The 57,671-nt window shown below is 53.7% G+C and carries 53 protein-coding genes and 1 riboswitch (2 of these 54 cut by a window edge); of the genes, 32 read left to right on the forward strand and 21 right to left on the reverse strand.

What is annotated here, in order from left to right:
- The 5 genes from EL29_RS19275 to pgi all read right to left on the reverse strand — a co-directional run.
- Window positions 1-1,630: the 5' portion of a YjbH domain-containing protein gene (locus EL29_RS19275; protein ID WP_013024142.1), read on the reverse strand. The gene continues 461 nt to the left of window position 1, outside the view; the window shows 1,630 of its 2,091 coding nt (coding positions 1-1,630); it begins with the start codon at window positions 1,628-1,630; its stop codon lies off the left edge, out of view.
- On the reverse strand, window positions 1,630-2,373 hold the full coding sequence (locus EL29_RS19280) for a capsule biosynthesis GfcC family protein (protein ID WP_013024143.1): 744 nt from the start codon (window positions 2,371-2,373) through the stop codon (window positions 1,630-1,632). Before EL29_RS19280 ends, EL29_RS19275 begins: the two co-directional genes overlap by 1 nt.
- The gene (locus tag EL29_RS19285; protein ID WP_033766286.1) at window positions 2,370-3,017 is read right to left on the reverse strand and encodes a YjbF family lipoprotein; all 648 of its coding nucleotides are present in this window, start codon (window positions 3,015-3,017) and stop codon (window positions 2,370-2,372) included. The genes EL29_RS19280 and EL29_RS19285 overlap by 4 nt, the downstream gene beginning before the upstream one ends.
- Before the next feature lie 193 nt (window positions 3,018-3,210).
- Window positions 3,211-3,459 (reverse strand): exopolysaccharide production protein YjbE, encoded by a 249-nt coding sequence (yjbE, locus tag EL29_RS19290; protein WP_026020991.1) that lies wholly within the window; start codon window positions 3,457-3,459, stop codon window positions 3,211-3,213.
- A gap of 564 nt (window positions 3,460-4,023) precedes the next feature.
- Entirely contained in the window at window positions 4,024-5,670 is a 1,647-nt protein-coding gene (gene pgi, locus EL29_RS19295) for a glucose-6-phosphate isomerase (protein ID WP_014606951.1), read from the reverse strand.
- A 399-nt stretch (window positions 5,671-6,069) separates the two neighbouring features.
- Window positions 6,070-6,262, forward strand: a riboswitch (Lysine riboswitch).
- Between the two features lie 110 nt (window positions 6,263-6,372).
- Here pgi and lysC point away from each other — a divergent pair.
- Both lysC and panS read left to right on the forward strand, forming a co-directional pair.
- A complete protein-coding gene (gene lysC / locus EL29_RS19300; protein ID WP_014595054.1) occupies window positions 6,373-7,725 on the forward strand; it encodes a lysine-sensitive aspartokinase 3 in 1,353 nt (450 codons plus the stop codon).
- 117 nt (window positions 7,726-7,842) lie between these two features.
- A complete protein-coding gene (gene panS / locus EL29_RS19305) occupies window positions 7,843-8,763 on the forward strand; it encodes a ketopantoate/pantoate/pantothenate transporter PanS (protein ID WP_013024148.1) in 921 nt (306 codons plus the stop codon).
- 48 nt (window positions 8,764-8,811) lie between these two features.
- Here panS and EL29_RS19310 read toward each other — a convergent pair whose 3' ends face one another.
- Window positions 8,812-10,437, reverse strand: coding sequence for a Na/Pi cotransporter family protein (locus EL29_RS19310; RefSeq protein WP_014606950.1), 1,626 nt, complete (start codon window positions 10,435-10,437; stop codon window positions 8,812-8,814).
- Between the two features lie 397 nt (window positions 10,438-10,834).
- On the reverse strand, window positions 10,835-11,647 hold the full coding sequence (locus tag EL29_RS19315) for an alkaline phosphatase family protein (RefSeq protein WP_014606949.1): 813 nt from the start codon (window positions 11,645-11,647) through the stop codon (window positions 10,835-10,837).
- A gap of 627 nt (window positions 11,648-12,274) precedes the next feature.
- Here EL29_RS19315 and psiE point away from each other — a divergent pair.
- The 3 genes from psiE to ubiA all read left to right on the forward strand — a co-directional run bounded on the left by psiE (window position 12,275) and on the right by ubiA (window position 14,178).
- The gene (gene psiE / locus EL29_RS19320; RefSeq protein WP_013024151.1) at window positions 12,275-12,685 is read left to right on the forward strand and encodes a phosphate-starvation-inducible protein PsiE; all 411 of its coding nucleotides are present in this window, start codon (window positions 12,275-12,277) and stop codon (window positions 12,683-12,685) included.
- Between the two features lie 84 nt (window positions 12,686-12,769).
- The gene (ubiC, locus tag EL29_RS19325; RefSeq protein WP_013024152.1) at window positions 12,770-13,282 is read left to right on the forward strand and encodes a chorismate lyase; all 513 of its coding nucleotides are present in this window, start codon (window positions 12,770-12,772) and stop codon (window positions 13,280-13,282) included.
- Between the two features lie 11 nt (window positions 13,283-13,293).
- Complete coding sequence (ubiA, locus tag EL29_RS19330; RefSeq protein WP_013024153.1) at window positions 13,294-14,178, forward strand: 4-hydroxybenzoate octaprenyltransferase; 885 nt, start codon at window positions 13,294-13,296, stop codon at window positions 14,176-14,178.
- 129 nt (window positions 14,179-14,307) lie between these two features.
- On the opposite strand, the gene plsB is transcribed toward ubiA, so the two are convergent.
- On the reverse strand, window positions 14,308-16,734 hold the full coding sequence (gene plsB / locus EL29_RS19335; RefSeq protein ID WP_014595060.1) for a glycerol-3-phosphate 1-O-acyltransferase PlsB: 2,427 nt from the start codon (window positions 16,732-16,734) through the stop codon (window positions 14,308-14,310).
- 128 nt (window positions 16,735-16,862) lie between these two features.
- Between plsB and EL29_RS19340 the strand changes: the two genes are divergently transcribed.
- From EL29_RS19340 to EL29_RS19355, 4 genes are all read left to right on the forward strand, one after another.
- Window positions 16,863-17,231: a diacylglycerol kinase gene (locus EL29_RS19340; protein ID WP_013024155.1), complete on the forward strand. Its 369-nt coding sequence runs from the start codon at window positions 16,863-16,865 to the stop codon at window positions 17,229-17,231.
- A gap of 106 nt (window positions 17,232-17,337) precedes the next feature.
- Window positions 17,338-17,952 carry a transcriptional repressor LexA gene (gene lexA / locus EL29_RS19345; RefSeq protein ID WP_014595061.1) on the forward strand — a complete coding sequence of 205 codons (615 nt, stop codon included), beginning with the start codon at window positions 17,338-17,340 and terminating at the stop codon, window positions 17,950-17,952.
- A gap of 110 nt (window positions 17,953-18,062) precedes the next feature.
- Window positions 18,063-19,385, forward strand: coding sequence for an MATE family efflux transporter DinF (gene dinF, locus EL29_RS19350; RefSeq protein ID WP_028715927.1), 1,323 nt, complete (start codon window positions 18,063-18,065; stop codon window positions 19,383-19,385).
- Window positions 19,386-19,556: 171 nt separating this feature from the next.
- Window positions 19,557-19,769: a CsbD family protein gene (locus tag EL29_RS19355; protein ID WP_014606944.1), complete on the forward strand. Its 213-nt coding sequence runs from the start codon at window positions 19,557-19,559 to the stop codon at window positions 19,767-19,769.
- 70 nt (window positions 19,770-19,839) lie between these two features.
- Here EL29_RS19355 and zur read toward each other — a convergent pair whose 3' ends face one another.
- Window positions 19,840-20,361 (reverse strand): zinc uptake transcriptional repressor Zur, encoded by a 522-nt coding sequence (zur, locus tag EL29_RS19360; protein ID WP_028715928.1) that lies wholly within the window; start codon window positions 20,359-20,361, stop codon window positions 19,840-19,842.
- 427 nt (window positions 20,362-20,788) lie between these two features.
- On the opposite strand from zur, the gene traF reads away from it, so the two are divergent.
- From traF to pspG, 3 genes are all read left to right on the forward strand, one after another.
- Window positions 20,789-22,060, forward strand: coding sequence for a conjugal transfer protein TraF (traF, locus tag EL29_RS19365; protein WP_013024160.1), 1,272 nt, complete (start codon window positions 20,789-20,791; stop codon window positions 22,058-22,060).
- Between the two features lie 98 nt (window positions 22,061-22,158).
- A complete protein-coding gene (dusA, locus tag EL29_RS19370; RefSeq protein ID WP_013024161.1) occupies window positions 22,159-23,154 on the forward strand; it encodes a tRNA dihydrouridine(20/20a) synthase DusA in 996 nt (331 codons plus the stop codon).
- 162 nt (window positions 23,155-23,316) lie between these two features.
- Window positions 23,317-23,583: an envelope stress response protein PspG gene (gene pspG / locus EL29_RS19375; RefSeq protein ID WP_014606942.1), complete on the forward strand. Its 267-nt coding sequence runs from the start codon at window positions 23,317-23,319 to the stop codon at window positions 23,581-23,583.
- A 181-nt stretch (window positions 23,584-23,764) separates the two neighbouring features.
- On the opposite strand, the gene EL29_RS19380 is transcribed toward pspG, so the two are convergent.
- Complete coding sequence (locus EL29_RS19380) at window positions 23,765-24,748, reverse strand: quinone oxidoreductase (protein WP_014606941.1); 984 nt, start codon at window positions 24,746-24,748, stop codon at window positions 23,765-23,767.
- 96 nt (window positions 24,749-24,844) lie between these two features.
- Here EL29_RS19380 and dnaB point away from each other — a divergent pair, with 96 nt between their 5' ends.
- The 6 genes from dnaB (at window position 24,845) to EL29_RS19410 (ending at window position 29,781) form a co-directional block, all read left to right on the forward strand.
- Window positions 24,845-26,251 (forward strand): replicative DNA helicase, encoded by a 1,407-nt coding sequence (gene dnaB / locus EL29_RS19385; RefSeq protein WP_013024164.1) that lies wholly within the window; start codon window positions 24,845-24,847, stop codon window positions 26,249-26,251.
- A 125-nt stretch (window positions 26,252-26,376) separates the two neighbouring features.
- A complete protein-coding gene (locus EL29_RS19390; RefSeq protein WP_013024165.1) occupies window positions 26,377-26,868 on the forward strand; it encodes an Lrp/AsnC family transcriptional regulator in 492 nt (163 codons plus the stop codon).
- A gap of 195 nt (window positions 26,869-27,063) precedes the next feature.
- Window positions 27,064-27,678, forward strand: coding sequence for a YitT family protein (locus EL29_RS19395; protein WP_013024166.1), 615 nt, complete (start codon window positions 27,064-27,066; stop codon window positions 27,676-27,678).
- 41 nt (window positions 27,679-27,719) lie between these two features.
- Window positions 27,720-28,913, forward strand: a complete 1,194-nt coding sequence (locus EL29_RS19400; RefSeq protein WP_024471455.1) for an amino acid aminotransferase — start codon at window positions 27,720-27,722, stop codon at window positions 28,911-28,913.
- Window positions 28,914-29,038: 125 nt separating this feature from the next.
- Window positions 29,039-29,455, forward strand: coding sequence for a secondary thiamine-phosphate synthase enzyme YjbQ (locus tag EL29_RS19405; protein ID WP_014606939.1), 417 nt, complete (start codon window positions 29,039-29,041; stop codon window positions 29,453-29,455).
- Window positions 29,456-29,457: 2 nt separating this feature from the next.
- Window positions 29,458-29,781: an MmcQ/YjbR family DNA-binding protein gene (locus tag EL29_RS19410; RefSeq protein WP_014606938.1), complete on the forward strand. Its 324-nt coding sequence runs from the start codon at window positions 29,458-29,460 to the stop codon at window positions 29,779-29,781.
- Between the two features lie 38 nt (window positions 29,782-29,819).
- Here EL29_RS19410 and EL29_RS19415 read toward each other — a convergent pair whose 3' ends face one another.
- On the reverse strand, window positions 29,820-30,884 hold the full coding sequence (locus EL29_RS19415; RefSeq protein ID WP_014595065.1) for an NAD(P)-dependent alcohol dehydrogenase: 1,065 nt from the start codon (window positions 30,882-30,884) through the stop codon (window positions 29,820-29,822).
- Between the two features lie 811 nt (window positions 30,885-31,695).
- Here EL29_RS19415 and EL29_RS19420 point away from each other — a divergent pair.
- Entirely contained in the window at window positions 31,696-31,941 is a 246-nt protein-coding gene (locus EL29_RS19420; RefSeq protein ID WP_013024171.1) for a TIGR04076 family protein, read from the forward strand.
- Between the two features lie 222 nt (window positions 31,942-32,163).
- Here the strand turns inward: EL29_RS19420 and uvrA are convergent, their stop codons facing one another.
- Window positions 32,164-34,992, reverse strand: coding sequence for an excinuclease ABC subunit UvrA (uvrA, locus tag EL29_RS19425; protein WP_013024172.1), 2,829 nt, complete (start codon window positions 34,990-34,992; stop codon window positions 32,164-32,166).
- 222 nt (window positions 34,993-35,214) lie between these two features.
- On the opposite strand from uvrA, the gene ssb1 reads away from it, so the two are divergent.
- A complete protein-coding gene (ssb1, locus tag EL29_RS19430; RefSeq protein WP_013024173.1) occupies window positions 35,215-35,760 on the forward strand; it encodes a single-stranded DNA-binding protein SSB1 in 546 nt (181 codons plus the stop codon).
- 94 nt (window positions 35,761-35,854) lie between these two features.
- Here ssb1 and EL29_RS19435 read toward each other — a convergent pair whose 3' ends face one another.
- Together EL29_RS19435 and EL29_RS19440 are read right to left on the reverse strand one after the other, a co-directional pair.
- The gene (locus EL29_RS19435; RefSeq protein ID WP_227008672.1) at window positions 35,855-36,427 is read right to left on the reverse strand and encodes a DUF1349 domain-containing protein; all 573 of its coding nucleotides are present in this window, start codon (window positions 36,425-36,427) and stop codon (window positions 35,855-35,857) included.
- Window positions 36,428-36,523: 96 nt separating this feature from the next.
- The gene (locus EL29_RS19440) at window positions 36,524-37,042 is read right to left on the reverse strand and encodes an isochorismatase family protein (protein WP_019105655.1); all 519 of its coding nucleotides are present in this window, start codon (window positions 37,040-37,042) and stop codon (window positions 36,524-36,526) included.
- A 114-nt stretch (window positions 37,043-37,156) separates the two neighbouring features.
- On the opposite strand from EL29_RS19440, the gene EL29_RS19445 reads away from it, so the two are divergent.
- The gene (locus tag EL29_RS19445) at window positions 37,157-37,999 is read left to right on the forward strand and encodes an AraC family transcriptional regulator (RefSeq protein WP_014606934.1); all 843 of its coding nucleotides are present in this window, start codon (window positions 37,157-37,159) and stop codon (window positions 37,997-37,999) included.
- 1,211 nt (window positions 38,000-39,210) lie between these two features.
- Here EL29_RS19445 and EL29_RS19450 read toward each other — a convergent pair.
- Complete coding sequence (locus tag EL29_RS19450; RefSeq protein ID WP_014606933.1) at window positions 39,211-39,606, reverse strand: transposase; 396 nt, start codon at window positions 39,604-39,606, stop codon at window positions 39,211-39,213.
- A 521-nt stretch (window positions 39,607-40,127) separates the two neighbouring features.
- On the opposite strand from EL29_RS19450, the gene EL29_RS19455 reads away from it, so the two are divergent.
- Window positions 40,128-41,384, forward strand: coding sequence for an oligosaccharide flippase family protein (locus EL29_RS19455; RefSeq protein WP_013024178.1), 1,257 nt, complete (start codon window positions 40,128-40,130; stop codon window positions 41,382-41,384).
- A gap of 8 nt (window positions 41,385-41,392) precedes the next feature.
- Window positions 41,393-42,343 (forward strand): ATP-grasp fold amidoligase family protein, encoded by a 951-nt coding sequence (locus tag EL29_RS19460; protein ID WP_019105654.1) that lies wholly within the window; start codon window positions 41,393-41,395, stop codon window positions 42,341-42,343.
- Window positions 42,344-42,395: 52 nt separating this feature from the next.
- Here EL29_RS19460 and EL29_RS19465 read toward each other — a convergent pair whose 3' ends face one another.
- Both EL29_RS19465 and soxS read right to left on the reverse strand, forming a co-directional pair.
- Window positions 42,396-42,677: a YjcB family protein gene (locus EL29_RS19465; RefSeq protein WP_014606931.1), complete on the reverse strand. Its 282-nt coding sequence runs from the start codon at window positions 42,675-42,677 to the stop codon at window positions 42,396-42,398.
- Window positions 42,678-42,922: 245 nt separating this feature from the next.
- Window positions 42,923-43,348, reverse strand: a complete 426-nt coding sequence (gene soxS, locus EL29_RS19470; RefSeq protein ID WP_013024181.1) for a superoxide response transcriptional regulator SoxS — start codon at window positions 43,346-43,348, stop codon at window positions 42,923-42,925.
- A gap of 164 nt (window positions 43,349-43,512) precedes the next feature.
- Between soxS and soxR the strand changes: the two genes are divergently transcribed.
- The 4 genes from soxR (at window position 43,513) to EL29_RS19490 (ending at window position 48,187) form a co-directional block, all read left to right on the forward strand.
- The gene (gene soxR / locus EL29_RS19475) at window positions 43,513-43,998 is read left to right on the forward strand and encodes a redox-sensitive transcriptional activator SoxR (protein ID WP_013024182.1); all 486 of its coding nucleotides are present in this window, start codon (window positions 43,513-43,515) and stop codon (window positions 43,996-43,998) included.
- Between the two features lie 39 nt (window positions 43,999-44,037).
- Window positions 44,038-44,703: a glutathione S-transferase family protein gene (locus EL29_RS19480; protein WP_026020990.1), complete on the forward strand. Its 666-nt coding sequence runs from the start codon at window positions 44,038-44,040 to the stop codon at window positions 44,701-44,703.
- Between the two features lie 337 nt (window positions 44,704-45,040).
- The gene (locus tag EL29_RS19485; RefSeq protein ID WP_028715930.1) at window positions 45,041-46,390 is read left to right on the forward strand and encodes an NCS2 family permease; all 1,350 of its coding nucleotides are present in this window, start codon (window positions 45,041-45,043) and stop codon (window positions 46,388-46,390) included.
- A gap of 144 nt (window positions 46,391-46,534) precedes the next feature.
- Window positions 46,535-48,187 (forward strand): Na+/H+ antiporter, encoded by a 1,653-nt coding sequence (locus EL29_RS19490; protein WP_013024185.1) that lies wholly within the window; start codon window positions 46,535-46,537, stop codon window positions 48,185-48,187.
- Between the two features lie 64 nt (window positions 48,188-48,251).
- On the opposite strand, the gene EL29_RS19495 is transcribed toward EL29_RS19490, so the two are convergent.
- On the reverse strand, window positions 48,252-49,154 hold the full coding sequence (locus tag EL29_RS19495; RefSeq protein ID WP_013024186.1) for a LysR family transcriptional regulator: 903 nt from the start codon (window positions 49,152-49,154) through the stop codon (window positions 48,252-48,254).
- A gap of 97 nt (window positions 49,155-49,251) precedes the next feature.
- Between EL29_RS19495 and EL29_RS19500 the strand changes: the two genes are divergently transcribed.
- The 3 genes from EL29_RS19500 to EL29_RS19510 all read left to right on the forward strand — a co-directional run bounded on the left by EL29_RS19500 (window position 49,252) and on the right by EL29_RS19510 (window position 51,100).
- Window positions 49,252-49,683, forward strand: coding sequence for a CidA/LrgA family protein (locus EL29_RS19500; RefSeq protein ID WP_015701251.1), 432 nt, complete (start codon window positions 49,252-49,254; stop codon window positions 49,681-49,683).
- Window positions 49,676-50,371: an LrgB family protein gene (locus EL29_RS19505; RefSeq protein ID WP_013024188.1), complete on the forward strand. Its 696-nt coding sequence runs from the start codon at window positions 49,676-49,678 to the stop codon at window positions 50,369-50,371. The genes EL29_RS19500 and EL29_RS19505 overlap by 8 nt, the downstream gene beginning before the upstream one ends.
- Window positions 50,372-50,554: 183 nt before the next feature.
- Window positions 50,555-51,100: a YfaZ family outer membrane protein gene (locus EL29_RS19510; RefSeq protein WP_014606929.1), complete on the forward strand. Its 546-nt coding sequence runs from the start codon at window positions 50,555-50,557 to the stop codon at window positions 51,098-51,100.
- A 68-nt stretch (window positions 51,101-51,168) separates the two neighbouring features.
- Here the strand turns inward: EL29_RS19510 and actP are convergent, their stop codons facing one another.
- The 3 genes from actP to acs all read right to left on the reverse strand — a co-directional run bounded on the left by actP (window position 51,169) and on the right by acs (window position 55,235).
- Window positions 51,169-52,824, reverse strand: coding sequence for a cation/acetate symporter ActP (actP, locus tag EL29_RS19515; protein ID WP_013024190.1), 1,656 nt, complete (start codon window positions 52,822-52,824; stop codon window positions 51,169-51,171).
- On the reverse strand, window positions 52,821-53,150 hold the full coding sequence (locus tag EL29_RS19520; protein WP_014606928.1) for a DUF485 domain-containing protein: 330 nt from the start codon (window positions 53,148-53,150) through the stop codon (window positions 52,821-52,823). Before EL29_RS19520 ends, actP begins: the two co-directional genes overlap by 4 nt.
- 129 nt (window positions 53,151-53,279) lie before the next feature.
- Window positions 53,280-55,235 carry an acetate--CoA ligase gene (gene acs / locus EL29_RS19525; protein ID WP_014606927.1) on the reverse strand — a complete coding sequence of 652 codons (1,956 nt, stop codon included), beginning with the start codon at window positions 55,233-55,235 and terminating at the stop codon, window positions 53,280-53,282.
- Between the two features lie 585 nt (window positions 55,236-55,820).
- Here acs and gltP point away from each other — a divergent pair.
- The gene (gltP, locus tag EL29_RS19530) at window positions 55,821-57,122 is read left to right on the forward strand and encodes a glutamate/aspartate:proton symporter GltP (RefSeq protein WP_014595076.1); all 1,302 of its coding nucleotides are present in this window, start codon (window positions 55,821-55,823) and stop codon (window positions 57,120-57,122) included.
- A gap of 150 nt (window positions 57,123-57,272) precedes the next feature.
- Window positions 57,273-57,671, forward strand: partial view of an N-acetylmuramic acid 6-phosphate etherase gene (gene murQ, locus EL29_RS19535; protein ID WP_028715931.1) — the 5' portion only. Its footprint extends 513 nt past the window's final position; the window shows 399 of its 912 coding nt (coding positions 1-399); its start codon is at window positions 57,273-57,275; its stop codon lies off the right edge, out of view.

A 57,671-nucleotide genomic window follows, 5' to 3' on the forward strand; every position in this document is an offset into this window, starting at 1 on the left:
GATAAAGGACTTCGCCGCCTACGCCGCCATACATGGTTTCCAGATAGCCGCCGTAGACCTGGCCATAGAATCCATTACCCAGATAATCCATGTAGTTGGCTTGCAGATCGTTAACGTAAACGTTGTTCTCAACGTAGTCGCGAATGTGCGTACGCACGCGTGGCAGCGTGGAATCCGCAGGTGCGCCGTTGTAGTTAAATTTGTCGTAATTGTTCGCAACGTTAGCAAACAGGCTACCGCCTACCAGCAAGTGATCGGTGAGCCAGTAATCGACGTTGCCCATCACGCCAACCTGGTACAGATAGAAACTTTCCGGGCCGCCCACAGACTGGTTAAGTACCGGCGACAGGCTGTAACTCAGGCGCTCTTTGCGAATAAACATGCCCTGCTCGGTAGGCTCCGGATCAACCGGATCTGTGCGGACCTGTTGTAACGGCTTTTCATGCCCTAATGGATAACCCCCCAGCTCGTTGCGCAGGCTGGCAACGGAGGTTTCTGTCGTGACCTGAGGCATGTTGTAACGCGACTCCGTCACGTTTATGGTCTCAATACCGTCTGGGAGATGATTCATGATGATGCGGTTCGCGCGATCCACACCTTCACGCGTGTCACGGTATTTGGTTTGCTCGCCTGATACGTACAGCGTGCTGCCTTTGGTCTGGATTTTTGGACCAGCCAGGCCTGCGTTGTACTTCAGTTCAGACAGCTGATTACCTGTCACCGTGGTTTCCAGCAGCTTAGGTTGCGGGTTCGGGTTGTACGCAGGTTTCGGACTGTCGATATGATCCTGATGCATATCGTTGAAGTTGGTGCGAATGGTGAAGCCGAACATAAAAGTATTGCCGCGCTCATAGCTGGCATTGATATCGGCCCAGTCAGTGACGCGGTAGATTGCACCGACGTTGACCTTGCTGCGCTGCGGCAGGCGTCCGGCGAAATCATCCTTGTAATCGTTACCTTCGTATTCCACCTTCAGGCGCAGCGGCTGCCAGGGCGTCTGGTATTCTATCCCGCCAAATACCGCCGAAGGGCCGTGGAACATCTGCGAGCCATTGATCGATCCCGCCTGACCGACGCCGGGACGCTGACAGTAGCTGTCGCTGTAGGAACAGAAGGGATTTTTCACGGTTCCGCTGTTGCCCAGATAGCCCCAGCCCATACCCAACGTAAAGTCGAACGGCCCCCAGGCTTTGGTGGCGACCAGGTACTCGCTGTCGAACAGGCCGGTGCCGCCCAGATCGCGGGTACCAAACGAGACCTCCGGCAGCCAGTAACCTTCCTGCCACAGGCGCAGCTTCAGGTCGAAAGCTTTATCTTTATAGCTTTGGTTGCCGCTGAAACTTTCCACCGCGCTGTAACGCCGGGTGCGCACATCGGTATAACGCACGGTTGTTTCCAGCCAGGGAAAAAGCTGCAGTGAAGCAGAATAGTAGCGATACTGATCATTATCGCGGAAGTTCAGGCTAAATTCGCCCTCTTTCGCCATACGCGCGGTGGGCACCTGCATCAGGCCCACGCCGCCAAAATCAGACTGCGAAGGCGTTACCGGCGCGGCATACATTTCCGCATGGGCCTGACAGGCGCTTGCCACAGAAACAGCCAACAGGCTGAGAAGATAACGTTTTTTCATCAGTCTGGTATCCGGTGAGTCAGAACAGAAACAAGGCGATCATTCAGGTCTTTAAACGCGCCTGGCAGGCTCCACGACGAGAAGCCCGTCATAATGATGCTGCCGGGTTCGGGTTCAACGTGGCGGTGATTCCAGTAGGCCACAGGCGCTTCCCGCGTCGTGCCGTCCGGCGCAATCACAATCGCGATATTACGTTCTGCTCCAGCCAGGCGGGGGTGCTCGCTCAGGTAATCCCGTACGGATTTCCCTGGCTGCCAGTTCACGGCACCGGCACCCGCGATGGGGCCAAACAACAGGACGCTGGTGCTGGGCTGGGTAAGGTAGAGATCGTAGCTGCCTTCCAGGCGGCGGTTATCCATCGTGTGCAGACGGATCCAGTCGGGATCCAGGGAGGTGAACTGCCGCCCGGTCACCCGGATACCGCTTAACTGATGAATAACGGCATCAATTGCCGCAGCCTGCTCTCCGCTACTGTCGGCACGCCAGGCGCGCAACTGCGCCAGCGTTTGCTGATACTGCTGCTGCGCGACTGCCGTTGCCCCGCGCTCGGCAATAACGGCGCGTCGCCAGTCAGTCTTTGTCATCAGCGCGGGCTGAGTCACCAGCTGTGCCAGGTTTTCCACCTGGTTAACCTGAACACTCTGGGTATCGTGGGGGGCATGCACGGTAACCTGACCTGCGGCCTGAGCGGCCAGGGTGGTGAGCAGGCTCATTCCTGCCAACAAGCGTGTTATGTTTTTCATGATTTTGCCGGCTTCAGAATGGTGATATCAACAGGGAATGCATCGGCAGCCAGCATTTGTCGGGACTGCACGACCTGACCGCTACTGTTGTCGATCCAGAACGTGTTTTGCCACTCGCGATCCAGGCTGTCGATATGAAGCTGCTCATGCCAGACGCGGCAGGCAATGCGGTTCCCCGCAATATCCAGCACCTCGTCATCGCCCCGCGTGAAGGTTGAGCTCAGGGTTCCGCTATGGACGTTGCCCTGAACGGTCCACTGAACAATTCGCGTCCAGCTGTCTCCGTTGCTGAGGTGCAGTCCTTTAGCCAGCGGATCCTGCTGTAAATTGCTGACGTCTGTCAGATTGTCAGGCAGGCCCAGCGTTTTGATCAGCCTGCCATGTGCGGTGACCAGCATCGATTGATCGCGAGTGACCCACTTTTGCTGGCCATTTTCGTTATAACCCAGCACGACAAAAATGCGCTGGCCATCATTGATTCGGGCATACAGGCTGGCATAGGGCAGATTATCAATCTGCTGAGGCGTGACGGTGACATCTTCTGGCCCTTCAATGGCCATCATCACGGTCTGTTCGAGTCCTTTTTGCGTTTGTGTACAGGCCTGCAGCAGCAGGCAAACGAGCAGCAGCGGAAGTTGGCGCACAATGTGTCCCTGATAAATGATGCCAAAGTAAAAATAACCACACGAAAGTGTGGTTATGTTTAAAGCTCCCATACCCTTACTCGTTCAGGCCGCCGACGCTGTGGCATCCTGATAGCGACTCATTTACCTGCGCAAACGAATCGTGATATGCGCGTTCGCAGCCTTGCTACAGCCCGAATGAGCAGGGTACCCATCAACGCGTGGTGCCCGTTGTGGTTGTGGTTGTTGTACCAGTATTTGCCCCGTCACCACCGCCAGAAGCGGCAACACCGAGTCCTACTAACGCGCCGAGCACGCCGATACCTACAGCGGTCGTCGTACCTGCGGACATGGTGCCCGCCTGTGCGCCCGCTGCAGCACCAGCTTCTTCCGGCGCGGCAAACGCACTGGAAGAGACGGCTACGTAAAGTAATGCCAGACCGGCAATCATGCGTTTTTTCATAACAACACCTACATTGAGTGAATGAAGGATTGCTATCCGACATTTTTGCACAACAGCATAAACCGTTGACGCAAAGCCGAAGGACAGACCCATTACGGGCGCGTCCAGTATAGGGCAACAAAATACCAGAGTTCAGTAATGTAAAAACCTGTCAGTCTGTGAGGGCGTAAACGGGCTAAATTAAGTAAATTCAGCGTTAACTTATTTTAAAGGCATGAGTTTATGTTGAAAAGCCGGATATTTGTCTGCAAAGACGGAGAAAGCAAAGCGGTTTCTACTTATTTAGTATTCTTTGGTACGGAATAAGAATTATCGGAATTTCCTTAAGCGTGGTTAAATTAAATAACATTATAAAACAACAGGTAAGAATGAGCTGCATGCCGTTTTAGGGCCATTTTTAATAAGATTGTCATGATTTAACCCCGGCTAACTTCGGATTTGCCTCAGCCTATTTTAAGAATTATCCAATCCGTATATCGACTTTTCAGATAAAAAGCGGGTTGCACTCTCCATCATAGAATAAAAAAGGCGACTAAATAGCCGCCTTTTTGTGCCTGTGGAAATTTAACGCCAACGCTTGTAGCGATTAATTAAGGCATTAGTGGAGCTGTCATGACTGGTAATATCACTGTCATTTTCGAGCTCTGGCAGAATACGGTTTGCCAGTTGTTTGCCCAGCTCAACGCCCCACTGATCGAAGGTAAAGATGTTCAGAATGGCACCCTGGGTGAAGATTTTATGTTCATACAGGGCAATCAGGGCACCCAGGCTAAACGGCGTGATTTCGCGTAGCAAAATAGAGTTAGTAGGCCGGTTACCTTCAAACACTTTAAACGGCACAATATGCGCGACCGACTCGGCAGACTTTCCGGCGTCGGTGAACTCTTTCTGAACCACATCACGCGATTTCCCAAAGGCCAGGGCCTCGGTCTGGGCAAAGAAGTTAGACAGCAGTTTAGGATGGTGATCGGCAAGCGCATTGTGGCTCACAGCAGGGGCGATAAAGTCGCACGGGACCAGTTTGGTGCCCTGATGAATCAGCTGGTAGAACGCGTGCTGGCCGTTAGTACCTGGTTCGCCCCAGATAATCGGGCCTGTCTGATAGGTAACAGGCTGGCCTGCACGGTCAACGTATTTACCGTTCGATTCCATATTTCCCTGTTGGAAATAGGCCGCGAAGCGATGCATATATTGGTCGTACGGCAGGATGGCTTCTGTTTCGGCACCGAAGAAGTTGTTGTACCAGATCCCGATCAGCGCCAGCAGCACCGGAAGATTCTGCTCCGCTGGCGTGGTTGAGAAGTGCTTATCCATGGCGTGCGCGCCGCTCAGCAGCTGCTCAAAATTATCGAAGCCAATAGAAAGGATAATTGACAGACCAATTGCTGACCAGAGTGAATAGCGACCGCCTACCCAGTCCCAGAATTCGAACATGTTGTCCGTATCAATACCAAATTCGCCTACCGCTTTGGCATTGGTGGAGAGCGCAGCAAAGTGCTTCGCAACGTGCTGTTGATCGCCGGCCGTTTTCAGGAACCAGTCACGCGCACTGTGGGCGTTGGTCATGGTTTCCTGGGTGGTGAAGGTTTTAGAGGCGACCAGGAACAGCGTGGTTTCAGGACTCAGATCTTTTAGCGTTTCGGCAATGTGGGTGCCATCGACGTTAGACACGAAATGCATGTTCAGGTGATTTTTATACGGGCGCAGCGCTTCCGTCACCATGAAGGGACCGAGGTCAGAGCCACCGATACCGATGTTAACAACGTCCGTAATGGGTTTTCCGGTATAGCCTTTCCAGTCACCGCCGATAATGCGTTCGGAAAAGCCTTTCATTTTTTCCAGCACGGCGTTGACTTCAGGCATGACATCTTTGCCATCAACGATAATCGGCGTATTACTGCGGTTACGCAGCGCGACGTGCAGCACGGCGCGATCTTCAGTGCGGTTAATCTTCTCACCCGAGAACATAGACTTAATCGCACCGCTTAAATCGGTCTCTTTTGCCAGTGCCTGAAGCTTATCGAGGGTTTCCTGAGTAATGCGGTTTTTCGAAAAATCCACCAGCATCTGGTCGTCAAAGGTGGCTGAGAATTTAGCAAAACGATCGGCATCCTGGGCAAACAGGTCGGCAATTTTCGCCGTTTTCATCTGTTCATAGTGCTCTTGCAGCGCTTTCCAGGCTGCGGTTTGGGTCGGATTGATATTTTTCATGGCAACACTCTTGTTGATATTAAGAACCGTCATTCCATCGGGGTCGCATCGTACCCGGTTAGCATTTCAGTATGACCACAGTTGCAACTGAAAGGAAAATTTTGTCTGCGCCATAAAGGCACCATGATGAAAACACGCTGTTTTACGGTCAATAATGCGGCAAGATTTCAGCCTGATTCCATGGGGGAAAGGCTGAAAAGTATGGCCTGTTAGCAGACCGCATACCTTGTGCCACATCAGAAAGTGGTGGCGTTGCTGAAGCCATTAAGCACTGTAGTCGCTGCATTAGGGCAAAATTTGTTATCCGGTGCGCTCTGCATGAAAAATTGTCCCACAGCGGTCATTGACAGCAGGGCCAGAAATCGATAAATCTATGCGCGCTACTTGCGCACCCGTGCGCAAGCCAGAAGAGGCGCGTCGCCCAGGCAGTGTGTTGGAGGAACCGTATCCGGCGATAACACATCAGGGGGAGCGACGCCGAGGTGGTAAACACACGGTGTGTTGACTGTCGGCTACAGGGGCTGAATCCTCTGGGTTGTCACCAGAAACGTCCACAGTCGGACGTTTTGCAAGGTGGAGCGCTTCTGGGTGACTCGTCTATTCGATCTTACCCGTTTCTGCTCTTTCCTTGTGCTTAGGCTGAATTACTGTTTCTCACCCGTTAACGGATGAGGGCAACGTACCCTGACACGAGGTCATACAATGTCTCTGAATCTGAATGTAGCGAAATTTGGCGGTACCAGCGTTGCCGATTTCGATGCCATGAACCGTAGCGCCGATGTGGTATTGCAGGACAGCAATACCCGGCTGGTGGTGCTTTCTGCCTCTGCAGGCATCACAAACCTGCTGGTCTCTCTTGCCGAAGGCCAGGAGACATCGCAGCGTGCAGCGCAACTCGATGACATCCGCCGCATTCAATACGCCATCATCGATCGTCTGCAAAATCCGGACGTCATTCGCGACGAAATCGACCGCATCATTGATAACATCGGCATGCTGTCCGATGCGGCCGCGCTGGCCACGTCTAACGCCTTAACCGACGAACTGGTCAGCCACGGCGAACTGATGTCGACCTTGCTGTTCGTTGAGATCCTGCGTGAACGCAAGGTTAATGCAGAATGGTTCGATGTACGCAAAGTCATGCGCACCAATGACCGTTTTGGCCGTGCTGAGCCCGATGTGGCCGTACTGGCTGAACAGGTTAGCGCGCAACTGCAACCGCGTATTGCTGCGTCACTGGTGGTGACCCAGGGCTTTATCGGCAGCGAAGAAAAAGGGCGCACGACCACGTTAGGTCGCGGCGGCAGTGACTACACGGCTGCCTTGCTGGGTGAAGCGTTAAAAGCCTCGCGCGTGGATATCTGGACGGACGTGCCGGGGATCTACACCACCGATCCGCGCGTGGTGCCTGCGGCAAAACGTATTGATGAGATCACCTTTGAAGAAGCGGCTGAAATGGCCACCTTTGGGGCCAAAGTGCTGCACCCTGCAACGCTGCTGCCTGCGGTGCGTAGCGACATTCCGGTGTTTGTTGGTTCCAGTAAAGATCCTGCCGCGGGCGGTACGCGCGTGTGCAATGAGACGGCGAATCCACCGCTGTTCCGTGCGCTGGCGCTGCGCCGCAAGCAAACCCTGGTCACGCTGCACAGCCTGAATATGCTACACACGCCGGGCTTCCTGTCTGAAGTGTTCAATATTCTGGTGCGTCACAACGTGTCAGTGGATCTGATCACCACGTCGGAAGTCAGCGTGGCGTTAACGCTGGATACCACGGGATCAACCTCAACGGGCGACAATCTGCTGAGCCAGGCGCTGCTGACGGAGCTGTCGTCACTCTGTCGGGTGGAAGTGGAAGAAAACCTGGCGCTGGTGGCCATTATCGGCAACGAATTGTCGAAAGCCTGCGGCGTAGGGAAAGAGGTCTTCGGCGTGCTCGAACCTTTTAACCTGCGGATGATCTGCTACGGTGCCAGCAGCTACAATCTCTGTTTCCTTGTGCCGGGCAATGATGCTGAAAGCGTAGTGCGTACACTGCATCACAATTTGTTTGAATAAGCGCTCAGCCGCCACTGGGTTAAAGCCGGGCTCTGTCCGGCTTTTTCACGACAGGCCGCCAGGCGGCACAGCGTGCTTTCACAGTAGTCCCTCACTCGCTCATAAGGATATCTGTTTATGCTTGCCACCTTAACTCGTCTGTTTCCTTTGTGGGCAATTCTGTTGTCTGTCGCTGCCTACTATTCACCCACAACCTTTCTTGGCATCGGTCCATGGGTCGCTTATCTGCTGATGCTGATTATGTTTGGCATGGGCGTAACGCTGAACATTGATGATTTTAAACGCGTGCTGACGCGCCCGGCGCCGGTTATTGCCGGCACCTTCTTACACTATCTGGTCATGCCGCTGGCCGCCTGGGCGCTGGCTAAGCTGTTTCATATGCCGCCGGATCTCGCTGCGGGGATGATTCTGGTGGGCAGCGTTGCCAGTGGGACCGCTTCTAACGTAATGATCTATCTGGCTAAAGGCGATGTGGCCCTGTCGGTGACGATCTCGTCGGTGTCAGCATTGGTGGGCGTGTTTGCCACGCCGCTGCTGACGCGCTTTTACGTGGATACGCACATTCAGGTTGATGTCGCTGGGATGCTACTGAGCATCGTGAAGATCGTCGTGATCCCTATCGGGTTAGGCCTGATCATCCATCACACCATGAACAGCGTGGTGCGCCGGATCGAGCCCTATCTACCAGCCTTTTCCATGCTCTGTATTCTGCTGATCATCAGCGCCGTAGTGGCAGGTAGCCAGGGCTTTATTGCCTCAGTCGGTGTCATGGTGATTGCAGCGGTCATCCTGCACAATGCCATTGGTCTGCTGGGAGGCTACTGGGGCGGTAAACTGTTTGGCTTTGATGAGTCCACCTGCCGCACGCTGGCGCTTGAGGTCGGTATGCAAAACTCAGGACTGGCCGCAACGCTGGGCAAACTTTACTTTTCTCCTCTGGCAGCGCTGCCGGGCGCCCTGTTCTCTGTCTGGCATAACCTGTCCGGTTCACTGCTGGCGGGTTACTGGTCGGGTAAACCTGTTGAGAAAAAGAAGTAGTTTTTTGCCTGTACAACCGACATCACGGGGCCGGATGGCCCCTGTAGATTAATCCCCGTCCCTTTCGTCATCCGGCTGTTCCAGCACCGTGTAGGCCACTGCGCAGAACAGGGAGTTTAGCCGCTTCATATCACCCAGCAGGCCCAGATGGAGTGAGCTGGTTTCAATGCTCTGCACATTCTGCTGGTGCAGGCGATTGACGTGTGAATGGGAATAACGGCGTATTTTCAGGCGGAAACGGTGTTTGGCTCGGCGCAACCGCTTCGCGCTGGTGACGTCGTGCGAGAGGAAAACCGACAGGCTCAGCCGCAGGTTTTCAACCAGCTGTTCGTAGAGTGACTCAAGCTCTTTCATGCCTTCTGGCGAAAAGGTCCGCCGCGCGGCAAGAGACTTATCGGCGACATCGCCGCTCATGCGTTCAATGATATCGCCTGCCATTTCCAGATTTAGCGACATTTCAATCACTTCTCCCCAACGGCGAGAATCCTGCTCTGATAAATCCTCTTTGGGCATGCGCGCCAGATAGAGTTTGATGGCGGTGTAGAGCACATCGACGTCATCATCCAGCCGCCGCACGCGACGTTCCGCGCGTGCTTCTCCACGAACCACTTGCAGAAACGTGTCCAGCATCTGCTCCAGCACGTCGCCCATGCGCAACGCTTCGCGCGCCGCGTTAACCAACGCCAGTGCCGGTGTATCCAGCGCGCTGCTGTCAAGGTGCCTGGGTTTCAGCGTGGTATCGCTTTCGGCATCGTCAGCAATCAGTCGGCAACACAGACGCGCCATGGCATCGGCGAACGGCACCATCACCACGCAGCGAATCAGGTTGTAGAAAACGTGAAAGAAGATCACCAGCTCTTCGTCGTTCACCGGCAGCTTGTCCAGCCATACCGCAACCGGATCGACAAAGGGCAGAATCAATACGCAGCCAATCAGCTTAAACAGCAGGCTGCCCATCGCGACGCGTTTACCCGCCGCGTTGGAGCCACTGCCGTTGATGACGGCCAGTAAACCACTGCCGAGGTTAGCGCCAATCACCAGGCACAACGCCACCTTAAAGGCGATCACGCCCGTTGCCGTCAGGGTGGCCGTAATCAGCACCGCTGCCAGGCTTGAGTAGCTGATAATCGCAAAGACCGCGCCGATCAAGGCATCCAGCATCACATCACCCGTTAAGCTGGAAAACAGCACCTGTACGCCCGAGGCCTGGGTGATTGGCCTGGCGGCTTCGACAATCAACTGCAGCGCCAGCAGGATAAGCCCCAGACCAATGCTGGTACGTCCAAGCTGTCCTGCGCGGGTTTGTTTGCGGCTGATGAAAAACACTACACCAAAAAAGATAAACAGTGGTGAAAGCCAGGAGAGATCAAACGTCAGGACGCGCGCCATAATGGCTGTCCCGACGTCAGCACCCAATATCACCACCAATGCCGGTGTCAGGCTCACCAGGTTTTGGGCCACAAATGAGGTCACCAGCAGCGTGGTGGCATTGCTGCTTTGTACCAGCATGGTCACGCCAATGCCGGCCAGGAACGCCATGGGTTTCTTTTCTACACTGCGGCTGAGCACCCGGCGCAAATCGGCACCGTATACGCGCATAATTCCGGAGCGGGTAATGTGCGTGCCCCATACCAGAAGCGCAACGGCAGAGAGTAAGTTAAGCAGGGTTAACACGTATAGTGGCTCCTTAACCATCAGGCTTCAGGCGGTTCAGATTGCCAGCCTGATGGAGAACGCAATCTGATCACGTGATTGCCGGACGCTGTGCAATTTTTTTCAGTGTTTTAAACAACCTGCGCAACGTCGACATCTCTAAATGTAGACTACTCTGGCGATCTGCATGGACAAATCCGGCCTGCGCGCACCGCTTCGTTTACCGGGCGAGCCTTTTCAGGCCGATTGAACGGTCAGCGGTAGCGCATCGCACCGGCAGAAACGTTCAGTGGGCGCGGGGCTGGCCGGAGAGGGCTGCGGGTGATACCCGGTTGCTGACCCTGGCAGGTCAGCACAGGAGCGGGTTTAAGACGTTCATGTTCTTAACCCTTCCGCCGCACGGGGAAGGGCGCCAGCTTCAGTATGCTGAGCCCGCCAGCAGGGCATGATGGACTGGCTTATCATGGAGCACATCAAGCAGTGAACACAGGGTGCCACAAAGCTCGGTTTGTTGAGGCGCCAGGCCGGGCCTTAGCGAGAATCCCTCGCCAAACACAAACAGCGGAACGGTCGTTTCTTCTGGCAGCATGCCACCGTGCGACCGGTCGTCGTTCATCCCGTGGTCGGCCGTGACGACGACCTGATAGCCTTCTGCCAGCCAGCCGGGCATCCACTGCGACAGATAGCCATCCGCCATGCGCGCGCGGTTACGGTACTGCGCAGAAGACAGGCCATGCTGATGTCCGGCATGATCGATATTCATCGGATGAATCAGCAGGAAATCCGGGTTGTAACGTAACCGAAGACTCTCGGCATCTTCAAACAGGTGCGAGTCTGGATAGCTGTCATCGACGTAAAAATGACCAAACTGAACAGGCAGGGTCGGGGCCTCAGTGTGGCGATCGCGTGCCGGGACGAAAGGGGTGCGGTTATACAGCTCGCTTATCCAGTGGTAAGCGGCGGCGGCGGTGGTCAGTCCGGCATCGCGCGCATAGTGAAACACACTGCGTTCGCGGCTCATACGGTTAACGTCGTTATGAATGATGCCACTCTGCACCGGCGCAACGCCGGTCAGAATACATTCATACAGCGGACGTGACAGCGAGGGTAGCTCGCAGGTCAGGCTGTAATAATGCCCTCTGTCCTGGGCGCATTCCGCATGCAGGTAACCCATAGCATGTTGAGCAACGTAGTGACTCAGGCCGTCCAAAATCACCAAAATCGTTTTCATGTTTTCTCCTTGCTGCGCCGCTGAATTTGCGCGTCTGAGCCCTCAGGGATCACTGTGAGGTTATCTGACGCGGTGACAGGCTTTGATTTCACGTCTCATTACCGCCTGCGCAGGATCTATTTTGATAGTGTGCGCACACTAACTTATTGCGAGCCGTCTGCTTTCTGGTGACGTCTCGCGTACTGCATCGCGTTTTTTGCGGCCACCTGACTCTGCTCACTGCTAGAGGACAGAAGCTACGCGCCAGCTCAGGGCAGTAAACGCCTTCATCCAGAGGCGCCGGTGAAAGCATTGTCTGACGCCGTCGTTCGCAAAAGCCGAGCCAATGTAGTCTGCGGATATGAAAAATGGATGACAGGCTTAACAATCCGCGGCACGGCGAAAATCAGCCGCCGTAACGGGCCGATGTGAGCCGCCGTAACACAGCAATAAAAAACCGGCCTGTACAGCTGTGTCATTCCGCCTTAGGGAGACGGAATTCACCCTGCCTGACAGGGAACACTGCACGTCTCAACGTTGTGTCGGAGAGGGCAGCGGATGCGGTAAGCCTGACGGCTATATTGTGATTTAGGTCACACTAAAGCATGATAACGCTAACCGAACTCCATTCGATTCTCGAGGCGTGACATGAGTGATAAAAATCCTGCAGCACAGAAGATTGCGCGCCTGATGCAGTGGGTGCTGAACGCGGGGCTGTTGATCCTGGCCTTCATTTTGATGGTATTTTTGGGCAAGGAGACGGTACATCTGGCCAATGTGCTGTTTAGCACCGGTGAGCAGGCGTCCTCCTACCTGCTAATTGAGGGCATTGTGATTTATTTTCTCTACTTTGAGTTCATTGCACTCATCGTGAAGTACTTTCAGTCGGGCTACCATTTTCCCTTGCGCTATTTTGTCTATATCGGGATTACGGCCATCATCAGGCTGATCATCGTCGACCATAAAAATCCCTTTGATACGCTGTGCTACTCTGCGGCCATCCTGCTGCTAGTGATCACGCTGTGGCTGGCAAACAGTAACCGGCTTAAACGCGAGTAATCACGTTCTCAGCATTCAGGACGGGTGTTCCTCGTATCGCTCTGCGCTAAACTACCGCTCTGAAAATTTTTAGGGGAAAGTGCCATGACGCAAGACCCGCTCCGTTCGTTACGTTCACTTAACTGGCTGGCGCTGGACGATGCCGCATTGACGCAACCGCTTCGTGACTGGCTAATGGAAGAGGATTCCATGACGCGACGCTTTGAACAGCATTGCCAGAAGGTCAGGGTGGAACCTGTACGTGAGGACTTTATCTCCGCCGATGAACTCGGCGATGAAGGGGCATTACTCCCTGCCGATCAGCGTTTCTGGCTGCGAGAAGTCATTCTCTACGGGGATGAGGAACCTTGGCTGGCAGGGCGCACGCTGGTGCCAGAAAGTACCCTCAACGGCCCGGAAGCGATGTTACAGCAACTCGGTACGCGCCCGCTGGGGCGTTATCTGTTCTCGTCATCAACGCTGACCCGCGATTTCATTGAGCCTGGCCGCGTTGATGCGCTCTGGGGACGCCGCTCGCGCCTGCGACTGTCAGGGAAACCGCTGCTGTTAACGGAACTGTTTTTACCGGCTTCGCCGCTCTATCGTGATCAAGGTTAAGGGTTTGACCTGTGCAGAACAAACAAAACATGACGAAATGGCAGGCTTATAGCCGCCTGATGCGCATTGATAAGCCGATTGGCGCTCTGCTGCTGCTGTGGCCAACATTGTGGGCGCTGTGGTTGGCAAAGATGGCTGTTCCGCCCCTACACATACTGGCGGTGTTTGTCGCCGGGGTATTTGTTATGCGCGCCGCAGGCTGTGTCATCAATGATTATGCCGATCGCAAGGTCGATGGTCATGTCGAGCGCACGAAGCACCGGCCGCTGGCAAGCGGTGCCGTCACTGCGAAAGAGGCCAAATACTTATTTGTGGTGTTAGGACTGATTGCCTTTGCCCTGGTGCTGAGCATGAACCTGATGACCATCATGCTCTCGGTCGTGGGCCTGGCACTGGCCTGGGTCTATCCGTTTATGAAGCGCTATACGCATTTGCCGCAGGTGGTGCTGGGCGCGGCATTTGGCTGGGCGATTCCCATGGCATGGTCAGCAGTTAGTGAGTCCTTACCTCTTGTCTGCTGGCTGGTATTTCTGGCTAACATTTGCTGGACGGTGGCCTATGACACGCAATATGCCATGGTCGATCGCGATGATGACCTGAAGATTGGCGTTAAATCAACGGCGATACTGTTTGGCCGCTACGACAAATTCATTATTGGTTTGCTGCAGTTGGCGACGCTGGTACTCATGGCGTGGGTAGGGATGATTCTGGATCTGAACGGGGCGTTTTACTGGACACTATTGCTGGCTGGCGGGCTGTTTGTTTATCAGCAAAAGCTGATCGCAGAGCGCGATCGCCAGGCCTGTTTCCGCGCTTTTCTGAACAACAACTACGTAGGACTGGTTCTGTTTCTGGGCGTGCTGATGAATACGCCGCCGTTTTCACAGCTTCTTTAAACGCCATTGACAGGACATCACAGCCAGCTTGTGGATTGGAAAGTGGGTCAAAGCGGGTAGTTGCGCCATGCCAGCACGCGGATAAAAAAGGCGACCTCAATGGTCGCCTTTTTCGTTGTCGCTGACTCGTTAATCGTGCGCGACAGCGCTCTCAATGGTCATGCGTACATCGCTGGTAACCAGCTCAGCCAGGATATGCCAGGTCGCCAGCGTCTGCGCCACGTCTGCATCGCCACTGTCGCTGATATAGCCTTCATCACGCAGTGTGAGCACCAGTGAGGAAAACACCGCTTTATCAAAGAACTCCGGCGCGTTAATGCCGTGCAACACGCTCAGACGCTGCGCCAGGGTACGGCTCTCTTTTTCCAGCGTGCCACGGTTGATGGTGGGCTTGGCACTCAGGATGGAGAAAGTAATGGCGTAGCGCTGCAGCGTCTCACGTACACCTGCGGCCAGCAGCTGAAGCGTACGGTAACGCGCGGTATTGAACGACAGCAGGCCCGCTTCAATGGTAATCAGCCCCTGACGCGTCAGTTCCTGGCACAAATCAGTGAGCAACTGCGGCAGTTGGTCATTGCTCCAGCGCAGGAACAGTTCGCTCTTCAGCATGGGGTAAATCAGACTGACCTGACGCAGCAGTTCGGCTTCGCTCAGATTACGGTGCTGCTGCACAATCGCCGCAATCAGCGCTGGCATCACCAGCATATGATGAATGTTATTACGGTAGTAGGTCATCAGCACGGCCTGCTCGCGCGGCAGAATAATGATGTCACCAATACTGTCTTTCTCACTCTCGAACTTGTTCATGCTAAGGGCATGGTCCAGCAAGGCTTCGGCGGACATGTCTGGCAATGTTGCATCCGGTGAGTAGGGCACATTGCGCAGTAACTGGGTGTAGCACTCCAGTTGCTCAATCAGCTGCTCGCGAGTTAGTGAGCGCTGACGTGAAGCAAGCAGGGCGGTCACGCACAGGTTCATGGCATTCGCCGCGCCGGCTTCATTGATTCGCACCATGATGGTGGCCGCGATATCATTCGCCGTTGGGGTTAACCAACCCGGGCGTTGGGCTTCAATGGGATCGATAGAATCCCGCCATTCAGGAACGCGCTTGTTCAGATAATTTATCAGCGGCAGCGGCTCACCAAAATTCACGTATCCCTGGCCGAGGTTACGCAGCTTGCGCAAGCCGCGCACCATCTGCATAAAGCCTTCTTTCTCTTTAACGGCACCGCGCAGTTCTTTCGCGTAGGTTCCCACTTCCATGACATGTTCATAGCCGATGTAAATAGGCACTAACGTGATAGGGCGCGTACCGCCGCGCAGCATGGCCTGCAGCGTCATGGATAACGTCCCGGTTTTAGGATCCAGCAGTCGGCCAGTACGTGAACGGCCGCCTTCAACGAAGTACTCGACGGAATAGCCGCGGGTAAAAAGCTCGCCCAGATATTCGCGGAAAACGGTGGAGTAGAGCTTGTTGCCCTTAAAGGTACGGCGAATAAAGAAGGCACCCAGACGGCGGAAAATCGGCCCGGCAGGCCAGAAATTCAGGTTAATACCGGCGGCGATGTGCGGCGGTACCAGCCCCTGGTGATACAGCACGTAAGACAGCAGCAGGTAATCCATGTGGCTGCGGTGGCAGGGCACATAAACGATCTCGTGTCCGTCCTGCGCCAACTGACGCACGCGCTCACCGCCGTTCACATTGATACCCTGATAGAGGCGGCTCCAGAGCCAGCCCATTACCCGGTCCGTCACGCGAATGGCTTCATAGGAGAAGTTGGCGGCAATCTCTTCCATCATCTCGATGGCGTTCTGCTGCGCTTTCTCATGGGAAATCTTTTTACTGCGTGCTTCGTCTTCTACCGCTTTTTCAATCGCCTTCGATTGCAGCAGGCGGTTGAACAAATCCTGGCGCGCGGGAAGGCGCGGGCCAACAGCCGCCAGACGCTGACGGGCAAAGTGGATACGGGCAACCCGGGCCAGTTTCTGGGCGATGGATTTATCCGTGCCGTGCTCAGTCGCCATACGACGCAGAGAGACGGTCGGTGAGAAGCGCACAAAACTGTCACGTCCATGCCAGAGCACGGCAAAGAATTTTTGTACGCCGTTAAGCAAGCGCAAATGCGGTGGATTGTCTTCACCCTGCACTTCCCGACCAGGTGCACGACCAAACATAACTGAAACCGGTAACATCTGAATATCAAGCTCAGGATTACTGCGGTGCAGATCAAGATATTCGTGGAAGATTTTTACTGACTCGACGCTGGGCACGAAATAGGGGAACACGCGCGGACCGTCGTGAATAAAGACATGGCGCGGCAACAGGGCCCCGTCAATCTCCAGTGGTGAGAGCGGATCGGGCAGATCGTGCCGGATGCACTGCGCACGCAAAGTGAGGAGATCGGCCTTTGAATCATAAGGCAGGACATACATAATAGGCCGGGTAGGATCCAGCCCATGTTCGGATACGGGATCGGCCGGAATGGCCTTACTCTTTACCAGAAACGAAAGGGGTAAATTCAGTAATTTATAAAAAAGTATACGCCAACCTGACATAGACAATATGAAGCCTCTTGTTAGCAAAGCGGCGCAAGCTTATCAGAAAGCGCAGCAAAAATCTGTGACAGCGACAATTGTGCGCTGCCCAATATTGACGTCAATCCTTTGAAAAGAGTTCCTTTATTATGACAAATAATGCCACCGGCCTTAACCGTATTGTGAAAGCGGCCGGCTATTCATGGCAAGGTCTGCGTGCTGCCTGGCAGCACGAAGCCGCTTTTCGTCAGGAAGCGGTTGCCGCAGTGGTGGCGATTATCCTGGCCTGCTGGCTGGATGTCGATACTGTTTCGCGCATCCTGATGATTGGTTCTGTCGTGCTGGTGATTATTGTCGAAGTCCTGAACAGCGCGATAGAAGCCGTGGTAGACCGCACAGGCCAGGAGCGTCATCCGCTTGCCGGGCGGGCAAAAGACATGGGATCCGCTGCCGTTTTTATCGCAATATTACTGGCCCTTTTTGTCTGGGGAACGCTGCTTTGGTCGCATTTGCGATAAGCGTTCCATCTCGGCTCAAATAACTGATTTTGACCTGAGTTTTGGTTTCCATTTCACCAATACCTGTATATACTCACAGCGACTGTATAAACAACCAGGGGGCGGGATGAAAGCATTAACCAGCAGGCAGCAACAGGTCTACGACTTGATTCGCGACCACATTAATCAAACAGGCATGCCGCCAACGCGTGCAGAAATTGCTGCACAACTCGGTTTTCGTTCGCCCAATGCGGCCGAAGAACACCTGAAAGCACTGGCGCGTAAAGGCGTGATTGAAATTGTCTCTGGTGCGTCCCGCGGTATCCGTTTGTTAATGGAAGAAGAGCCATCAGAGGGCCTGCCGCTGATCGGTCGTGTTGCCGCCGGTGAGCCATTACTGGCCCAGGAACACATTGAAACGCATTACAAAGTGGATCCCGACATGTTCAAGCCTTCAGCGGATTTCCTGCTGCGCGTAAGCGGTATGTCAATGAAAGACATCGGCATCATGGATGGCGATCTGCTGGCCGTACACAAAACGCAGGACGTGCGCAATGGTCAGGTTGTGGTGGCGCGCATCGATGACGAAGTCACGGTAAAACGCTGGAAAAAGCAGGGTTCTGTGGTGCATCTCTTACCTGAAAACAATGATTTCGAGCCTATCGTTGTTGACACCCGTGCCCAGTCACTGACCGTTGAAGGTCTGGCCGTGGGCATTGTGCGTAACGGTGAGTGGCTGTAAAACCGGTTAAGATTGTCGGTTTTCGTCAATCTTACTATTCCCCTGCTTGTCCTTACTTTTCCGCTGTGGGTTGACCTGAAACCCCGGCGGTTCATCGCACGGATTCACGAATGCGCTTTCTGACGGCTACCGATAAAAAACTGTGGCGGTTAGCGCTGCCCATGATCCTGTCAAATATTACGGTTCCTTTGCTCGGCCTGGTCGATACGGCCGTTATTGGCCATCTCGACAGTCCGATCTATCTGGGCGGCGTCGCCGTCGGCACGACCGTCACCAGCTTTGTCTTCATGTTGCTGCTTTTTCTACGCATGAGCACTACGGGCTTAACGGCACAGGCATTCGGTGCGGGCGATAAGACCGCGCTGGCGCGTGCGCTAACACAGCCACTGATCATCGCCCTGGTGGTCGGCATCCTGTTTATCTTCCTCCGCTATCCCGTCACCGCATTGGCGACCCGCTTTGTCGGTGGGGATCCGTCGGTGCTGGAACAGGCTGCTCTGTTTATTCATATTCGCTGGCTCAGCGCGCCCGCAACGCTGGCTAACCTGGTAATCCTGGGCTGGCTGCTGGGCGTTCAGTATGCCCGGGCACCCGTCATCCTGCTGGTGGTGGGGAATGTCATCAATATCCTGTTAGATCTTTGGTTGGTTCTGGGCCTGCACTGGGGCGTGTCCGGTGCTGCCACCGCCACCGCGCTGGCAGAATACGCGACGTTGCTGGTCGGTATGGCAATGGTGTGGCGCGTATTAAGGCTCCGTGGTATCAGGTTTGATATGCTCGCCCGCAGCTGGCGTGGCGATATTCACCGCCTTCTTCGCCTTAACCGCGATATCTTACTGCGCTCATTGCTCTTGCAGCTCTGCTTTGCCTCGCTGACCGTACTGGGTGCCCGTATTGGCCCGGATGTGGTAGCGGTAAATGCTATCCTTCTGATGTTTATCACTTTTACCGCTTATGCCCTGGACGGCTTTGCCTATGCCGTCGAGGCCTTTGCTGGCGAAGCACACGGGGCAAAAGACGGTAGCCGACTGCAGCAGGTATGGTTGTCTGCCTGTCGCCAGGCCCTGTTAGTGGCGCTGTTTTTCTCGCTGGCCTATGCTTTTTTTGGCTATCAGATCGTGACTTTGCTGACTTCTATTCGTGCACTGCAAGAGGCGGCCGATAGTTTTCTGATTTGGCAGATGGTGTTACCGCTGATCGGCGTCTGGTGCTATCTGCTGGATGGCATGTTTATTGGCGCAACGCGGGGTAGAGAAATGCGTAACAGCATGGCAGTGGCTGCGCTGGGTTATTTCCTGACGCTCACGACACTGCCTTGGCTGGGCAACCATGGTTTGTGGCTGGCTATCGCCGTTTTCCTGGCCCTGCGTGGCTTATCCTTGTGGCTGGTCTGGCGGAAGCACTGGCGTAATGGCACCTGGTTCAATGCCTGACCGCTCAGCCGTAATTATGACGCAGGATACATAATATTTTCATTTTTTCCGGCAATCCTGAAATTACCTACTACAATTAACTTTGAATGGCGCTGATGACCAGCGCTTTATATCGTGATTTTGCTTAACTGCAAGATAATGCGAAACCGAAGGATAACGTGGAGGTCTGCAATGAATAAAGACGAAGCGAGTGGTAACTGGAAACAGTTCAAAGGAAAAATGAAAGAGAAATGGGGCAAGCTGACCGATGATGACATGCAAGTCATTGAAGGTAAACGCGATCAGCTGGTCGGTAAAATCCAGGAACGTTACGGCTACGCAAAAGAAGAAGCGGAGAAGGAAGTAACGGCCTGGGAAGGTTCTAACAAAGATTACCGCTGGTAATCACGCTTTTCAGGGACGCTCCTACCCGGGTCGGTACGCTCATGCCGGCCACCGCACAAGGATGTGCAAACTAGCTCCGCTTACCGCGCTTTTTCCCTTCAGCTTGATGGTCGTGATCACAATGTTCATGCTGTTCACACGCCTCAACTTCAGCACAGTTCTCACATAAGCCATGCGCTTCGATCACGCTATTTCTGAGGATAAAATGGGCTTCCTCAGCCAAAGAGGCGATGATCTGCTCCGCGCCCTGAGCCTGCTTTTCGGTCACGCCAGCACAGCGATCGCACACCAGCATAACCGACGTGTGTGCAGGCGCTTCGAAGTGATGGCACATTACGTAGCTGTTATTTGACTCCACCCGATGAATAAATCCCTGCTCCAGCAGGAAATCCAGCGCGCGATAAACGGTGGGCGGTTTTGCCTGTGGCTCGCTAACCCGCAGCTGATCAAGCAGATCATAGGCACTGATTGAGCCAGGCTGTCCGGCCATCAACCTCAGCACTTCTGCTCGCTGTGTTGTCAGGCGGACACCGCGCTGTAAACACAGCTTCTCAGCCTGGGTCATAATTTGCTCTGGCGTCATGGTTGACATGAAAGTTCTCCGCTGGACAGGTGATGTTATCTTATCACAATAATTATGTTGACGCTGAACCTCGCCAGGAGTCCCTAAGCCTGCCTTTTTGGCCGCTTTTCCCCCTGTTTTCCCCCGGCAACAACCCGCCTGAGACCAGTGTATTTCAGAATGTTTATAGATATTTTTTACTTTTACTTTACATCTCACTGAGTTAAGCACTAATGTTTAAATGTTCTTAATAAAGTGCTGGCTCAGACCGGATTTGCCTGAAGCTTTTCTGGCGGTAACTGCACATATCGGATCGAAAAATAATCAATCCACGGAATTGCGCCACTATTTACTCTGAATTCACAGCAATAAAGCGTTAGCAATCCTCCACAATGGAGCTAACAAACTATTCAGTCGTTAATGTTTTGACGGCAATATTTCAGGTGATGATAAGCAAATGGCAAAATTAACCGTACCACGTTCCGTTCTGGTTTTTCCTGCAGTGTTCAATGCCCTGGTTTTCTCATCTTCCGCGCTGGCCGCAGGAACCTGGTATGATGCCCGTAACGATGCCATGGGTGGAACAGGCGTGGCGTCCTCGACCTACGGATCAGCCGTTCTGGCCAACCCGGCCTTGATGACCAAAGCGAAACCTGATGACGATGTCAGCATCATTATTCCCAGTGCCGGTGCGCAAATCACCGACAAAGACAAGATGGTCGATAAGATCGATAACATCACTGACACAGTGAATCGCTATCAGGATCTGTTCGAAAATGCATCGGGGTTTGAGCTGTTGCGTCGTATTCCTGAGATACAGGCCGCTTCAGGCGACTTAGCGAATACGCTCCGGGACTTACGTGGTAACAAAGCTAATGCCACAGCGGGCGTGGCGATTGCCGTAACCATCCCTAACGAAACCCTGCCTTTTGCTTTTGTGACTAAGGCTTACGGTACAGCACATGTACGCGCAAACGTGAAAGAGGGCGACATTGTCATACTGCAGGGCGTTGCTGATGGCTCCTTTGCAGGTATTCCTGGCGGTCCCTTTGGGCTGGCTAATATCCAAAACTTGCTGGGTTCCAGTGCCAATGGGCTGGCTGCACTGAATACGGATTATGGTATTGCCGTTGCGCATGAATTCACCATCGCCGGTCAGCCGGTTTCAATTGGCATTACACCCAAGCTGCAAAAAACCTGGCTGTATAACTATTCCGCCAGCGTCTATAACTACGACAAAAACGATTTACGCGATGGCCGCTACCGCAGCACGGAAAGTGGCTTCAACATTGATGCCGGCATGGCGACAGTGTTTGCTGAAAACTGGACGCTGGGCGTGACCGGACAAAACCTGGTTTCCCGCGATCTGGAAACGAAAGAAGTGAACGGCTACCGCGATACTTACGAAATCCGGCCGTTAGTAACCGCGGGTTTAGCCTGGGATAAAGGTCCCGTTACCCTGACAGGCGATGTTGATCTGACTGAAACCCACCGTTTTAAATCGCAGGAAAACAGCCAGTACGCTGGCGTCGGTGCGGAATACCGTGTACTGGACTGGCTGCAGTTACGTGCTGGTTACCGCGCGGACATGCGTTCGACTGATGAGAACGTAGCCACAGCCGGTTTCGGCCTGTCACCATTCAATAATTCTGTGCACCTGGATCTGGCGGGTTCGGTAGGCCAAAACAATACCTGGGGCGCGATGGCTCAGCTCGGATTTAATTTCTAATCTCCGCCATTCACGGGCGGGCGATACCTTGTCGCCCGCCCTTATGCTATCCTTGCGCAGAATATCATCACTGTTAACCACCGGACCGACTGCGCTTCATGACCGATACTTTTTCATCCCAACGCTTCTCCATTGCCCCCATGCTCGACTGGACTGACCGTCACTGTCGCTATTTCCATCGCCAGCTTACGGCTGACACGCTGCTGTATACCGAGATGGTAACAACGGGCGCGATTATTCACGGCAAAGGCGATTATCTGGCATACAGCGAGCAGGAGCACCCGGTCGCATTGCAGTTGGGCGGCAGCGATCCCGCAGCCCTGGCGCAGTGTGCGGCGCTGGCAGAGCAGCGCGGTTACGATGAGGTGAACCTCAATGTCGGTTGCCCGTCAGACCGGGTACAGAATGGTCGTTTTGGCGCCTGCCTGATGGCGGAAGCTGGCTTAGTGGCTGACGGCATCAAAGCGATGCGCGATGTGGTGGATATCCCGGTAACGGTTAAAACGCGCATCGGCATTGACGATCAGGACAGCTATGCTTTCCTTACCGACTTTATCGGCACGGTTGCCGAACGCGGTGGTTGTGACACCTTTATTATCCATGCCCGCAAAGCCTGGCTTTCCGGACTCAGCCCGAAAGAGAACCGTGAGATCCCACCGCTGGATTATCCACGTGTTTACCAGTTAAAACGCGATTTCCCTCAGTTAACGATTGCGATTAACGGCGGCGTTAAAACGCTTGAAGAAGCGAAAACGCATCTTCAGCATCTGGATGGCGTCATGATGGGCCGCGAAGCCTATCAAAACCCCGGTATCCTCGCACAGGTGGATCGTGAATTATTTGGCCGCGACCGTCCTGCTGTCGATCCGGTTGCGGTGGTGCGCGCGATGTATCCTTATATCGAGGCAGAACTGTCGAAAGGCACCTATCTCGGCCATGTCACGCGCCATATGTTGGGCCTGTTCCAGGGCATTCCTGGTGCACGTCAGTGGCGTCGTCATCTTAGTGAAAATGCGCACAAACCTGGCGCTGACGTCCGCGTGCTGGAGGCGGCGCTGGCGTTGGTCGCCGACAAAATTCCTCAGGAAGCCTAGTTCTGCCAAACCAGCCATCAGGCTGGTTTTTTTAACACCATAATTTGGTGAATTTCATCATCTTTGGGCTGGGGCTATTCTGTTATCTTATTTAAAATCAAAAAGTTAACCTTTGGCACGTTTCTTGTAATAAATAATCTATTGATAACGAGGAGCACCAAAATGGACATACTTTTTGTATTGGGTTTTTTCCTGATGCTGTTATTCACCGGCGTGTCCCTGTTAGGCGTCATTGCTGCCCTGATCGTCGCGACGGTGGTGATGTTTATCGGTGGCGTGTTTGCGCTTATCGTACACGTTCTGCCCTGGCTCATACTGGCGGTGGCAGCGGTGTGGCTTTATCGCCGCTTTTTTACTGATGAAGACACACGTCGACGCAACAGGCTCAAACGCCGCTTCAGCCGACTGGAAAGAGATGGCCGGTACTAAATGTGGGCGAGATCACAGGTTAAGAGATTGCCGGTAAGATAATGGCTGCGGACCATACTTTTTACTTATATTTTCTGTCAGGATGGCTCGCGTGATTTCATAATCTGTTCATCGCTTCTGCCCCTACATCAGTGCGAATGAAAAATAAAAGAAGGGCTTCCTGCGGGAAGCCCTTTTTATTTCACGGAATTAACAGGCTCGATCCGTGCGTGGCCCGGCTTTCCAGCACCTGATGTGCCTTACTGGCGTCTTTAAGGGCAAATTGTTGCTGTTCTGGCACATCGACCTTAATCGCACCGCTGGCCAGCAAAGAAAACAGCTCAGCGCTGGCTGTCTCCAGTTCCTGGCGATTGGTGATGTAACCAAACAGGGAGGGCCGGGTAACGAACAACGATCCCTTTTTGTTCAGGATACTGAGATCGATATTGGTCACCGGACCCGAAGCATTACCAAAGCTCACCATCAGCCCCTGACGGCGCAGACAGTCTAGCGAGGCCTCCCAGGTCGCTTTACCCACGGAGTCATATACCACGCCAACCTTTTCGCCTGCGGTCAGTTCCATGACGCGCTGGGCAATATCTTCTTGCTGGTAGTTAATGGTGGCCCAGGCGCCGGCATTTTTTGCCCGCGCCGCTTTTTCTGGAGAGCCGACGGTGCCAATCAGGTGTGCGCCAAGCGCTTTCGCCCACTGGCAGGCAATCAGCCCAACCCCACCGGCCGCCGCATGAAACAGGAATGTTTCATCCGGTTTTACCTTGTAGGTCTGACGAAGCAGATACTGTGTGGTCAGGCCTTTGAGGAAACTGGCGGCTGCCTGCTCAAAGCTAATTGCGTCTGGTAACAGCATCAGACGCTCTTCAGCTACATTGTGGCGTTCACTGTAAGCGCCCAGCGCCGCCTGGCAATATACGACGCGATCGCCGGGCGTAAAGCGCGTAACGGCCGAACCGACGCGGGTGACGACACCGGCCGCCTCGGTGCCCAGCCCCGAGGGAAAATGGCCCGTTGGATACAGGCCGCTGCGCACGTAGGTATCAATATAGTTAATGCCAATCGCGCGATTCTCTACCTGGATTTCATGCTCGGTGGGATCGGCAAGCTCAAAATCGACCCAGTTTAAGACCTCGGGACCGCCGTGTGCGTTGAACTGAATACGCTTTGCCATTCTTACTCCTGTGATTGTTTCATCATGAGGGTGAGGCGCGCCCCTTAACTGAGGTATACTTGCGCGTCCCCACAGAAGATCGGTAATGCATTCACTATGGCAGGAAATAAACCCACCAACAAATCGAACGAAACGCAGGATCGCCAGTTGGAAGGCGTGAAAATGCCCCCGCATTCGCTGGAAGCGGAACAGTCGGTACTGGGTGGGTTAATGCTGGATAACGAGCGCTGGGACAATGTGTCCGAACGCGTCGTAGCTAATGATTTCTTTAATCGCTCGCACCGTCTGATTTTTTCCGAGATGCAGCGCCTGCTGGAAAACAGTAAGCCAATCGATCTGATCACCCTGTCAGAATCGCTCGAAACGCGGGGCGAACTGGAAATGGCAGGCGGTTTCGCCTATCTGGCTGAGCTGGCCAAAAATACGCCCAGTGCTGCGAACATCGGCGCTTATGCCGATATCGTGCGCGAACGCGCCGTGGTGCGCGAAATGATCGCCGTGGCAAACCAGATCGCCGATGCCGGTTACGATCCACAAGGGCGCAGCAGTGAAGATCTGCTGGATTTTGCTGAGTCGAACGTATTTAAGATTGCAGAGGCGCGGGCCAATAAAGATGACGGCCCAAAGAACATCGAGCAGATTCTTGAAGCGACCGTTTCTCGCATTGAGTCGCTGTATCAGACGCCGCATGATGGTGTCACCGGAGTGGATACCGGCTACCAGGACCTGAATAAGAAAACCGCCGGGCTTCAACGGTCAGACCTGATTATTGTGGCTGCCCGTCCGTCTATGGGGAAAACCACCTTTGCCATGAACCTGTGCGAAAATGCCGCGATGTTGCAGGACAAGCCGGTTCTGATCTTCAGTCTGGAAATGCCCAGCGAGCAGATCATGATGCGTATGCTGGCTTCCTTGTCGCGCGTGGATCAAACGCGTATCCGTACCGGCCAGCTCGACGATGAAGACTGGGCGCGGATTTCAGGCACCATGGGCATCCTGCTGGAAAAGAAGAATATGTATATCGATGATTCTTCTGGCCTGACGCCAACCGAAGTGCGTTCGCGCGCGCGTCGTATCTACCGTGAGAACGGTGGACTGAGCCTGATTATGATCGACTACCTGCAGCTGATGCGCGTCCCGGCACTGTCAGATAACCGTACGCTGGAAATCGCGGAGATTTCGCGTTCACTCAAAGCGTTGGCAAAAGAGCTGAATGTGCCGGTGGTGGCCTTATCCCAGTTAAACCGCTCTCTGGAGCAGCGTGCAGATAAACGCCCGGTGAACTCCGATCTGCGTGAATCCGGATCGATCGAGCAGGATGCCGACTTGATCATGTTTATCTATCGCGATGAGGTCTACCACGAAAACAGCGATCTTAAAGGGATTGCCGAGATCATCCTGGGTAAGCAGCGTAACGGCCCCATTGGTACCGTTCGCCTCACTTTTAACGGTCAGTGGTCGCGTTTCGATAACTACGCTGGGCCGCAATACGACGACGAGTAATGCTGCTGTGTGCCGACATGCACGATCTGTGCATGTCGGCCCCCGCCGTGCGAAATAGTGTTGGACAAGCCTGCAGATAATCGGGTTATCTGTAGTAAAGCAACACTTTACGCGATGGAAACAGCATGACTCATGTAGACGATTACGATCTGAAAATCCTCACTCTGTTACAATCCAATGGCCGCCTTACTAATCAGGAACTCAGTGATTTAGTGGGTCTTTCTGCATCGCAATGCTCACGCCGCCGTATCAACCTTGAACAGGCAAACCTTATTCTTGGCTATCATGCGCGTTTGTCGCCCGACGCCGTCGGTCTTGGCATGGTTGGGCTAATCGAAGTGCGCCTGATCAACCATACTGCAGACTATGTTGAGAGCTTTCATCAAATGGTGGAACGGGAAGAGGCCATTGTTGATGCTTATAAAACCACCGGCGATGCCGACTATCTGCTTAAAGTCGCGGTAGCTGACTTAGCCTCGCTCAGTGCCTTAATCAGTCAGCTTTTAGCCGGGCACCAGAGCGTTTCCCATGTCAAAACGTCGGTCGTGCTAGGCAGACTGAAAGAGAATGGCCTGATGATGAGTGCGGAACCGGCTGCGCGCCAAAAAAGCGCATGATGTGCCATTTTGGTGCAGATTAAACGCGATAAACTGCCTGATTTTGCGCTATTTGTGCATAAAATAAGTCGGTATTGCACGAAAGCACCCGCCCGGACGGGCGAAAACGGTGATCTTCTGTCAACCTGTTGCCAGCGCAGCCCGGCTGGCGCAGTTATTGCATCAGTGCGTCATTACCCGTACTGAGACAGCATCATGGATAACATTGTACAACCCGCTCATATTCCCCACTCTCGTCTTGAAGATGCGCTTGCGATTCTGCTCGGCACGTTAATGGTGTCGTTCGGCGTGATTATGCTGAAGCAGGCGGGCGCGCTGACCGGCAGCACGGCAGGCCTCGCGTTTTTAATCAGCTACCTGTCGCCCATGTCTTTTGGCAGCGCCTTTTTTCTCATTAACATCCCGTTTTACTGGCTGGCCGTAAAACGGATGGGCTGGGAATTTACCCTGAAAACCTTCAGCGCCGTCGGGCTGGTGTCGCTTTTTACCCACCTGCACCCGCTGTTTATGCATTTTTCCGCGCTGAATCCTTTTTATGCGGCATTGTTCGGTAACGTCATCATGGGGATTGGGTTTATAGTGTTGTTTCGTCACAAAGCCAGCCTGGGTGGAATCAATATTCTGGCGCTGTGGTTACAGGATCGTTTCGATATCCGCGCCGGTAAACTGCAAATGGCGGTAGATACCTGCGTCGTGCTGGCGTCACTTTTTGTCGTCAGCCTGCCCATGTTGCTTGCTTCTGTAGCCGGTGCGGTGGTCCTTAATGTGATTATCGCAATGAACCATCGCCCCGGGCGGTACAGGGTTTAGTGGCCCCTTTTATTTCTAGACCAACCATGGAGATCTGCACCGTGTTCCAAAACGTTGATGCCTATGCTGGCGACCCTATTTTGTCGCTGATGGAAGCCTTTAAACAGGACCCGCGCGAGCATAAAGTGAACCTGAGTATTGGGCTTTATTACAACGAGCAAGGCATCATTCCTCAGCTACAGGCCGTGGCCGATGCTGAGGAACAGTTGCGTGCCGAGCCGCAGCAGGCGTCGCTTTATCTGCCAATGGAAGGATTGAGTACCTACCGCAACGCGATTGCCCCGTTGTTATTTGGTGCCGATCATCCGGTGCTAAAAGCGGGCCATGTGGCATCCATCCAGACATTAGGCGGTTCGGGCGCGCTGAAAGTGGGCGCGGATTTCCTCAAGCGCTATTTTCCGCAGTCAAACGTCTGGGTTAGCGATCCGACCTGGGAGAACCATGTTGCCATTTTTAGCGGTGCCGGTTTTGAGGTGAAGACCTATCCCTGGTACGATCCTGAAACTAACGGTGTCCGTTTCGATGCCTTCCTCAACACGCTGAAAACCTTACCAAAGCAGAGCATCGTGCTGTTGCATCCGTGCTGCCACAACCCAACCGGCGCCGACCTGACCAATGCTCAGTGGGACGAAACCGTCGCGGTGTTGAAAGCGCAGGAACTGATCCCGTTTCTCGATATCGCCTATCAGGGCTTCGGTGCCGGAATGGAAGAGGATGCTTACGCGATGCGTGCGGTTGCTGCCGCGGGCCTGCCTGCGCTGGTCAGCAACTCCTTCTCGAAAATTTTCTCGCTCTACGGCGAACGCGTCGGTGGGTTGTCCATCGTGTGCGACAGCGCTGAAGAGTCCAGCCGAGTTCTGGGTCAGTTAAAAGCGACCGTGCGTCGCAACTACTCCAGCCCGCCGAATTTTGGTGCGCAGGTTGTGGCACGTGTCCTGAACGACGCGGCTTTAAAGGCAAACTGGCTGGCAGAAGTGGAAGCGATGCGTCTGCGTATTATCGACATGCGTCAGGCGCTGGTACAGGTGCTGAGCACGGCATTACCGGGCAAGCGCTTCGACTACCTGTTAAAGCAACGCGGCATGTTCAGCTACACCGGCCTGAGCGCGCAGCAGGTGGATCGTCTGCGCGAAGAGTTTGGTGTGTATCTGGTCGGCAGCGGTCGTATGTGCGTGGCTGGCCTCAACAGTAAAAACGTTCACCAGGTTGCAGAAGCGTTCGCCGCGGTCATGTAATTTACGGCCGTCACAGGTTCTGGCCGCCAGCATTGTCTGGCGGCTTTTTTATTTTCAGGCTTCGGGTTTACCTTTGCGCCACATTCTGCACACTTAAATGGTCTGACAGATTCAGGGAAAAAATTATGTGGCATCAACAAACGTTGGTCTTAAGCGCGAAATCTCGTGGTTTTCATCTGATCACGGACGAAATCGTGCAGCAGTTGACGGGATTACGTGATATCAGAACGGGACTGGTGCATTTGCTGTTGCAACATACTTCAGCCTCACTGACGTTGAATGAAAACTGCGATCCTACGGTTCGACGTGATATGGAGCAGCATTTCATGCGCCACGTCCCGGAAGACGCACCTTATCAGCATGACTATGAAGGTCGTGACGATATGCCCGCGCACATTAAATCGTCCAGTCTCGGCGTATCGCTGACATTGCCCGTGCAGCGCGGTCAGCTGGTATTAGGCACCTGGCAGGGGATTTGGTTGGGTGAGCATCGCATTCACGGCGGTGCCCGGCGTATCGTTGCCACCTTACAAGGGGAATGATAATGAATAATTCGGAGTTACTGACCTATTGCATGAACAAACCTGGCGCCGAACAGAGCGTACACAGCGACTGGAAGGCCACGCAGATCAAAAGCAACGGCGTACTGTTTGCCATGGTTCACGAGGTAAAAGGGCGTCCAGCGGTATCGTTAAAGTCGACGCCTGCGCTGGCCGAGCTGATGCGGGAAGAGCACAGCGATGTGTTCCCCAGTGAACACCTGAATAAATCCCACTGGAATACGCTGTTTCTGGACGGCACGTTAAAAGATTCGCAAATCTATTATCTGGTGGACGCCTCTTTTCAGCAGGCTGATGCCGGACGATAACTGCCCTTTCCCGAGGTGGGAAAGGGCAAACGGCAGGGTTATGCCGCTGATTCATCACGCAGCGTATTGATATCAATAACAAAGCGGTATTTTACGTCGCTTTTCAGCATACGTTCGTAGGCGTCGTTAATCTGATTCATCGCAATCAGCTCGATATCTGAGGTAATGCCATGCTCGCCACAGAAATCCAGCATTTCCTGGGTTTCTGCAATGCCGCCAATCAGTGAACCGGCAATACTGCGGCGTTTAAAGATCAGATTGAAAACCTGTGGTGCCGGGTGGTCGTGCTCAGGTGCGCCAACCAGGGTCATATTCCCGTCGCGCTTCAGCAGGGTGATAAACGGGTTGAGGTCGTGCTGGGCGGCGACGGTATTCAGGATAAAATCAAAGCTGTTAGCATGCTGAGCCATCTGGTCGGCATCTTTTGAGATCACCACTTCGTCCGCGCCCAGGCGTTTACCGTCTTCGATTTTAGACGGAGAGGTGGTGAACAGCACGACATGCGCGCCCATAGCATGCGCAATTTTCACGCCCATATGACCCAGGCCGCCCAGACCGACGATGCCAACTTTTTTACCGGGGCCTACGTTCCAGTGGCGCAGCGGCGAATAGGTCGTAATGCCGGCACACAGCAGCGGTGCCACGCCTGCCAGTTCAAGATTTGCAGGAATACGCAGTACAAAGTCTTCATCCACCACCATTGAGGTGGAGTAGCCGCCATAGGTAATGGCCCCTGTTAAGCGATCTTCACCGTTGTAGGTGCCGACAAAGCCATTTTCACAATACTGCTCCAGCCCTTCCTGACAGCTCGGACAGCTACGGCAGGAATCCACCAGACAGCCGACGCCGACCAAATCGCCCACTTTGTATTTTTGGGTCTCAGGGCCAACAGCGGTAACGCGACCGACAATCTCGTGTCCCGGTACCACTGGGAAAATTGTGTTTTTCCACTCATTGCGTGCCTGATGCAAGTCAGAGTGACAAACGCCACAGAACAGCACTTCAAGCTGTACGTCATGAGCACGAAGCTCACGCGGTTTGAAATCAAACGGTGCCAGTTTGGATTTTGCATCCTGAGCAGCATACGCATGGGTAATGTTCATGGTGTCTCCAGTTAAGGTGTGTCGTGATTTTTTGATCAACGCCGCAGCGTAAAGCGCGCAGCAAGAAGGTGACGCCAGGGGCGTACCAAAGAGGAACGGATTAAGGATAGTCAGGGGATTGAAAAGCGTATATGCCTATACGTGTCTGAATCTTGCCTGATCCTGCATTTCTCAGGGTAAACAGAACAGCGATCAAAAAAAGCCTGCCAGAGCCGTGCTGCTTGTCAGTCACGCCTCCGCTCAAAGGTGGCCTGAAAAACGGCTGTACCATTACTCAGCGCTACCGCCGATGGCGATGTGCCATCGGCCTTCTCCTGATTTACGCCTGCCTGGCCGGAAGATCACAACATCAGTCCGTGAAAAATGGCCAACGATGTGAACGTCGCTGCCGGGGCGTTCAGTAGGGTCGTGTGGGAAACAGAGGATGAGGTCATCCCTTGCCATTCCCGGCGTTCTCAACGGCCGGACACACGAGCAGGATAGTTCACTGGTATCTGTTATTGCGTTCGTTCATCTGGACGACTAAGGCTGCTTATCGTCCCCGGAAAGGTTCTGTTGCCGTAAGCTGGAATGTTGTCGGACAGGCGATTGAAGAAGAGCCGGCAGGTCAAATCGCGTCAAAAAACATTACGTAAAGTATGGTTTTATGGTGGCGCCGGACAGACATGTAGATAGTCAGCGGAATCAGTCGCGATTTCCGGCGCGTCAGAGAACCTGAACGAGCTAAAGATGCGGGCATGCATAAAGTAAAAATAACGGTTTTATCGGTAGAGTTGAAGCCAACGCTAATTGAGCGGATGGCTATCCGAAAATGGAGACATGTCCTAAGCATCAAGAGGGCGAGAAATTTATTACTGACTTTCGCAAACCCAATGCCCTCTGTGAAGACGCCTGGGGTTGTATGGAAAAGTTCGTGTTTACTCTGGCTCATACCAGCGAGCCATTATTTTGGAATGACTGGTCCAGACAGGGCAAAGCGGTGGTGTGTTGCAATGATGGGTACCGGCCGGTGACATTTTTGCTCGAAACGCTGGATGAAGAGGCCAGGTCGTTTTAGCAATTAAAAGCCACTGTCATATCCCTGTGATATCAGGGGCATGGTCATACAGCGTCTCGTCTTGTGTCAGGGCTCGCCAGATGGGGGCTGCTTCTTACGCTTTGCCTGATGTGCTTGCCAGAGCCTGGCAGAAACGCCCGCCAACGCGCTTTGCTTGCCTGACGTAATGAAGGTATGAGTGCATTTAAAGAACGCCGCAACGTTATCCGTTGCGGCGTTCTGTTATTTTTCCAGCAAGGGCTTCAGGAAGCGCGCGGTATGCGATTTCTCGCAGTTCGCCACGGTTTCTGGCGTACCTGATACCAGAATTTCGCCGCCGCCGCTGCCGCCCTCTGGGCCCAGATCGACAATCCAGTCCGCCGTTTTAATCACGTCAAGATTGTGTTCAATCACCACAATCGTGTTGCCCTGATCGCGCAGCTGGTGCAGAACTTCCAGCAACTGCTGAATATCGGCAAAGTGTAACCCGGTGGTCGGTTCATCCAGGATATACAGCGTCTGGCCGGTACCGCGTTTCGACAATTCACGCGCCAGCTTCACACGCTGGGCTTCACCACCGGAGAGTGTCGTCGCCGACTGGCCCAGACGGATATAGGATAAACCTACATCCATCAGCGTTTGCAGCTTACGCGCCAGCGCCGGAACGGCATCAAAGAACTCGCGGGCTTCTTCAATGGTCATTTCCAGCACTTCGTGAATGCTTTTGCCTTTGTATTTAATCTCCAGCGTTTCACGGTTATAGCGTTTGCCTTTGCACTGATCGCACGGCACATAGATATCCGGCAGAAAGTGCATCTCAACTTTAATGACGCCGTCACCCTGGCAGGCTTCACAGCGTCCGCCACGGACGTTAAAGCTGAAACGGCCGGGATTGTAACCGCGAGAGCGGGACTCAGGGACACCGGCAAACAGCTCACGTACCGGCGTGAAAATACCGGTATAAGTGGCCGGGTTGGAGCGCGGCGTACGGCCGATAGGGCTTTGGTCGATATCAATAACTTTATCGAAGTGCTCCAGTCCAGCTACGTCGCGGTACGGTGCCGGTTCGGCAATCGTTGCGCCGTTCAGGGCGCGCTGCGCAATCGGGAACAGCGTATCATTGATGAGCGTCGATTTACCTGAACCGGATACGCCGGTAATACAGGTAAACAGGCCGACAGGCAGGGTTAAGGTGACATCCTTAAGGTTATTACCCCGCGCGCCGGTAATTTTCAACACCTTAGACGGATCGCCTTTCACCCGCTCAGCGGGCAAGGCGATTTCGCGTTTCCCACTGAGGAACTGACCGGTCAGGGAGGCCTCTTCAGCCATAATCTGATCGACGGTTCCTTCCGCGACAATCGTACCACCGTGCACTCCGGCGCCAGGGCCGATATCAATAACGTGGTCGGCGGCACGAATCGCATCCTCGTCATGCTCGACCACAATGACGGTGTTACCCAAATCGCGCAGGTGAATCAGCGTTCCAAGCAGGCGCTCGTTATCACGCTGATGCAGGCCAATGGAGGGTTCATCCAGCACGTACATAACGCCGACCAGGCCGGCACCGATCTGACTGGCCAGGCGAATACGCTGAGCTTCACCGCCGGAGAGCGTTTCAGCAGAGCGCGACATCGACAGATAATTCAGGCCGACGTTGACCAGAAAACTCAGGCGATCGCCAATCTCTTTAAGCACTTTCTCGGCGATTTTAGCCCGCTGGCCACTCAGTTTCAGGTTTTCAAAAAATGACATGGCGTGCCCAATACTCATCTCTGAAATAGTGGGCAACGTCGTGTTTTCAACATACACGTGGCGCGCTTCGCGGCGCAGACGTGTGCCTTCGCAGCTGGCGCAGGCCCGGTTGCTAATAAACTTCGCCAGCTCTTCGCGTACTGCGGAGGATTCCGTCTCTTTATAACGGCGCTCCATATTGTTCAGCACGCCTTCGAACGGATGGCGGCGAATCGAGGTATCACCCCGATCGTTAATATATTTAAACTCAATGTTCTCTTTGCCGGATCCATACAGGATTACGTTGCGAACGTTATCTGGCAGGCTGCTGAATGGCGCTTCAATATCAAAATTAAGGTGTTCAGACAGTGAGCGCAGCATCTGGAAATAGTAAAAATTACGACGATCCCAGCCGCGAATAGCGCCACCGGCCAGCGACAGCTCAGCATTTTGCACCACGCGATCGGGATCGAAATATTGCTGCACGCCCAGACCGTCACAGGTTGGGCAGGCCCCGGCAGGGTTATTGAACGAGAACAGGCGCGGTTCCAGCTCACTCATGCTGTATCCACAAATCGGACAGGCAAAGTTAGCCGAAAACAGCAGTTCTTCCGCATCAGCATCGTCCATATCAGCAACAATTGCCGTACCGCCAGACAGTTCAAGCGCGGTTTCAAACGACTCGGCAAGGCGCGTCGCCAGATCTTCACGCACTTTGAAGCGATCGATAACGACTTCGATGGTGTGTTTTTTCTGCAGTTCCAGCTTGGGCGGATCGGAAAGATCGCACACCTCGCCGTCAATCCTGGCGCGGATATAGCCCTGCGTCGCCAGATTCTCCAGCGTTTTGGTGTGTTCGCCTTTACGATCTTTCACGACCGGCGCCAGCAGCATCAGGCGGCGGCCCTCAGGCTGCTCGAGCACCTGATCGACCATCTGGCTGACCGTCTGTGCCGCCAGCGGCACGTCGTGGTCCGGACAGCGCGGTTCACCCACGCGGGCAAACAGCAGACGCAAATAGTCGTGAATCTCCGTGATCGTCCCCACCGTGGATCGCGGGTTGTGCGAGGTGGACTTTTGCTCAATGGAGATCGCCGGTGACAGCCCCTCGATATGATCGACGTCCGGTTTCTCCATTAAAGAAAGAAACTGGCGCGCATAGGCAGAGAGCGACTCCACATAGCGGCGCTGACCTTCCGCATACAGCGTATCAAACGCCAGAGAGGACTTACCGGAACCTGACAGGCCCGTCACCACAATGAGTTTGTCGCGAGGAATCGTCAGGTTGATGTTTTTCAAATTATGGGTGCGGGCACCACGAACTTCGATCTTATCCATTCACCTTTCCCGGATTAGCAGCACTCACCGCGCCCTACGACACGGCCAGAAGAAACGCATCATTATGGCACAAAAAATAGACTGAACAAATATCCAGTAGTTTTTTGGCTTTTTAAGACGGATGATAAAAATGGAACACCGCTCTAAAGTGGGAAACCAGGCGCGGGACGTGTTAGAATTGATCGCGTAGACTTACGTAAAAATTCATCGGGAGACAGCAACATGGCCAGTCGTGGCGTTAACAAAGTGATTCTTGTCGGGAATCTGGGTCAGGATCCGGAAGTACGTTACATGCCAAATGGTGGCGCTGTCGCCAACATTACGCTGGCTACCTCGGAAAGCTGGCGCGATAAGCAGACCGGTGAAAACAAAGAAATCACCGAATGGCACCGTGTTGTGCTGTTTGGCAAGCTGGCGGAAGTGGCGGGTGAATACCTGCGTAAAGGCTCTCAGGTCTATATTGAAGGCCAGCTGCGTACCCGTAAATGGCAGGATCAGGGCGGCCAGGAACGTTACACCACCGAAGTCGTGGTTAACGTCGGCGGCACCATGCAAATGCTGGGTGGACGTCAGCAGGGCGGTAACGCGCCAGCAGCAGGCGGCGGCCAGGGCAACAACAACGGTTGGGGCCAGCCTCAGCAACCGCAGCAGGCGAACAACAACCAGTTTAGCGGTGGCGCGCAGTCTCGCCCGCAGCAGCAGCCAAGCGCACCTGCCAGCAACAACAATGAACCACCGATGGATTTCGACGACGACATTCCGTTCTGATTGCAACGTTGCGTCGCTTCTCTACTATATAAAAGCCCCTTACCGGGGCTTTTTGTTTTTCTGCCTTGATTTTGCCGCGGTGACAGCCTGGCTTTTAGCTCAGGTCGTGCAGTGCCTTATCCAGCGGCGGGCTCAGTGAGATGTCCTCAAACGCAACGGCCAGGCCAGCGCGTTCTGGCGTGCAGCACATGACGCCAACGTTAACGCGGCCCGGCGGGAAGGGGCACAAACGCAGCAGCGGCCAGCATTGCCCGTCGGTTGAATACTGCAGTCTCAGGCTGTCGCCTTTGCGCGTCAGCCTCAACCAGAATGCGCGCGCATCGCCGGGAAAGATGCCCGTGGCCCAGTCAGACTGACCAAGCGTCAGGACGCTGCCGATAGCGGGCGCACCATCATTATATTCAATGCCCGCTTTCAACCAGTGCTGCGCATCGCGCATCAGCATCAGTCCGGCCTGATCGTACAGCGTCGTAAAGTCGGCACGAATCTTGACCTGGAAAGTAAAATCCTCCTGCACCGCCCTGGCGAAGATATGCCCGGAAAAGCGTTCAAATCCATACCAGGTTTGGTGCCAGAAATCCGTTTTTTCGTCGGTAACCACGTGCAGGACACCGTTCTGATGCTGCCACCTTGTGGGTTCATTGATCCACGAAAAAGAGTCGAGCACGGCGCCTCCAGAATAAATCATTAATCACAGCCTTAGCGTTGAGGATAGTCGGCTAAGAAGACGTGTGCCGATCAAACCACGTTGAGCGGACAGGCCTCAGCGCCATTCGGCCAGCAGGGTGGCGGTATCGACAACGCGCGGCACGTTACCGGGCATGCTAAGGGCTGCCCAGACTTCATTATGCTGACCAATTAACTGCTCAGCGTTGGCATAGGTCCTGTCGGCAGTGGTGTGCGCGTCGGCGGCCACGGTGATGCGATACCCTAAGCCTGCTCCGACTTTGAGCGTGGTATCAACACAGTAGTCGGTGGCACAGCCACAAATCACGAAGTCAGTGATAGCTAAGGTGGCCAGCAGCGAAGCCAGGGTTGTCTGCCAGAAACTGTCGCAGGCGGTTTTGGTAACGTAATACGCATTCTGGGGCTGTTCAATTTCGGGTAGCAGCGCAAAAGCATGGGTGCCCTCAATCATGTTCCCTTCGCGATGCTGAATAAACAGTGTAATGTCAGCCTGTCTGATCAGTCGGTTGATCTGCGCCACTCGCCCGGCGCGATCGAAACGCGGCGATTCAAACACGCCATTTTGCATATCAACGACCATGACTACGCGCTGCATAATTGCTCCCGGTGAGTGTGCCTGTGAAGCAGTGTTACCTAATCGACAGAGGATAACAATCTGCAGTTTGGGTGCGGTGCAGAAGACCTTGTTGCAGGAATAAGGAGAGGTGAGGTGGAGGGCATTCCAGCCGTATTTCCCGGTGAAAAAGATCGCGCGCAGTTTAAGCAATCGCCAGACCTGCCAGGTGTGGAGCTTTATCAGGCGCACATCTCTCATTACGCCTTTGAGCCGCATACGCACGAAGCGTTTGGCATAGGCACCATTGAGGCGGGAGCACAACGTTTTCGCTATCGCGGTACGCAGTACATCGCGCCCGCGCATTCGCTGGTGATGATGAATCCCGATGAGCTGCATACCGGTGAATCGGCCTGCGAAGACGGCTGGCGCTATCAGATGATTTATATTCAGCCGCAGTTGATGGACGAACTCAGTGGCGATCGCGGCTGGTGGTTTGATGAGGCGCTCAGAACGGATGTGCGTCTGGCACAACCTTTATCGCAACTCCTCTCGGCGCTGTGGCAGGCCGATACGGCACTGGCACGCGACAGTTTATTATCTGAACTGCTGCTGTATATGCGCCCGCTGGCGCGAATGTCCTCACCGCGTAAAGCTGAAGCCCGACACCGTTTCGATGACGTGCGCGACTACCTGCGCGCCAATCTGGCTGAACCGCTCAGACTGGAGACGCTGGCCGCGTTAGCCTCGTTGTCGCCCTGGCACTTTTTACGGGCCTTCCGCGATCGTTTTCACGTTACGCCTCAGCAAATGTTAATGGCTTACCGACTGTATGAGGCCAAACAGAAGCTGGCTCAGGGTGAGGCCATTGCCAGCGTGGCTGCCGCCGTGGGCTTAACGGATCAGGCTCATCTGACGCGCGCGTTTGCCCGTCGTTATGGCATCACGCCGGGCCGCTATCAAAAACAGATAAACCCAAAACTACTCAGGCGTTTATGAGGCGACTGCTGGCGCTGATTTGTGTGCGCTGAACAGTGGGCAGTTGCCCTGCTACTGGGGCCTCAGCTGATGTGAATCATGCCGCCTTTCCTGTGAGGGAACACAGCCAGCGCTTATCGCTGTTGTTGATGAGGCCTCCCTCCGTTTTTGCCATCCTCGCCGGGCCGTTGTGGACATTGGTCTGGACTCAATACGGGCAACCTGTATTCACATTTGTCGCTGTTTTTTTGCCTGTCTTCTGGCCTGTTCTGGACGATGCGATTTAAACCTCAGCCACGCGGTACTGCCATCAACATTCGATAAGCCTTGCCCCTGACAATTGATAATTACCCGGTGTGATATTCACGCTTTTTCGGATTATGCCTGACTCAGGCACGGCAAAATAACGCGGTAATCGCGCTTTTCTCACCCTGTAACTGGCCTTTATCTGTTATATGCGCCGCGCGCTCTGCAAAAAAATGTGATCCCCGTAGGGCGTTACCACGTGCTGCAGGGTGCATTTTGAACAAAAAACAGACAGTTTTGTCCGGGGCACGACCGTCATTCGCCCTAAAAAGAGGAGAATGTGAGCCTGATGTTTAGGCTGGCCGCCAAATTTTATGTGTAACCAGCACGCAGCGTTGCCGTTTGGTTAAGATAAATCCCTATAAAAAACCACCCTTTACTTCAGCAGTGTCTAATTAAATCGCTCGTTCATCCCGCTTCGCTTTTATTTAATGTTTAACGATGGGCATCAATAGTACAGGATATGTGCTATTGGCTGCTGAAAGTGATAAGTATCAATAAACTGTTTATCTGAGATTATTCTGGCCTGTTTTTATCTTTTTATGCTGACAACGATCGCGGCGAGATTGGAAAAAATTCCCAGGGCCAGAGGTGGCTAAAAAAAGCACTTTATAAACCGACTTAACATTACCCTTGCTGAACAAAGAGGCCAGTGGATATTCGATTCTTTTAGGGAGGCTAATGAAAAAAAGAGGGGCGCCAATCTCACCGAAATGAGATTTGGCGTATAAAAGTGGCGTAGATAGAGAGACTTTTGCTGTTGTGAATCAATTTTACCGCAAAAAAGGAAGCGTAACCGCAAATCCATTCATTAATTACGGACTGGGCGAAGCGCACCACCATAAATGTCCTGTTAAATGCTCTTCATCTCTTCTGGTAAGAACAAATCTCAGCGATGTCGCCATTATAAAGCCGTTGTCTCACTATTAGCGGTTATCTGAACCGGCAGGGTAATGATAAACGCTACGGCTAATATCCAGTAAACGGCAGCTGCGCCGGGTTCCTACATCAAAAGTGCTCTGTAAGAAGTTGACCGCCTGACGTTTTTCGTTGGTGGTGAAGAAATTCTTCAATACGCTCTGTAGCATTTCCTTATCCGCGTTCAGCGCTTGCAGTTCGCGTGTCAGAAACTGTACTTTTTCTTCCAGTTCTTTGATTTTTCTGCCTTCTTCCGAGGATAGCCCAGAGAACTTCTTCTTCCAGCTGTAGAAGGTTGCCTCAGAGATGCCCAGCTCTTCACAAATCTCTTTAACCTTAACGCCCGATTCAGAAGCTTTAATGGCATTTGTGATTTGATCTTCGCTATATCGTGACTTTCTCATAAATGCTCTTACCTTTCTTATCAATTAATGGATGAGAATTACTTTATTAACCTTTGGTACTGTATGATTTCATTGAGTGCCGTATTTAAATACGGACGTTAAATTGCGAGGGTTAAATTAAGATATTTAGAATAAATATCATCATGGGATAAATCTTATTTTATTCTTATCGGGATGTCGCGCCTTCCTGGTATGGGGTTTTTGATATAAATTCATCGCATCCCAAAGATAAAAATGACTGTAAATTTGATATTCAAAGCCGCCTGACCTGTTTTATTCAGGGAGGATGGTTTTTGGAAACATTATTGGTTTCAATTTGAAATCGTTTCCAGTAGAGGGTATTCGGTCCAGATATAATCAGAATTCTCCTGAATTCTCCCGATAAAATAAGACTGGATTCTCATTTTTGCGCCGGACTGGCGCGATGTTTATAATTTCGCTATGAAATTTAAGCGCTTATTAATTCGTCCCAGGGATGGGCACCGAAGTGGTAGATGTAGAGTAATACTAAGGAACAGTCGATGAAATTGAGCGTAATGTCTAATGCCGCCTGGATGATGTCTGAAAAGATTATCTCCGTCTTTGGCGTCATTTTCGTGACGTCATATGTGGCAAAATCCTTCGGTCCGACCCTATTTGGTCAGATGGCATTTTCAACGTCATTATTTGCTATGGTGCAAACCATAGCCCTCTTTGGCACTGAAACAATTTTGTTTAAACGTGTCAGCAAAAATGCGGCCAAAGGTTTACGTTTAATGCGCATCGCACGCACGTTGCGCATGGGTTTATTACTTCTCACCTCAGGGCCAGTATTAATTTGGGTTTGGTACAACATGCAGGAGAACTTCCTGGCATTTGCACTGGCCTCTTTTGTTGCGTCTGTTTTTGTCACACAGGACACCTTTAGCGTTTACAACAATGCACGATTGGCGTCAAAGCTGAATACCGTGGCGAATGCGATTGGCATGCTGATGAGTTTTGCCCTGAGCTTTATCATTGCCTGGCTGCGTCTCAATCCATTGTGGCTAACGCTTTCGGTTATCACGGTCACGCTGGTGCCTTACGCCATCAAACGTTACACCTTTTATCAGGCACATCAGGACCAGCTTCCGCCGCGCGAGACGCGAACGCTGTATTTGCGTTACCTGATGTATGCCGGATTGCCTCTGGCGATTTCCAGCATTTTTATCTCTGTCCAGGTAAAAGCCGCGCAGATGTTTTTGGCTGGCATCGCATCGGCCCAGGAGCTTGGCTTGTTTGCCGCAGCCAATACCATCGCCGCCTCGTGGATTTTTATTCCCGTCGCACTCATCACCTCGTGCTTTAGCGAAATTTTTCGCGCGCGCGGTGAGGAAGCGATCAGGCTGACGGCGCGGCTCAATGGCTACGTGATGGCCGTGTCTTTGCTGATGTTGCTGATCGTCGCACTGTTCGGTGAACAGATAATCATCGCGCTGTATGGCCCAGCGTTTACCCAGTCAGGCAATCTCATCACCCTGCTGTCGATAGCGACCAGCTTTTCGGCGCTGGGCACCGTCGCGTATCGCTACATGGTAAAGGAAGGGGGCTTTGATTATTTACTGAAGAAAATCATTTGTCTGGTGATCATCAGTATGCCGCTTTCCTGGTGGCTGATTCAGGGCTATGGCATTACAGGAGCCGCATGGAGCGTTTTTCTATCAGAGCTCCTGTCCCTGACCGTCATGAATTATTTCTTTAAACACGGCGTGATTCAAAAAATCCAGGTTTCCTCACTCAACTACAAAACCTACAAATGAGGTCAAATATGCTCAAGTTAAAACACGAGCTCAGAAGAAGTTTGCAATACTTCATCAAGAAGATGCCCTGGACTTATCAGGACCGGATTTATTATTTCCGTAAGTTCAGAAGGCTCCCCAACCTGCGTGAGCCCAAGGTGTTCAATGAAAAAGTGCTGTATCGCAAGTTCATTCATGGTGACTATCAGCTCTATGCCCGCCTGTCTGACAAGTTTTCGGTGCGTGAGTTTATTGCTGAGAAGATCGGCAATGAATATCTGATACCGCTGCTTCATGACACGACCGATCCCACCACGTTGAACAATCTGACGCGTTGGAAGGGAACGGTGATCAAACCGAATCATGCGTCAAACATGGTCGAGATCGTGCTGGAGGAACCTAACGCACTCCGGAAGCAGCAAATCATTCATAACTGCTACACGTGGTTAAAGACTGACTTCGCCAACGAAGCGCGTGAGATTCACTATCGCTATATCAAGCCACGTATTCTGGTTGAGCAATACATCGGTGATGGCAAAAGTGCCCCGGTTGACTACAAGTTCCACATGTTTAATAAGCGCGATGGCAACTTTGAGTATGTGCTTCAGGTCATTTACAACCGCTGTCAGCCTCAGCTCTCAATGAATTTTTATGTGAACAACCTGAGTGAGGCGTTCCATAAAATTCGCGATACCGGGCTGGACGTTTCGGCGGTGATGCCATCGTTACAACAGGCCCTGGCGTTAAGCAAAACGCTGGCCAGCGACTTCGACTATGTCCGTGTTGACTGGTATATCCATGATGAACAAATTTATTTTGGCGAGCTGACGTTCACGCCAGGCGCAGGCATGGTGACGGGTCTGGATCGCGGGCTGGATAAGATGATGGGTGAAATGTGGATTCAGGATCGTCGCGGAACGCAGAGGCCGGACGTAGAAATACAGGACGTTGCCATTCCTGTTATGTTGAAGAAAATTTGACGCTACACAGCAATATAAAAAACCCCGCTTTGCGGGGTTTTTTATGAGTTTATCAGGGCATTTGCCAGTTAGCGGGCGCTCGACTCATCACGTCGATAAAGACATCTTTAGAGACGCTAAAGAAATGGTGCACGTTTTCCATACTCAACGTGATGCCCATCAAGCCGGTCACGAACCAGCACGACATCCCAACGCCTACGCTGCCACAGAGAAACGCCATGACGTGATGACTGTCCTGGCGGAGACGGGTTTTTAGCGTGCTGGCAAAGAACATCATTATCGCGCTAAGCAATTCCCAGCGCATAACAAGAAAACTGGTGGTTAAAGTCGCCATCAATTTTGACCTCAAAATCGGAGATTACGCCTGACTGTCTGCGAACATCACGTCGGCGGAAAAGTCTGTCAGGTCGGGCTCTTTCGTCGGCAACAAGTGTCATAATGTGATGTGGGTCACACTATATCATCCGATTTCTGATTTTTGTACAAAATTTGTCTGATCTGGCAGCAGAAAAAGAGGGCGCTTACGACAAGGTTGGGGCACTAAATGCGGCGTGCGCCTGGGCAGGCGCACGGAGCGCGTCAGCTAACCGGACAGCATTCTCCCGTTGTCCGCTGGGTAAAGCTGGTCATCGTGTCGCTGCAGTCAAAGCGCATCAAACGCGGACGCTGGATGGCCTGGCGGCGCATCGCGTGGCGATAAGCCGTGGGCGTTTGTGAAAACTGGCGACGAAAAACGCGTGAGAATGTCTGTTGCGAGTCATAGCCATATTGCATCGCAATATCAAACACTGGCCGCTGCGTTTGTCGCAGCGCTTCAGCGGCCAGCGTCAGGCGGCGTTCGCGAATATAGCCACCCAACGTCTGTTTCGTCACGCTACGGAACATACGTTGCAGATGCCATTTCGAATAGCCTGATTTGGCGGCGACTTCGTCAATTGACAGGCTCTTATCCAGGTTTTGGTCAATCCAGTGCGTCAGTGAATGAATGATCTCTTCTTGTATCATGGCCTCATCCTTCTGGTGAATTTCCCCTTAGCGTTCATGCGGAATTGACAGGCTTTCGGCGATAAAACCGGGTCCGCTCGCTGGCGCATGACATCATAAGGGAAGGTGTCGTTCTGATGGGAAAAGAGTATAATTCCTCAAGTTAACTTGAGGTAAAGTGCCAAATGAAAAAAGATCGCAATTACCCAAAACCCGTGCTGACACCGGGCGAAGTGGCGCGCCGAAGCGGCGTCGCCGTTTCTGCACTGCACTTTTATGAAAGCAAAGGGCTGATTTTCAGCACCCGCAATAGCGGAAACCAGCGGCGTTACAGCCGTGATGTGCTGCGACGGGTGGCCATTATTAAAATTGCACAGCGCATTGGTATTCCGCTCGCCAGCGTCAGTGACAGCCTTGAGAACATGCCGGCAGATAAGCGGATGTCTGCTCAGGAATGGGGCAATCTGACGCAGCACTGGCGCGACGAACTGGATAAGCGCATCGAAACGCTGACGCGCCTGCGTAACGATCTGGATGGCTGCATTGGCTGTGGGTGTTTATCAATGCGTGACTGCCCACTGCGCAACCCTGGCGACCTGCTGGGCCAGCAGGGCTCTGGCGCGGTACTGCTCGATCCTGAGCAGGATGGTTCCCTGCATAAGACAAGGTGACGTCTATACTTGCAGCATATTCACTCACAGGGAACCATGATGATCACCGTTCACCATCTTGAACAATCGCGCTCTCACCGGGTGCTGTGGATGCTGGAAGAGCTGGAAGTGCCTTACCAGGTCAAGCGCTACCAGCGCGAACCCACGATGCTGGCGCCGGACGCACTAAAAAAAGTGCATCCGTTAGGGAAGTCGCCCGTGATCACCGATGGCAATCGCGTGGTGGCCGAGTCCGGGGCCATCCTTGAGTATCTGGAAGAAAGATACGACAGCGAAAAGCGGCTGCAGCTCACCGATGAAGAGGCGCAGCTACAGGCGCGTTACTGGCTGCACTACGCAGAAGGTTCACTGATGCCGCTGCTGGTGATGAAGCTGGTTTTTGGCCGCCTTGGCAGCGCGCCGGTGCCGTGGTTGCTTCGCCCCGTGGGCGCGGCGCTGGGCAAAGGCGTTCAGAAAGCCTGGCTGGATAAACAACTCAAATTGCACAAGCAGGTCATTGAAGCTCACCTTTCAACACAGCCGTGGTTCGCGGGTCAGCGCTTCAGCATTGCGGATGTGCAGATGAGTTTCCCTATTCTGGCGCTGAGCCAGCGCGCCGGACTGAAAGATGCCCCCGCTACGCAAAAATGGTTAACGACCGTGCAACAGCGTGCGGCCTGGCAGCGCGCTATTCAACAAGGCGGTGAGATTAACCTTTCTGGCTGATGCACGTTGCCCGATGACGCCGCCCGGCGTCATTCTTGCCTGCCTTCTCGTGATTGACGCCTTATCCTGACGGACAGAATGTTAAATGATGGTATCAAGAGCATTCCTGATGTTATCAACCTGATCTTTATAGTCACCAATCCTCACTCAGCGGTTGAAAAACGGCGGTTAAACGCCGGATAATCTGCCCCCTTTAAACGGGGCAGCGTGACGTCCCGTTCTGTGCGGCGAAGTAAACGTTTGCCTTTTGCCGGCTGCCCGCTGGCGATGACAGGTTTCCAGGGACGTCAGGGCCGTTACCGCACGATCCCACTACAACAATTTTTGAGGCTCAACTATGTCAATTGAATCACGCCCGTCCGGTGGAAAGCTGGATGCCTGGTTCGCCATCTCGGCCCGTGGCAGCAGCGTGCGACAGGAAATTGTCGCCGGGCTGACTACGTTCCTCGCCATGGTTTATTCAGTGATCGTGGTGCCCGGCATGCTCAGTAAGGCGGGATTTTCACCCACGGCGGTGTTCGTTGCGACCTGTCTGGTGGCGAGCGTGGGATCGATCATCATGGGGCTGTGGGCGAATTTACCCATGGCAATTGGCTGTGCTATCTCACTGACGGCGTTTACCGCTTTCAGCCTTGTGCTGGGTCAGCACATTAGCGTACCCGTGGCGCTGGGTGCCGTGTTCCTGATGGGCCTGCTCTTTACCCTGATTTCCACCACCGGGATTCGCGCCTGGATCTTACGCAATCTGCCAATGGGGGTTGCGCACGGAACGGGCGTCGGCATTGGTCTGTTTTTGCTGCTGATTGCGGCAGACAACGTGGGACTGGTCGTCAGAAATCCAGCCTCAGGGTTACCCGTGGCCCTGGGCCAGTTTACGTCGTTCCCCGTCATGATGTCATTGCTGGGGCTGGCCGCCATTTTTGGCATGGAAAAACGCCGCGTGCCTGGCGGTATTTTACTGACCGTTATCGCGATTTCTGCTCTGGGGCTGGTGTTCGACCCGGCCGTGCGCTGGCAGGGACTGTTTGCCCTGCCCAGCCTGCGTGATGCGCAGGGTGAGTCACTGCTCTTTAGCCTGGATATCATGGGCGCCTTGCAGCCTGCGGTGCTGCCCAGCGTGCTGGCGCTAGTGATGACGGCGGTCTTTGATGCCACCGGCACGATCCGCGCGGTTGCGGGCCAGGCCAATCTGCTGGATAAAGACGGGCAGATCATCAACGGTGGTCGGGCGCTGACCACGGATTCCGTCAGTAGCCTGTTTGCTGGCCTTGTCGGTGCTTCGCCGGCGGCAGTCTACATTGAGTCTGCCGCCGGTACGGCGGCGGGCGGTAAAACCGGCCTGACGGCGATCGTTGTGGGTCTCCTGTTCCTGGTCATTCTGTTCATGTCGCCGATCGCATACCTGGTGCCGGCTTACGCCACCGCGCCAGCGTTGATGTATGTCGGCCTGTTGATGCTGAGCAACGTGGCCAAGATCGATTTCGGTGACTTCGTTGATGCCATGTCCGGCCTGCTCACGGCGGTGATTATCGTGCTGACCTGTAACATCGTTACCGGCATTATGATGGGGTTCGCCACTCTGGTGGTGGGCCGTCTGTTTGCGGGCGAGTGGCGTAAGCTCAACGTGGGCACTGTCGTGATTGCCGCCGCGTTAGTCGCCTTTTATGCCGGAGGCTGGGCGATCTGACTGTCAAACCGGACGTTCAGCGGAGCGTCCGGAATTATCCGCTTTTTGGTCTTTTAAGCACGGCTTGCTTTTCCTGCCCTGGCCAGTTTGTTTTACACTTTTAACTTATAGTTGATTCGAAGATAACAACCGCCTAAGGAAAGCATGGAAATCTTTTTTACTATTTTAATTATGACACTGGTGGTGTCGCTCTCCGGGGTCGCCGCACGTATCTTGCCTTTTCAAATCCCGCTACCGCTGGTGCAGATCGCCGTCGGTGCTCTACTGGCCTGGCCTAACTTCGGCCTGCATGTGGATTTTGATCCGGAACTGTTCCTCGTCTTATTTATTCCGCCGCTGTTATTTGCTGACGGCTGGAAAACGCCGGTTAGCGAGTTTCTGCATTACGGGCGGGAAATTCTTGGCCTGGCGCTGGTGCTGGTGCTGATTACCGTCGTCGGAATTGGCTATCTGATTTACTGGACGGTTCCCGGTATTCCTCTTATCCCTGCTTTCGCCCTGGCGGCAGTGTTATCACCTACCGATGCCGTGGCGCTGTCAGGCATTGTCGGCGAAGGCCGCATTCCTAAGAAAATTATGGGAATACTTCAGGGCGAAGCCTTGATGAACGATGCCTCTGGCCTGGTTTCACTGAAATTTGCCGTCGCGGTGGCGATGGGCACCATGGTGTTTAGTTGGGGCGGTGCCAGCGTCGAATTCCTGAAAGTGGCGGTCGGCGGCTTAATTGCCGGTGTTGCGGTCTGCTGGCTCTACGGTAAGTCACTGCGTGTCCTGAACCGCTGGAGCGGTGGGGACGATGCCGCCACACAGATCGTCCTGCTGCTGCTGCTGCCGTTTGCCTCGTATCTGATTGCAGAACACCTGGGCGTTTCCGGCATTTTAGCCGCCGTCGCGGCCGGGATGACCATCACGCGCTCCGGTATTATCCGTCAGGCCCCGCTGACCATGCGACTGCGCGCCAATAGCGTCTGGCACATGCTGGAGTTTGTGTTTAACGGCATGGTGTTCCTGATGCTGGGCCTGCAATTGCCCTCTATCCTGGAAAATTCCATTCAACAGGCGAACGCGGATCCCAACGTGGATATCTGGATGATCTTTGCAGATATCGCATTGGTCTATGCGGCGTTAATGGTGGTGCGTTTCGGCTGGCTGTGGATCATGCAGCGTTTCAGCAAGCGCCTGTTAAAAAACAAGCCGTTAGTTTTCTCTAGCTACTCTTTGCGCGAACTGCTGATTGCCTCTTTTGCGGGCGTGCGCGGGGCCATCACCCTGGCGGGTGTCCTGTCGATTCCCCTGTTCCTGAGCAACGGCAATCCTTTCCCGGCGCGCTATGAGCTGGTGTTTATCGCAACCGGCGTGATTCTGTTCTCGTTACTGGTTGGCGTCATTGTTCTGCCGGTGCTGCTGCGCGGCGTCGAGACGATGGATAAGAGTGCCCATCGGCACGAACTTCAGCATGCAAGAGCGGTGATGGCCGGTGTGGCTATCGAGAGTCTGCAAAAGATGGAGGCACGGCTCGAAAAGGAAACCGACGAAAATATCGATCCTGAGCTGCTGAAAGAGGTCAGCCTGCGTGTCATCGGCAACCTGCGTCGCCGTGCGGAGGGGAAAAACGACCTTGAGCACGCGCTGTTTGCCGAGAACCTGGAACGTCGCTTCCGTTTGAACGCACTGCGTGCCGAACGTGCCGAAGTGTATCACCTGCGTGCCACCCAGCAGATATCCAACGAAACGATGCAAAAATTGTTGCACGATCTGGACCTGCTGGAAGCGCTTCTGATCGAGAAAGAAGAGTAAACTCCCTGTTGCGCCGCGCCCGCCCGGTCACCTGCGTTCTGCGACGGCCGGGCGGGCTGCTGCACTAGACGGAGAGGCGCGGCGCCTGATCGGGCCAGTGTTCGCGGCAACACGCAATCCACGCCTGCGCGCTGCGTGACAGATAGCTGCCTTCCCGCCAGATCAGCCCCAGATGCCACTGAAGCTCGGATTCCAGCGGCAGCCACAGTAACGACTGTTTATCTAACCGCTGGCATATCGGCTCCGGCAAAATTGCCAGCCCCATCCCGGCCTGCACCATGGCGGCCAGAAAATCCCACTGCCCGCTACGCACGGCAATGGTAGGGGTTATCTCCTGACGCTGAAAAGCTTTCATTAACTGGCGGTTCAGCGAAAACTCTTCATTAAAGATCAGCAAAGGATGCGGAGCCAAATCGCGCAGGCTGAGCTGGGTGCGTTGCAGCCAGGGTTCCTGACGGGGCAGTAAGACACATAACGGATGCTGCATCAGCGATAACGTTTCCAGGGGTAATTCGGCATCGACCGGGAGCGCCGTCAGGGCAATATCCAGCGTGCCTGCCAGCACCGCCTCCTGAACCGTTAAGCCGCCAAACTCAGCAATGCTGAGTTCCACGCCCGGATACCGGCGACGAAACGCCGAAACCGATCCGGCGATCTGCATGCCGACCATTGGGGGAATACCGAGCCGCAGCTTGCCGGTTTTCAACTGATTGATATCGCCTATCTCTGCCTCAAGCTGATGGAACTCCTGCAAAATAGCCAGTCCGCGTTGATAAACGGCTTGTCCGCTGTCCGTGAGATGCAGGCGACGTCCATCGCGAAGCAGTAGCGCGCAGTCCAGCTCCTCTTCCAGCTGACGCACCATTTTGCTGATCGTCGGCTGCGTCACAAACAGCTTTTGCGCGGCCCGGGTAAAACTCTGCTGACGTACCACTTCGGTAAAGTAACGCAACGCACGAACGTCCATAACTATTCCTTTCTGGCATGATTTTAATAATTTTAATTCATTTTTTTCACAATACCTCGTGATTCTATACTGAGCGCATTAACGATATGGGAGAAAAATGATGGCCCTGGCATTGCCGCGCCTTAACCTCGACAGGCTGCAACGGCTCAGCTTACCGCTACAGCTGGCGCTGTTTATCTCGGTATTCGTCGCCAGCGAGCAGCTGGTGAACTGGCTGCATCTGCCGCTGCCGGCCAACATTGTCGGCATGCTGCTGATGTTAATGCTGATTGCGCTACGCGTTTTACCGCTGCGCTGGGTGAAAGTCGGTGCCAGCTGGCTGCTGGCAGAGATGCTGCTGTTTTTTATCCCGGCAGTGGTGGCGGTGGTGAATTACGCTGATCTGTTGCAGATTGATGGATGGCGGATTTTTGTGGTGATTGCGGTCAGTACGCTACTGGTGCTGGCAACGACCGCCCTGGTGGTGGATCGCCTGTACCGCTTCGAGGTCGCGCGGGCCGCGCGTAAGCAGGGCGGCGACGATGCGTAATCTGTTTATCAGCCTGCTGTGTGCGGCCGTCACGCTATTGATTTATTACCTGAATAAACGGCTGTATCGCCGCTGGCCAACACTGTTACTGATGCCGCTGATCATGACGCCGCTCATTCTGGTGGCGCTGCTGCTGCTGACCCATATCAGCTGGCAAAACTATATTGCGGAAAGCCACTGGCTACTGTGGCTGTTGGGCCCCGCGACGCTGGCCTTTGCGGTGCCGGTCTATGAAAATCTGGCGGTGATTAAACGCCACTGGTTATCGCTGAGTGCCGGTGTGTTAACCGCCACAACAGTCTCGGTATGCAGTTCCGTCTGGCTGGCGCGCTTACTGAATTTACCGGAAACTATTCAGCGAAGTCTGGCCGTGCGCTCCATTACTACGCCCTTTGCGCTGGCGGCGGCCAAACCCATGGGTGCGCAGCCCGATCTGGTGGCGCTGTTTGTGGTTGTGACAGGCGTATTTGGCATGGCGGTAGGGGATGTGCTGTTCCTGCGCATCGCCATCAAACAGGGCGTGGCGAAAGGGGCCGGATTCGGTGCCGCTTCGCACGGTGCCGGTACGGCACGCGCTTATCAACTGGGGCAGCAGGAAGGCGTGGTATCAAGCCTGGTGATGATGCTGTCTGGTGTAGTAACCGTCATACTGGCGCCGTTCATCGGGCACCTGATGTGGGCACACTGAGCCCGGTGATGACAGGCCTGAATGCGCCTGTCATCCGCTCTTTTCCGCTTAACTTACAGCGCGTTGTCCGTTTTGGCACAAAATGACATCTCTTTTTACGTAAAGCTTTCCAAATTTAGTTGTCACCTCGTTTCAGACTGCTACCCTTGATGCGGAATTATTTGACCCATCATGGAGAGAATCATGTTTAAGCAACTTGTTACCGGAAGCGCTCTGAGCTTCATTATGCTGAGCGGCGCCGCGCAGGCCATCGAGGGCAGCGTCGATGTTGGCGAGCACAGCACCAACCTGAATGTCGGTTTGGGCACGACCTCACCAGGCCTGTTCCTGAACGGCAACTGGTTGCGTAGCGATCATGACGGCAGCACTTACGGCGCTGGCCTGGGCTACAACGTCGATTTCGGCGATCTGCGACTGGCGCCAACCGCAAAGGCGATTTTTACCCATCCTGAAGACGGGAAAGACGGATTTGCGGTGGCGCTGGGCGGCAGCGCGCAGTACAACTTCAACAGCATGTGGGGCCTGTACGGCCAGTATTATTATGCGCCGGAAGGCCTTACCGATCATCTTGACAGCTACCAGGAAGCGAGCGGCGGTGTGAGCTTTACGCCGGTCTCTCTGCTTAACCTGCGCGTGGGTTATCAGTATATCGAGCTGAATAATAAAGGCGGTCGTAAAGACAACGTCCTGGTCGATGGTCCATACGTGGGCGCATCACTGCGCTTCTGATAGTGGCCTGAGAAAAAGGGCAGGGACCTCGCGGACCCAGCCCTTTTTTTTATGCCCGGGAAAAGGGATTAGTGCGCTTTGCCTTGCTCAATACCGGCACCGGTCTGGGAGCGAATAAACTGCGCCCGGAAGCGTGAACGCTCTTCTGCGCCCTGTTGCGAATGATCGGTAACCGAAAACAGCCAGGTGCCCACAAAGGCGATAGTAATAGAGAACAGGGCCGGATATTCATACGGATAGATCGGCGAAGCATGGCCCAACACCTGAACCCAGACGGTAGGGCCAAGAATCATCAGCACCACGGCGGTGATCAGCCCTAACCAGCCGCCGACCATCGCGCCGCGGGTGGTGAGTTTAGACCAGTACATGGAAAGCAGGATAATCGGAAAGTTACAGCTGGCCGCAATCGAGAACGCCAGGCCGACCATAAACGCGATGTTCTGTTTTTCAAACAGAATACCCAGGGCGATCGCCACGACACCGAGCACCAGCACCGTAATTTTCGATACCCGCAGCTCGTCGCGCTCGCTGGCCTGGCCCTTACGGTAAACGCTGGCATACAAATCGTGAGAGACCGCCGAAGCGCCCGCCAGCGTCAAGCCAGCCACCACGGCCAGAATCGTGGCGAATGCCACGGCTGAAATAAAGCCCAGGAAGGTGCTGCCGCCAACCGCATTCGCCAGGTGTACCGCCGCCATATTGGTGCCGCCGATTAACGCGCCGGAGGCATCTTTAAAGGCCGGGTTGGCACCGACCAGCAGTATGGCGCCGAAGCCGATAATAAAGGTCAGAAAGTAGAAGTACCCCATAAAACCGGTGGCCCAAAATACGCTTTTACGTGCCTCTTTGGCGTCGGCAACGGTAAAGAAGCGCATCAGAATATGCGGCAATCCCGCCGTACCAAACATCAGCCCCAGCCCCAGCGACAGGGCAGAAATGGGATCTTTAACCAGCCCGCCGGGCTGCATAATGGCCGCGCCTTTCGGGTGGACAGCCATCGCTTCGGTGAACAGCGTATTAAAGCTAAAACCGGTGCTTTTCATTACCATAATGGCCATGAATGAGGCACCAAACAGCAACAGAACGGCTTTGATGATCTGAACCCAGGTCGTCGCCAGCATGCCGCCGAACAGCACGTACATCACCATCAGGATCCCAACCAGGATGACGGCGATGTGATAATTGAGGCCGAACAGAAGCTGGATCAGTTTACCTGCCCCAACCATCTGAGCAATCAGATAGAGAGCAACTACCACCAGTGAACCGCAGGCTGACAGGGTGCGTATGGGTTTTTGCTTCAGGCGATACGAGGCAACATCGGCAAAGGTATAGCGCCCCAGATTACGCAGCCGTTCTGCAATCAGAAACAGAATCATCGGCCAGCCGACCAGAAAGCCCAGCGAATAGATTAAGCCGTCATAGCCCGAGGTATACACCAGCGCCGAAATACCCAGAAAAGAGGCGGCGGACATAAAGTCGCCTGCCATGGCCAGCCCATTCTGAAAGCCGGTGATATTTCCGCCTGCGGTGTAGTAATCGCTACGCGAACGCGTTCGCTTCGACGCCCAGTAAGTGATACTCAACGTGGCGCCGACGAAAATCACAAACATGACGATCGCCTGATAGTTAACAGCCTGTTTCTGTACCGCGCCCGTAATGGCATCGGCGGCCAGAGCAGAAAACGGCAGCAGCGCTGCCAGCATCCACAGCATAAGACGGATCATGGTTTTACCTCGCTGAGGATAGCCTTCGTCAGACGATCAAACTCGCCGTTTGCGCGCCAGACGTACACGCCGGTCAGGACAAAGGAGATGACGATCAGCCCTACGCCGAGCGGAATGCCGCGTGTCACATTGGTGCCGGCATGAAGAGGCGTGCCCAGCCAGCCAGGGGCAAAAGCAATAAGCAGAATAAAGCCGACATACAGCACCAGCATAATTAACGACAGCAGCAGGGCAAAGGACTGGCGCTTGTGTACCAATTCCTGAAAGCGAGGATTACGTTCAATTTGTTGGTAGATCCTTTCCTGTTCGGGCAGGGCATCATTCATCACATTATCTCCAGAAGCATGCAGGCGTGGACCTCACGCAAAAGCGTGAATGAGTTATATTTTTGTGACTACAGAAACACACTACGTAGGGAAGTGGTGGCGGAAAGCCTGATGCTTTCCGCCGGGTTGTTACGGCATGGTGATGGACTGTTTCTCTTCAAGCAGTTTCTCAACGACGCCAGGATCGGCCAGCGTTGACGTATCGCCTAAATTACTGGTATCACCCGCGGCGATTTTCCGCAGGATACGGCGCATGATTTTACCGGAGCGGGTTTTGGGCAGAGAGTCGGTCCAGTGCAGCACATCGGGCGTGGCGATCGGGCCAATTTCTTTGCGTACCCAGTTACGCACTTCGGTGTAAAGCTCTGGTGAGGGCTCCTCGCCGTGATTCAGGGTGATATAGGCGTAAATCGCCTGGCCCTTAATGCTGTGCGGGATCCCCACCACAGCGGCTTCGGCAATTTTAGGGTGGGAAACCAGGGCCGATTCGATTTCTGCCGTGCCCAGACGATGCCCTGACACATTCAGCACATCATCCACGCGGCCGGTGATCCAGTAATAACCGTCCTCATCCCGTCGCGCGCCGTCACCGCTAAAGTAGGCATTTTTGAAGGTAGAGAAATAGGTTTGTTCGAAACGGTCGTGATCGCCGAACAGCGTTCGGGCCTGGCCTGGCCAGGAGTCAGTGATAACCAGGTTACCTTCGCAGGCTCCCTCCTGAGGATGCCCCTCATTATCGACCAGCGCGGGCTGTACGCCAAAGAAAGGCGTGGTCGCAGAACCGGCCTTAAGCCGCGTTGCGCCGGGTAGCGGGGTGATCATAAACCCCCCGGTTTCGGTCTGCCACCAGGTATCCACTATTGGACACTGGCTGTTGCCGATTTTTTTGTGATACCACTCCCAGGCTTCCGGATTAATCGGCTCACCGACCGAACCCATAATACGCAGGCTGCTACGGTCGGTGCCTTCAATCGCCTTGTCCCCTTCGGCCATCAGTGCGCGGATAGCCGTGGGCGCGGTGTAGAGCAGGGTGACTTTATGCTTATCCACCACCTGCGCCATGCGGGCGGACGTCGGCCAGTTGGGCACGCCTTCAAACATCAGCGTCGTGGCACCGCAGGCCAGCGGGCCATACAGCAGATAGCTGTGGCCGGTAACCCAGCCTACGTCAGCCGTACACCAGTAGATATCGTCCTGATGGTAGTCAAAAACAAACTTAAAGGTGGTCGCGGCGTAAACCAGATAGCCGCCGGTCGTATGCAGCACGCCTTTCGGCTTGCCGGTTGAACCTGAGGTATACAGGATAAACAGCGGATCTTCTGCCTGCATTTCTGCCGCAGAGTGGTTGGTACTGGCGTTCTGCATCAGCTCGTGCCAGTGCCTGTCACGTCCTTCAACCCAACCGACGTCTTTGCCGGTACGTTGAAAGACCACGACGTTTTTCACGCTGTTTACGTTGGGATTTTTTAACGCATCATCCACATTTTTTTTCAGTGGGATCGTACGCCCCGCGCGCACGCCTTCATCGGCTGTCACAATTAAGGCTGCACTGGAGTCGATCACGCGACCTGCCACCGCTTCCGGTGAAAAGCCGCCAAAAATAACCGAATGCACGGCGCCAATGCGCGCGCAGGCCAGCATGGCGACCGCGGCTTCCGGCACCATTGGCATATAAATCGCGACGACATCGCCTTTTTTAACCCCGAGCAGCTCCAGCACGTTGGCAAAGCGACAGACATCGGCGTGAAGCTGACGAAAGGTTATTGTTTTGCTTTCGTTGGCATCATCACCTTCCCAGATGATGGCAGGATGATCGCCCCGGGTTGCCAGGTGACGATCCAGGCAGTTCGCCGCCAGATTGAGCGTGCCGTCCTCATACCAACGAATGGAAATATTGCCAGGCGCAAAAGACGTGTTTTTAACTTTGCTGTAAGGCTTTATCCAGTCAAGGATTTTACCTTGCTCCCCCCAGAATGTTTCTGGATCGGTAACCGATTGCTGGTACATCGCCTGATACTGTTCGGCAGTAATCAGCGCGTTTGCTGCAATATTTTCTGGAACAGGATAGATATGATGTTGGCTCATGGCGAATCTCCTTGAAGATGTTAATCATATGTCAATCAATGGTTAAGTGAAGCCCGACAACGGGTTTTGTTTCTTTTTTGCGCCATAGATCACGCGTTAACCTTGCTGACATAAAAACGTCGTGAATTGGATAAAATCACCCTAACTCCCTGCAAAAAATGGGGATTTAAGTTGCAACATTTTGTGAAGGGCTCTGGTTAAAAAAACAGCGAACGAACCGCGCAGACATTGAGCATTGCCTGAATAGCTATGCGAAAACTTATCGAAGGTTTACTTTTCATAACAGCAGGTTAGGGATTTGCGCCTGTGCCAGCATTTTATGCTTAAGAGATGGTGAAGTTTTAATCGAAGCCTCCAAGGGTTGCATTTACCACAGTGAAAATGGTACTTATCTCGCCCCTGATCATCAGGTATCAACTCAGACCGCGTCTGAAAATGGGTATGGAAATCATCGCATTTCAATGCGGGACGCCGTCTATAAACACCCTCTAATTTACCGGGCTTTTTGCTCACTTCCCTGTGTGTATTGTCTTCTGCACCTTCGCAGTAGAGAGAAACGGGTTTTGACTGAGGAAATTACGCGTTATGAAAGGTTTTAAAATCAGCCTTGCCTGGCAGATTCTGATCGCACTTGTGCTTGGCATCATCGTGGGTGCCGTGTTGCATAATCAGCCAGAAGATCGTGAATGGTTAGTCAATAATATTCTCAGCCCGGCGGGCGATATCTTTATTCATCTGATTAAGATGATTGTCGTGCCCATCGTGATTTCATCCTTGATTGTCGGCATTGCGGGTGTCGGGGATGCGAAAAAGCTGGGACGCATTGGTCTCAAAACCATTTTGTACTTTGAAGTGATTACCACCGTTGCCATTGTTGTTGGTATTACCCTGGCCAACGTGTTTAAGCCCGGCACTGGCATTGATATGTCTACGCTGGCAACGGTGGACATCTCTAAATATGAAGCCACAACCGCTCAGGTGCAGGAAGGCACCCACAGTCTGGTGGCGACCATCCTGTCGCTGATCCCGCAGAACATCTTTGCCTCCATGGCGAAGGGTGAAATGCTGCCGATTATCTTTTTCTCGGTACTTTTTGGGCTGGGACTGTCCGCTCTACCGTCAGAACAGCGCGATCCGCTGGTCAATCTGTTCCGTGGCGTATCAGAAACCATGTTTAAAGTGACGCATATGATTATGCGTTACGCGCCCGTGGGCGTGTTTGCGTTGATCGCCGTGACGATTGCTAACTTTGGCTTCGCGTCGCTGTGGCCGCTCGCGAAGTTGGTGCTGCTGGTATATGTGGCGATCCTCTTCTTTGCCTTTGTGGTGCTGGGAGCGGTCGCGCGTTTCTGCAAGCTACGCATTACGACGCTGATGCGCATTTTAAAAGATGAGCTGATCCTGTCTTACTCAACGTCCAGTTCAGAAACCGTGCTGCCGCGCATCATGGAGAAAATGGAAGCCTATGGCGCGCCCAAAGCGATTACCAGCTTTGTCGTTCCGACCGGCTATTCGTTTAACCTGGATGGATCAACGCTGTATCAGAGCATCGCCGCCATCTTTATTGCTCAGCTGTATGGCATTGATCTGTCGCTGACGGACGAAATTATTCTGGTGCTGACGCTGATGGTCACCTCCAAAGGCATTGCGGGCGTGCCCGGCGTATCCTTTGTTGTGCTGTTGGCAACGCTCGGCAGCGTGGGTATTCCGCTGGAAGGGCTGGCGTTTATTGCGGGCGTGGACCGCATTATGGATATGGCCCGCACCGCGCTCAACGTGGTGGGTAATGCTCTGGCAGTGCTGGTCATTGCGCGCTGGGAAAACCAGTTCGATACAGAACAGGCTAAAGCGTACGAATTACAGTTACGGACGCAAACCGCCAGTTAACAGCGGGTTAGCAAGACAAAGGCTCAACGGTGGTTGGGCCTTTTTTTTACCCCGTTTTTATCACCGCAGAAAAAAACGTGGGCAGAGGATGAATTATTCATTCGTTGTGTTAAAAATATCCAGAATAAATTATTCCTGTGGAGGACGAGTGTGAAAATCGATCTCAGTCAGATGATCACGGAAGGGCGCAATCCGGCCAGCCAGCATATTGATGAAATGAGCACAGAGGCGATGCTGCGGGTCATCAACGAGGAAGACAAAAAAGTCGCTCTGGCCGTGGAGGCGATCGTGCCGGAGATTGCGCGCGCGGTGGAGGCGATCTGCGCGGCGTTCAGCGCAGGGGGACGTCTGGTTTACTGCGGTGCCGGGACATCCGGCCGTTTAGGTATTCTTGATGCAAGTGAATGCCCACCAACTTTCGGAACACCACGCGACCAGGTTATTGGCCTGATTGCCGGGGGCCATCAGGCCATCTTACAGGCGGTAGAAAACGCAGAAGACAATGTGGAACAGGGCGCTCAGGATCTGAAGGCTATTCACTTTAGCCGC

It is taken from the genome of Pantoea ananatis LMG 2665, assembly GCF_000710035.2.
GTDB lineage: Bacteria > Pseudomonadota > Gammaproteobacteria > Enterobacterales > Enterobacteriaceae > Pantoea > Pantoea ananatis.

Bases quoted from the DNA above. Each gene is read 5' to 3' on its own strand.
- yjbE (WP_026020991.1), bottom strand. From the start codon at position 3,459: ATGAAAAAACGCATGATTGCCGGTCTGGCATTACTTTACGTAGCCGTC.
- EL29_RS19455 (WP_013024178.1), top strand. From the start codon at position 40,128: ATGAAATTGAGCGTAATGTCTAATGCCGCCTGGATGATGTCTGAAAAG.
- EL29_RS19500 (WP_015701251.1), top strand. From the start codon at position 49,252: ATGATGGCCCTGGCATTGCCGCGCCTTAACCTCGACAGGCTGCAACGG.
- EL29_RS19315 (WP_014606949.1), bottom strand. From the start codon at position 11,647: ATGAAAACGATTTTGGTGATTTTGGACGGCCTGAGTCACTACGTTGCT.
- soxR (WP_013024182.1), top strand. From the start codon at position 43,513: ATGAAAAAAGATCGCAATTACCCAAAACCCGTGCTGACACCGGGCGAA.
- panS (WP_013024148.1), top strand. From the start codon at position 7,843: ATGCTTGCCACCTTAACTCGTCTGTTTCCTTTGTGGGCAATTCTGTTG.
- uvrA (WP_013024172.1), bottom strand. From the start codon at position 34,992: ATGGATAAGATCGAAGTTCGTGGTGCCCGCACCCATAATTTGAAAAAC.
- pgi (WP_014606951.1), bottom strand. From the start codon at position 5,670: ATGAAAAATATCAATCCGACCCAAACCGCAGCCTGGAAAGCGCTGCAA.
- pspG (WP_014606942.1), top strand. From the start codon at position 23,317: ATGGACATACTTTTTGTATTGGGTTTTTTCCTGATGCTGTTATTCACC.
- EL29_RS19395 (WP_013024166.1), top strand. From the start codon at position 27,064: ATGGATAACATTGTACAACCCGCTCATATTCCCCACTCTCGTCTTGAA.
- EL29_RS19460 (WP_019105654.1), top strand. From the start codon at position 41,393: ATGCTCAAGTTAAAACACGAGCTCAGAAGAAGTTTGCAATACTTCATC.
- soxS (WP_013024181.1), bottom strand. From the start codon at position 43,348: ATGATACAAGAAGAGATCATTCATTCACTGACGCACTGGATTGACCAA.
- plsB (WP_014595060.1), bottom strand. From the start codon at position 16,734: ATGTCAGGTTGGCGTATACTTTTTTATAAATTACTGAATTTACCCCTT.
- EL29_RS19505 (WP_013024188.1), top strand. From the start codon at position 49,676: ATGCGTAATCTGTTTATCAGCCTGCTGTGTGCGGCCGTCACGCTATTG.
- EL29_RS19355 (WP_014606944.1), top strand. From the start codon at position 19,557: ATGAATAAAGACGAAGCGAGTGGTAACTGGAAACAGTTCAAAGGAAAA.
- dinF (WP_028715927.1), top strand. From the start codon at position 18,063: ATGCGCTTTCTGACGGCTACCGATAAAAAACTGTGGCGGTTAGCGCTG.
- dnaB (WP_013024164.1), top strand. From the start codon at position 24,845: ATGGCAGGAAATAAACCCACCAACAAATCGAACGAAACGCAGGATCGC.
- EL29_RS19440 (WP_019105655.1), bottom strand. From the start codon at position 37,042: ATGCAGCGCGTAGTCATGGTCGTTGATATGCAAAATGGCGTGTTTGAA.
- psiE (WP_013024151.1), top strand. From the start codon at position 12,275: ATGAGTGATAAAAATCCTGCAGCACAGAAGATTGCGCGCCTGATGCAG.
- EL29_RS19485 (WP_028715930.1), top strand. From the start codon at position 45,041: ATGTCAATTGAATCACGCCCGTCCGGTGGAAAGCTGGATGCCTGGTTC.
- EL29_RS19480 (WP_026020990.1), top strand. From the start codon at position 44,038: ATGATCACCGTTCACCATCTTGAACAATCGCGCTCTCACCGGGTGCTG.
- lysC (WP_014595054.1), top strand. From the start codon at position 6,373: ATGTCTCTGAATCTGAATGTAGCGAAATTTGGCGGTACCAGCGTTGCC.
- EL29_RS19520 (WP_014606928.1), bottom strand. From the start codon at position 53,150: ATGAATGATGCCCTGCCCGAACAGGAAAGGATCTACCAACAAATTGAA.
- EL29_RS19340 (WP_013024155.1), top strand. From the start codon at position 16,863: ATGACAAATAATGCCACCGGCCTTAACCGTATTGTGAAAGCGGCCGGC.
- EL29_RS19510 (WP_014606929.1), top strand. From the start codon at position 50,555: ATGTTTAAGCAACTTGTTACCGGAAGCGCTCTGAGCTTCATTATGCTG.
- EL29_RS19410 (WP_014606938.1), top strand. From the start codon at position 29,458: ATGAATAATTCGGAGTTACTGACCTATTGCATGAACAAACCTGGCGCC.
- traF (WP_013024160.1), top strand. From the start codon at position 20,789: ATGGCAAAATTAACCGTACCACGTTCCGTTCTGGTTTTTCCTGCAGTG.
- acs (WP_014606927.1), bottom strand. From the start codon at position 55,235: ATGAGCCAACATCATATCTATCCTGTTCCAGAAAATATTGCAGCAAAC.
- EL29_RS19405 (WP_014606939.1), top strand. From the start codon at position 29,039: ATGTGGCATCAACAAACGTTGGTCTTAAGCGCGAAATCTCGTGGTTTT.
- EL29_RS19280 (WP_013024143.1), bottom strand. From the start codon at position 2,373: ATGAAAAACATAACACGCTTGTTGGCAGGAATGAGCCTGCTCACCACC.
- actP (WP_013024190.1), bottom strand. From the start codon at position 52,824: ATGATCCGTCTTATGCTGTGGATGCTGGCAGCGCTGCTGCCGTTTTCT.
- ssb1 (WP_013024173.1), top strand. From the start codon at position 35,215: ATGGCCAGTCGTGGCGTTAACAAAGTGATTCTTGTCGGGAATCTGGGT.
- gltP (WP_014595076.1), top strand. From the start codon at position 55,821: ATGAAAGGTTTTAAAATCAGCCTTGCCTGGCAGATTCTGATCGCACTT.
- lexA (WP_014595061.1), top strand. From the start codon at position 17,338: ATGAAAGCATTAACCAGCAGGCAGCAACAGGTCTACGACTTGATTCGC.
- EL29_RS19380 (WP_014606941.1), bottom strand. From the start codon at position 24,748: ATGGCAAAGCGTATTCAGTTCAACGCACACGGCGGTCCCGAGGTCTTA.
- EL29_RS19415 (WP_014595065.1), bottom strand. From the start codon at position 30,884: ATGAACATTACCCATGCGTATGCTGCTCAGGATGCAAAATCCAAACTG.
- EL29_RS19465 (WP_014606931.1), bottom strand. From the start codon at position 42,677: ATGGCGACTTTAACCACCAGTTTTCTTGTTATGCGCTGGGAATTGCTT.
- zur (WP_028715928.1), bottom strand. From the start codon at position 20,361: ATGTCAACCATGACGCCAGAGCAAATTATGACCCAGGCTGAGAAGCTG.
- EL29_RS19450 (WP_014606933.1), bottom strand. From the start codon at position 39,606: ATGAGAAAGTCACGATATAGCGAAGATCAAATCACAAATGCCATTAAA.
- EL29_RS19490 (WP_013024185.1), top strand. From the start codon at position 46,535: ATGGAAATCTTTTTTACTATTTTAATTATGACACTGGTGGTGTCGCTC.
- ubiC (WP_013024152.1), top strand. From the start codon at position 12,770: ATGACGCAAGACCCGCTCCGTTCGTTACGTTCACTTAACTGGCTGGCG.
- EL29_RS19420 (WP_013024171.1), top strand. From the start codon at position 31,696: ATGGAGACATGTCCTAAGCATCAAGAGGGCGAGAAATTTATTACTGAC.
- EL29_RS19390 (WP_013024165.1), top strand. From the start codon at position 26,377: ATGACTCATGTAGACGATTACGATCTGAAAATCCTCACTCTGTTACAA.
- dusA (WP_013024161.1), top strand. From the start codon at position 22,159: ATGACCGATACTTTTTCATCCCAACGCTTCTCCATTGCCCCCATGCTC.
- EL29_RS19495 (WP_013024186.1), bottom strand. From the start codon at position 49,154: ATGGACGTTCGTGCGTTGCGTTACTTTACCGAAGTGGTACGTCAGCAG.